Source organism: Dyadobacter chenwenxiniae (genome assembly GCF_022869785.1).
GTDB classification, from domain to species: domain Bacteria; phylum Bacteroidota; class Bacteroidia; order Cytophagales; family Spirosomataceae; genus Dyadobacter; species Dyadobacter chenwenxiniae.
Genome location: NZ_CP094997.1, coordinates 7,127,747 through 7,171,767, shown reverse-complemented (window position 1 = coordinate 7,171,767; position 44,021 = coordinate 7,127,747). Strand labels below are relative to the sequence as shown.

43 protein-coding genes (1 of these 43 cut by a window edge) are annotated in these 44,021 nt (G+C 45.0%); 16 read left to right on the top strand and 27 right to left on the bottom strand.

What is annotated here, in order from left to right:
• The first annotated feature begins 129 nt into the window (after positions 1-129).
• Positions 130-1,518: a methylmalonyl-CoA mutase family protein gene (locus MUK70_RS30765; RefSeq protein ID WP_234656646.1), complete on the top strand. Its 1,389-nt coding sequence runs from the start codon at positions 130-132 to the stop codon at positions 1,516-1,518.
• Positions 1,515-3,653 (top strand): methylmalonyl-CoA mutase, encoded by a 2,139-nt coding sequence (gene scpA / locus MUK70_RS30760; RefSeq protein WP_234656645.1) that lies wholly within the window; start codon positions 1,515-1,517, stop codon positions 3,651-3,653. Before MUK70_RS30765 ends, scpA begins: the two co-directional genes overlap by 4 nt.
• A 6-nt stretch (positions 3,654-3,659) precedes the next feature.
• Here scpA and MUK70_RS30755 read toward each other — a convergent pair whose 3' ends face one another.
• From MUK70_RS30755 to MUK70_RS30685, 15 genes are all read right to left on the bottom strand, one after another.
• Complete coding sequence (locus MUK70_RS30755; protein ID WP_234656644.1) at positions 3,660-4,856, bottom strand: beta-ketoacyl-[acyl-carrier-protein] synthase family protein; 1,197 nt, start codon at positions 4,854-4,856, stop codon at positions 3,660-3,662.
• Between the two features lie 2 nt (positions 4,857-4,858).
• Positions 4,859-5,125 (bottom strand): phosphopantetheine-binding protein, encoded by a 267-nt coding sequence (locus MUK70_RS30750; protein ID WP_234607105.1) that lies wholly within the window; start codon positions 5,123-5,125, stop codon positions 4,859-4,861.
• Positions 5,126-5,215: 90 nt separating this feature from the next.
• Positions 5,216-6,493, bottom strand: coding sequence for an ABC transporter permease (locus MUK70_RS30745; protein ID WP_234656643.1), 1,278 nt, complete (start codon positions 6,491-6,493; stop codon positions 5,216-5,218).
• 1 nt (position 6,494) lies between these two features.
• A complete protein-coding gene (locus tag MUK70_RS30740; RefSeq protein ID WP_244784587.1) occupies positions 6,495-7,244 on the bottom strand; it encodes an ABC transporter ATP-binding protein in 750 nt (249 codons plus the stop codon).
• Positions 7,245-7,254: 10 nt separating this feature from the next.
• Positions 7,255-8,286, bottom strand: coding sequence for a BtrH-related acyltransferase DarH (darH, locus tag MUK70_RS30735; RefSeq protein ID WP_234656641.1), 1,032 nt, complete (start codon positions 8,284-8,286; stop codon positions 7,255-7,257).
• A gap of 4 nt (positions 8,287-8,290) precedes the next feature.
• Positions 8,291-8,689 carry a flexirubin biosynthesis protein DarG gene (gene DarG, locus MUK70_RS30730; protein WP_234656640.1) on the bottom strand — a complete coding sequence of 133 codons (399 nt, stop codon included), beginning with the start codon at positions 8,687-8,689 and terminating at the stop codon, positions 8,291-8,293.
• Positions 8,690-8,700: 11 nt separating this feature from the next.
• Positions 8,701-9,843 carry a dialkylresorcinol biosynthesis protein DarB gene (darB, locus tag MUK70_RS30725; RefSeq protein ID WP_234656639.1) on the bottom strand — a complete coding sequence of 381 codons (1,143 nt, stop codon included), beginning with the start codon at positions 9,841-9,843 and terminating at the stop codon, positions 8,701-8,703.
• A 2-nt stretch (positions 9,844-9,845) separates the two neighbouring features.
• The gene (locus tag MUK70_RS30720; protein ID WP_234656638.1) at positions 9,846-10,754 is read right to left on the bottom strand and encodes a hypothetical protein; all 909 of its coding nucleotides are present in this window, start codon (positions 10,752-10,754) and stop codon (positions 9,846-9,848) included.
• Positions 10,755-10,782: 28 nt separating this feature from the next.
• Complete coding sequence (locus tag MUK70_RS30715; protein WP_234656637.1) at positions 10,783-11,262, bottom strand: hypothetical protein; 480 nt, start codon at positions 11,260-11,262, stop codon at positions 10,783-10,785.
• 51 nt (positions 11,263-11,313) lie between these two features.
• A complete protein-coding gene (locus MUK70_RS30710) occupies positions 11,314-12,372 on the bottom strand; it encodes a methyltransferase (protein ID WP_234656636.1) in 1,059 nt (352 codons plus the stop codon).
• 9 nt (positions 12,373-12,381) lie between these two features.
• On the bottom strand, positions 12,382-13,107 hold the full coding sequence (locus tag MUK70_RS30705; RefSeq protein ID WP_234656635.1) for a YdcF family protein: 726 nt from the start codon (positions 13,105-13,107) through the stop codon (positions 12,382-12,384).
• Between the two features lie 130 nt (positions 13,108-13,237).
• The gene (locus MUK70_RS30700) at positions 13,238-13,873 is read right to left on the bottom strand and encodes a hypothetical protein (RefSeq protein ID WP_234656634.1); all 636 of its coding nucleotides are present in this window, start codon (positions 13,871-13,873) and stop codon (positions 13,238-13,240) included.
• Between the two features lie 38 nt (positions 13,874-13,911).
• Positions 13,912-14,523: a hypothetical protein gene (locus MUK70_RS30695; protein WP_234656633.1), complete on the bottom strand. Its 612-nt coding sequence runs from the start codon at positions 14,521-14,523 to the stop codon at positions 13,912-13,914.
• Positions 14,524-14,558: 35 nt separating this feature from the next.
• Complete coding sequence (flxY, locus tag MUK70_RS30690) at positions 14,559-15,821, bottom strand: flexirubin biosynthesis putative acyl-CoA ligase FlxY (protein WP_234656632.1); 1,263 nt, start codon at positions 15,819-15,821, stop codon at positions 14,559-14,561.
• A gap of 25 nt (positions 15,822-15,846) precedes the next feature.
• Positions 15,847-17,475, bottom strand: a complete 1,629-nt coding sequence (locus tag MUK70_RS30685) for a C45 family autoproteolytic acyltransferase/hydrolase (protein ID WP_234656631.1) — start codon at positions 17,473-17,475, stop codon at positions 15,847-15,849.
• A gap of 114 nt (positions 17,476-17,589) precedes the next feature.
• Here MUK70_RS30685 and MUK70_RS30680 point away from each other — a divergent pair, with 114 nt between their 5' ends.
• Together MUK70_RS30680 and MUK70_RS30675 are read left to right on the top strand one after the other, a co-directional pair.
• Positions 17,590-18,216, top strand: coding sequence for a 4'-phosphopantetheinyl transferase family protein (locus MUK70_RS30680; protein WP_234656630.1), 627 nt, complete (start codon positions 17,590-17,592; stop codon positions 18,214-18,216).
• 26 nt (positions 18,217-18,242) lie between these two features.
• Positions 18,243-20,720, top strand: a complete 2,478-nt coding sequence (locus MUK70_RS30675) for a PIG-L family deacetylase (protein ID WP_234656629.1) — start codon at positions 18,243-18,245, stop codon at positions 20,718-20,720.
• Positions 20,721-20,723: 3 nt separating this feature from the next.
• Here MUK70_RS30675 and MUK70_RS30670 read toward each other — a convergent pair whose 3' ends face one another.
• The 8 genes from MUK70_RS30670 to sufC form a co-directional block, all read right to left on the bottom strand.
• On the bottom strand, positions 20,724-21,833 hold the full coding sequence (locus MUK70_RS30670) for a vWA domain-containing protein (protein WP_234607089.1): 1,110 nt from the start codon (positions 21,831-21,833) through the stop codon (positions 20,724-20,726).
• A gap of 92 nt (positions 21,834-21,925) precedes the next feature.
• Complete coding sequence (locus MUK70_RS30665; protein WP_234607088.1) at positions 21,926-22,354, bottom strand: BrxA/BrxB family bacilliredoxin; 429 nt, start codon at positions 22,352-22,354, stop codon at positions 21,926-21,928.
• Positions 22,355-22,499: 145 nt separating this feature from the next.
• Complete coding sequence (locus MUK70_RS30660; protein ID WP_221393148.1) at positions 22,500-22,811, bottom strand: SUF system Fe-S cluster assembly protein; 312 nt, start codon at positions 22,809-22,811, stop codon at positions 22,500-22,502.
• Positions 22,812-22,837: 26 nt separating this feature from the next.
• Positions 22,838-23,272 (bottom strand): SufE family protein, encoded by a 435-nt coding sequence (locus MUK70_RS30655; RefSeq protein ID WP_234656628.1) that lies wholly within the window; start codon positions 23,270-23,272, stop codon positions 22,838-22,840.
• Positions 23,273-23,285: 13 nt separating this feature from the next.
• The gene (locus MUK70_RS30650; protein WP_234656627.1) at positions 23,286-23,666 is read right to left on the bottom strand and encodes a DUF5618 family protein; all 381 of its coding nucleotides are present in this window, start codon (positions 23,664-23,666) and stop codon (positions 23,286-23,288) included.
• A 47-nt stretch (positions 23,667-23,713) separates the two neighbouring features.
• Positions 23,714-24,940 (bottom strand): cysteine desulfurase, encoded by a 1,227-nt coding sequence (locus MUK70_RS30645; protein ID WP_234656626.1) that lies wholly within the window; start codon positions 24,938-24,940, stop codon positions 23,714-23,716.
• An 84-nt stretch (positions 24,941-25,024) separates the two neighbouring features.
• A complete protein-coding gene (sufD, locus tag MUK70_RS30640) occupies positions 25,025-26,344 on the bottom strand; it encodes a Fe-S cluster assembly protein SufD (protein ID WP_234607082.1) in 1,320 nt (439 codons plus the stop codon).
• A gap of 62 nt (positions 26,345-26,406) precedes the next feature.
• Positions 26,407-27,165: a Fe-S cluster assembly ATPase SufC gene (gene sufC, locus MUK70_RS30635; RefSeq protein ID WP_234656625.1), complete on the bottom strand. Its 759-nt coding sequence runs from the start codon at positions 27,163-27,165 to the stop codon at positions 26,407-26,409.
• Between the two features lie 258 nt (positions 27,166-27,423).
• Here sufC and MUK70_RS30630 point away from each other — a divergent pair, with 258 nt between their 5' ends.
• Complete coding sequence (locus tag MUK70_RS30630) at positions 27,424-28,893, top strand: arginine deiminase family protein (protein WP_234656624.1); 1,470 nt, start codon at positions 27,424-27,426, stop codon at positions 28,891-28,893.
• A 58-nt stretch (positions 28,894-28,951) separates the two neighbouring features.
• The gene (ctlX, locus tag MUK70_RS30625; RefSeq protein ID WP_234656623.1) at positions 28,952-29,908 is read left to right on the top strand and encodes a citrulline utilization hydrolase CtlX; all 957 of its coding nucleotides are present in this window, start codon (positions 28,952-28,954) and stop codon (positions 29,906-29,908) included.
• A gap of 70 nt (positions 29,909-29,978) precedes the next feature.
• Here ctlX and MUK70_RS30620 read toward each other — a convergent pair whose 3' ends face one another.
• Entirely contained in the window at positions 29,979-30,437 is a 459-nt protein-coding gene (locus MUK70_RS30620) for a hypothetical protein (RefSeq protein ID WP_234656622.1), read from the bottom strand.
• 243 nt (positions 30,438-30,680) lie between these two features.
• Here MUK70_RS30620 and MUK70_RS30615 point away from each other — a divergent pair, with 243 nt between their 5' ends.
• Both MUK70_RS30615 and hemW read left to right on the top strand, forming a co-directional pair.
• On the top strand, positions 30,681-32,753 hold the full coding sequence (locus tag MUK70_RS30615; RefSeq protein WP_234656621.1) for a TonB-dependent receptor: 2,073 nt from the start codon (positions 30,681-30,683) through the stop codon (positions 32,751-32,753).
• Positions 32,753-33,877, top strand: a complete 1,125-nt coding sequence (gene hemW, locus MUK70_RS30610) for a radical SAM family heme chaperone HemW (RefSeq protein WP_234656620.1) — start codon at positions 32,753-32,755, stop codon at positions 33,875-33,877. Before MUK70_RS30615 ends, hemW begins: the two co-directional genes overlap by 1 nt.
• A 57-nt stretch (positions 33,878-33,934) precedes the next feature.
• Here hemW and MUK70_RS30605 read toward each other — a convergent pair whose 3' ends face one another.
• Positions 33,935-34,360 carry an OsmC family protein gene (locus tag MUK70_RS30605; RefSeq protein WP_234607075.1) on the bottom strand — a complete coding sequence of 142 codons (426 nt, stop codon included), beginning with the start codon at positions 34,358-34,360 and terminating at the stop codon, positions 33,935-33,937.
• A 273-nt stretch (positions 34,361-34,633) separates the two neighbouring features.
• Here MUK70_RS30605 and MUK70_RS30600 point away from each other — a divergent pair, with 273 nt between their 5' ends.
• Entirely contained in the window at positions 34,634-35,179 is a 546-nt protein-coding gene (locus tag MUK70_RS30600) for a hypothetical protein (RefSeq protein ID WP_234656619.1), read from the top strand.
• An 83-nt stretch (positions 35,180-35,262) separates the two neighbouring features.
• Entirely contained in the window at positions 35,263-35,883 is a 621-nt protein-coding gene (locus MUK70_RS30595) for a DUF1684 domain-containing protein (protein WP_234656618.1), read from the top strand.
• Between the two features lie 54 nt (positions 35,884-35,937).
• Here MUK70_RS30595 and MUK70_RS30590 read toward each other — a convergent pair whose 3' ends face one another.
• Positions 35,938-36,447, bottom strand: coding sequence for a YcxB family protein (locus MUK70_RS30590; protein WP_234607072.1), 510 nt, complete (start codon positions 36,445-36,447; stop codon positions 35,938-35,940).
• A 246-nt stretch (positions 36,448-36,693) separates the two neighbouring features.
• Between MUK70_RS30590 and MUK70_RS30585 the strand changes: the two genes are divergently transcribed.
• From MUK70_RS30585 to MUK70_RS30560, 6 genes are all read left to right on the top strand, one after another.
• The gene (locus MUK70_RS30585; protein WP_234656617.1) at positions 36,694-38,754 is read left to right on the top strand and encodes a BatA domain-containing protein; all 2,061 of its coding nucleotides are present in this window, start codon (positions 36,694-36,696) and stop codon (positions 38,752-38,754) included.
• A gap of 68 nt (positions 38,755-38,822) precedes the next feature.
• On the top strand, positions 38,823-39,086 hold the full coding sequence (locus MUK70_RS30580) for a hypothetical protein (protein ID WP_234656616.1): 264 nt from the start codon (positions 38,823-38,825) through the stop codon (positions 39,084-39,086).
• A complete protein-coding gene (locus MUK70_RS30575; RefSeq protein WP_234656615.1) occupies positions 39,087-39,473 on the top strand; it encodes a type II toxin-antitoxin system VapC family toxin in 387 nt (128 codons plus the stop codon).
• Positions 39,474-39,574: 101 nt separating this feature from the next.
• Positions 39,575-40,705 (top strand): 5-(carboxyamino)imidazole ribonucleotide synthase, encoded by a 1,131-nt coding sequence (locus tag MUK70_RS30570; RefSeq protein WP_234656614.1) that lies wholly within the window; start codon positions 39,575-39,577, stop codon positions 40,703-40,705.
• A 13-nt stretch (positions 40,706-40,718) separates the two neighbouring features.
• Entirely contained in the window at positions 40,719-41,210 is a 492-nt protein-coding gene (purE, locus tag MUK70_RS30565; RefSeq protein ID WP_234656613.1) for a 5-(carboxyamino)imidazole ribonucleotide mutase, read from the top strand.
• A gap of 58 nt (positions 41,211-41,268) precedes the next feature.
• Positions 41,269-41,904: a LysM peptidoglycan-binding domain-containing protein gene (locus MUK70_RS30560; RefSeq protein WP_234656612.1), complete on the top strand. Its 636-nt coding sequence runs from the start codon at positions 41,269-41,271 to the stop codon at positions 41,902-41,904.
• Positions 41,905-41,997: 93 nt separating this feature from the next.
• Here MUK70_RS30560 and MUK70_RS30555 read toward each other — a convergent pair whose 3' ends face one another.
• Positions 41,998-44,021 carry the 3' portion of a TonB-dependent receptor domain-containing protein gene (locus tag MUK70_RS30555; protein WP_234656611.1) on the bottom strand. 865 nt of this gene lie beyond the right edge of the window, so the window shows 2,024 of its 2,889 coding nt (coding positions 866-2,889); its start codon lies beyond the right edge, outside the window — the gene reads right to left on this strand; it ends in the stop codon at positions 41,998-42,000.

The window sequence follows — 44,021 nt, the reverse complement described above, 5'->3', positions numbered from 1 at the left end:
TAAAATCGATAGAATTTCGGTATTCGATCTGCAAGAGGGGTGCTTTGTGCCAGGGACTGAAAAAGTAACTTCAAATTTGTAGCTTTGTTAACCAGCAGAAACGCTTGTTTTCACTTGATCCGCTTTAAAATGGCCGCCCGCTTATTTTCAGATTTCAGCCCTTCGGGTCCGGACGCCTGGCAAATACAGGCTGAAAAAGAATTGAAAGGAAGGCTGAAAACATTATCAGATTGGAGAATTGGGGTCGATCTGCATTTGGCCCCCTACCTGACGCTATCGGAAACAGATCCGGAAACGATGGCAGCGATGCAGGCTTGCCAGAAGAAAATACCTGGCTGGCAGAACATTCCTTCGGTGAAGTTCACAGATCCCCGAAAGACCAATGTTGCTATGAAGCAAGCGTTGGCAAATGGCGCTGATGTCATTTTGCTGGACCTCGGAAATACGGACCTGATTCACTGTGAATTCCCGAAATTGCTCCACGGAATTCGCCTTAGCGATACTGCTATTTATTTTAGAACCGGTGAAAATGCGGGGGACGTTTTCAAGGAAATCTCTAAAAATGCAGGTTATTATCTCAAAGGCGGCGTCGCATTCGACCCGGTGGCTCACTGGATGCGCACTGGAAAATCCTTCGCCGACAACCTGAATGCGGTGATTTCCGTGCTAAACCAGACGCGGAATATGCGAGAGTTTCGTGCATATATGGTAGAAGGACACCTGTTTCATAACAATGGCGCAACGCTTGTCCAGGAATTGGGAATGATGGTTTCAGCCACGGTAAATTATTTAGATCTGCTGACTGATCAAAAGATTTCCCCGCTCATTGCCTTTAATCGAGTATTGTTTTCCATTTCAATAGGAACAGATTTCCTGGCGGAAATCGCAAAATTGAGAGCATTCCGTTTTTTGTTGAAGAAAATTGCCGACGCATATCAGTTACCCCACGAGCTTTGCACGCCATTTATCCATGCGCAAACCTCCACATTCTTTAATGCTGACGCTGCCCCTTACACAAATATGATCCGTGCTTCGTCCGAGGCCATGAGCGCGGTGATGGGCGGTTGTAATGGTTTGACTGTAATGCCTTATGACCATCAATTAAAAGAACAAAATGACTTTTCGGACCGCATTGCCCGCAATGTGTCATCCATCCTCTCTCATGAAAGCGCATTGGCTTACGTTGCAGATCCGGCGGCGGGCTCCTATATGCTTGAAAAAATGTCGCTGGATATTGCAGACAAAGCATGGGAATTGTTTCTGGAAATGGAAGAAAAAGGCGGTTTTGTCAAATGTTTTGAAACCGGTTTTATTCAAAATCAATTGAATGCAGCGCTTTCGCATAGGATTAAAGATTTGAGCGAAGGCAAGGTGATGATCGGTATCAATAAATATAGCGAGGATACGGATACAGGCATTTTTAATCAAAAAAATGACCATGCGGGTTCGCCGTACTTAACAGACAAAAACCTGTCGCAATGCTTTAAGGCATCCGCATTAACCGCTATAAAGCCATGAAACCGGATTTTAAGAACATTACGGGCATTACAACCAGCCATGCACAGCAAGAACAATCCGGTAAAGCGGTGCTCACCTCGGAAGGGATAAAATTAAAACCGTTTTATAGTCAAAACGATCTGGCAGGAGCTGAACATCTGGAATTTGGTGCAGGAAATCCGCCCTTTGTGCGTGGGCCTTATGCCAGCATGTATCTGGAGCGCCCCTGGACCATCCGGCAATATGCGGGCTTTTCGACGGCTGCTGATTCCAATGCATTTTACAAAAGAAACCTCGCTGCCGGTCAGAAAGGGCTTTCTGTTGCATTTGACCTGGCCACGCACCGCGGATACGACTCTGACCACCCGCGCGTAACCGGTGATGTAGGAAAAGCAGGCGTTGCGATTGACTCGGTGGAGGATATGAAGATGCTTTTTGACCAGATTCCCCTGGATCAGATGTCTGTTTCGATGACCATGAATGGCGCCGTAATTCCCATTCTGGCATTCTTCATTGTGGCTGCGGAAGAGCAGGGCGTATCGCCTGAGACGCTATCCGGAACCATTCAGAATGATATTTTGAAAGAGTTTATGGTGCGGAACACTTACATTTATCCACCCGCAGCTTCCATGCGGATTGTAGGCGACATTTTTGCTTACACCTCGCGTTTTATGCCCAGGTTCAACTCCATCAGCATCAGCGGTTACCACATGCACGAGGCTGGCGCACCCGCGCACATTGAGCTTGCCTACACGCTGGCAGACGGCCTGGAATACATTCGCACGGGATTGGAGGCGGGCATCGGAATTGATGACTTCGCGCCCAGGCTTTCTTTCTTCTGGGGCATCGGAATGAACCATTTTATGGAAATTGCCAAAATGCGCGCGGGAAGGTTGCTTTGGTCGAAAATCGTGAATCAATTTAGCCCCAAAAACGAAAAATCACTGGCATTAAGGACGCATTGCCAGACAAGCGGTTACAGCCTCACTGAGCAGGACCCGTATAACAATGTAACCCGAACGACCATTGAAGCCATGGCTGCCGTGATGGGGCATACACAATCGCTGCATACCAATTCGCTGGACGAGGCCATGGCCCTGCCAACCGACTTTTCGGCCCGTATTGCACGGAATACGCAACTTTTTATCCAATATGAAACCGATCTTTGTAAGGCAATCGACCCTTGGGGAGGCTCCTATTATGTGGAATATCTGACAAAAGAGCTGACTGAAAAAGCCTGGCAACTGATTGAGGAAGTGGAAAAACTTGGTGGCATGACCAAGGCCATTGAGACCGGACTTCCCAAAATGCGGATAGAGGAAGCCGCCGCCAGGAAGCAGGCACGCATTGATTCGGGAAAAGATATTATTGTGGGTGTCAATAAATTCAGAACGGAAAGTAAGGATACCTTTGATATCCTTCAAATTGACAATCAGGCAGTTCGCTTGTCACAAATCGCATCTCTAACGAAAATAAAGGAGGAGCGCGATTCTGAGGCGGTTGCAAATGCGTTGCATGCCATTACAGCCGCCTGTCAACAGAAAGGCGGTAAGGATATGGCTGTCAATTTGCTGGCTCTGGCTATTGAGGCGGCACGGGAAAGAGCTACATTAGGAGAAATATCGGATGCGATGGAAAAGGAATTCGGGCGTTATAAATCTACCATTCGGTCTGTCTCAGGCGTTTATCAGGCAGAAGCTTCGGATGATGAAAACTTTCGTGCAGCATTGGAAATGTCAGACCAATTTGCGGAAATGGAAGGCAGAAGGGCAAGAATATTGGTTGCCAAAATGGGCCAGGACGGACACGATCGCGGAGCGAAAGTTATTGCAACAAGCTTTGCAGACCTCGGCTTCGACGTGGACATTGGTCCACTTTTTCAAACACCCCAGGAAGTAGCCCGGCAAGCGGCTGAAAATGATGTGCACGTCATTGGCGCATCGAGCCTTGCGGCAGGACACAAAACACTCATTCCCGAACTCATCAGTGCGTTGAAAAACATCGGTCGGGGTGACATTATGATCATTGTCGGCGGCGTAATTCCAGCCCAGGATTACCAGTTTCTTTATGATGCAGGTGTAAAGGGCATCTTCGGACCCGGAACCATTATTTCGATTGCCGCGCAAAAGATCTTGAAAGAACTGATGGAATCCTGACAAATATTAATGAATGCTTCTGAAAACGAGTGAAGTACAATTCCCGCCGAAACCGAACGAATTGGAAAGTGCGTAACTCAATTTCTTCTCCGACGAGAATACAGAAGCAGCCCTTGCGCCTTGTGAACTCATGGGCGTTTCAACATGTAAGCTGGCAAAGATCTCATCATGCACAATGCTCAGAATGCTGAAAACTGCTTCAACTGCTCCCGCTGCGCCTAGTGTATGCCCCGTGTAGGATTTTGTGGAGCTAAAAGGCGGGATTTCATCAAATAACAGACTCATTCCCAAAAGCTCGACCTCATCATTATTAAGCGTCCCTGTCCCGTGCGCATTGACGTAGTCGATACGATCGAAGCTGATTCCTGCCGATTCGACAGCTTCCTGCATGGAGCGAATGGCACCCGTAGCCTCTTCTGACATTGCGGACGGATGATGCGCATCATTCGCATTGCCATAACCTGCCACTTCTGCGTAAGCGTTTTTATTTCCAACCACATCTTCAGCTTCCAATACAAGATATGCCGCTGCTTCGCCCAAATTCAGCCCATCCCGATTTTCATCAAATGGCTTACATGCTTCTGAAGAGAGAATTTTGAGAGAATTAAAGCCATTAACCGTGTATTTGGCCAAACTATCGACGCCGCCTACGATTGCACGTTTTGCACGTCCGGACTCAATAAGCCTTGCGCCAAGCATAATTGCGTTGGCGGAGGAAGAGCAAGCGGTGTTAATGGTGTCAGAAAAGCCTTTGATCTTGTAATTTTCTACCAATCTGATGGTGTGGGCTGCGCAGCTGTATGCTTCCAGATATGGCGAACCGCTCGTCTTTAAATTAGCGTCTTGGTAAAGCTGGTCTGTGAGGCACATTCCGCCAACGGTTGTTGCGGAAATAAATGCGGTGTCGAATGAAGAGATTTGGTTCGGCGACAGCGCTGCATCTTTAATCGCTTCGGCAAATGCTTTATCAGCAAGCAGATCGGTTCGCGTGTAGCCTGCGCTATCTTCCAAATTCAACAACTCTTTCAGACGTTCATTGCTGCATGCACACTCGCCAAATGGCAGCAGGGCAGCATAACGGGAGTCGAAATGAGCAGCCCGGGCAATGCCGGTTTTCCCCTGACGTAAACTGGCATGGTTTTCCGAAAGGTTTTCACCAATGGCAGAAATTATGCCCATCCCGGTCACCAGCACCCGTTTCATTTTCAGGCAGTTTTAGTATTTGCTAAAATATATTCAGCCATATGGTTCACATCGACGAGGATTTTTCTTCCTTCTGCGGGATTGGTTATTTTAATGCCGTACTCTCTTTCAAGAAGCACAACCAGCTCCAGTGAATCGATCGAGTCCAATCCAAGGTCACCGCCAAAAAGTGGCTCGTCGTCCTTAATGTCCTGAGGGTTAATGTCTAACAAATTCAAATATTGGACTATCTGACTTTTGATAATGGGTTTTAAACTTTCTATGTCCATGATTAATGTTGATCGCCTATGATCTTGCTTTTAGAATTGAGGTGCCAGAAGAATTAAGCGGGTAGGTTAAATATTTTTCTGAATTCAAACTTAAATAATTCTTTCCATCCTTAGCTTAAAATATGTTCCAAGTTGGCAAATCAGGATAAATATCCCCAGGAATGCGAAGACATTTTTCAGCTCCTGCCAGCTGCCGCCTTTGAGGAAAAGAATGTAAAACCCTTCCAGGCACCAGTGTAACGGCGAAAAGTTGCTCGCAAACTGCATGAAGCCGGGCATAACGAATGTTGGCACCAGAATCCCGCCGATTGCACCAAAGATAATGATAGAAATGGCGCCGAAACCATTGGCCTGTTGTTCCGTTCGGGCATACGCGCCGATCATCAGAGCGTAACTCACGGCGGCCATACTGCTGATCAGAATTACAGATCCGAACGCAAAAAGACTGGATGGAATTGTAAGTTTGGGCAAACCCAGCTCGGGCAGGATCCAGATGCCCATTGAAAAAGTGAGCGCCACCTGCAAAACCGCAACGATCACGTAAATCGCCATTTTACTGAACATAACGAGCATGAATGTCGTGGGCATGGTTTTCAATCGCAGAAAACTGCCGTTCACCCGCTCTTTCACAATATTGCTTCCCAGTGACACAACCATAAAAAACATAGCAAAAATGGTCCAGGCAGGGACATTATGCTGTGTGGAGTTAGGAATTGCGGTGGAGTTGTTATTACTGGCCACGATCTGATTGATCTTTACGCGGTTTGAGATCATTTTATCCTTCAACTTTTGCGACTGTCCACCTAGATCCATTGTGTTGTACATTTTGTCGATCATAAGCGAATTCTCGATCACACTCATGTAGGACTGGATGATGCCCATGACGGAATAACTGTAATTTTCCTGTAAAACGGGATCATTGTAAAAGGATAGCGTCGGCATGGAGACTTTTTCTGAACTTACAGAATCCCGTTCCAGCCCAAGATCGTGCATAAGGATGTTACTTACATCATTTGCATTGCTTTCCAGCCCTGCAGTAAATGTTTTGGGAATATACAACCCAATTAATTTCCCCCTTGACAACAGCTCAGATTTAAGTGATTTTTCGGGAACGGCATCTTGCGAATCGATTTTAAAAAGCCCGGATTTTGTCAGCAGCGATACGAGCTTACCACCTTCTTCACCGGCATCGTGATTTACGACGAGCAGCGGGATCCGGTTCTCATTCACCATTTTATATGCGCTATCCTGAATGATTGTGATAATAAAAACCAGTAAAAGCGGCATTAAAAACATCAAAGACAGGCCCACCTTATCATTAATAAGGAGCAAATATTCTTTGCGCAATGATGAGAAAACCTTGAACATACTAATCCCTGTACTCCTCCCCCGTCAGTTTGATAAATAAAGATTGCAGACTGGAAACCTCGTGCTCCCGTCTAAGGGCGGCAAGATCTCCCTTAGCAATAACCCTCCCATGATCAACGAGCGCAATGTTTTTGCAGAATTCCTCTGCTTCGGACATGTGATGCGAAGTGTAAATGATGGTGGTGCCGGTGTCATTAATTTCGCGTAAATAGCGGATTATAGCATTACGGCTCTGCACATCGACCCCGACAGTGGGCTCGTCGAGAAACAAAATGTCGGGCTCGTGGATAATGCCGATGGCCAGGTTAACCCGCCGCTTCATGCCACCCGAAAACGACCCCACTTTTTTATCGGCAAACTTGCTTAACCCTAAAATGTCCAGCAAATGCTCACGGCGTGCTTCGAGTTTCGGCTTAGCCAGATTGTACATCGCCCCGAAATAATCCAGATTCTGGCGCGGAGAAAGCTCCTGATAAAATGCATATTCCTGCGGGACGAAGCCTACGCGGCTTTTTCGCTGCTGCCCGGAAATGGGATGATTCTCGTGGTAAAAATGAATGGTCCCGGAAGACGGCGGGATTATGCCGCAGAGAATAGAAATCAAGGTCGTTTTGCCTGCACCATTCGGCCCTAGCAGACCAAAAATATCAGATGCGGCAATGTTCAGAGAGACATCAGTGAGGCTGTTTTCCTGCGCAGATTTGTATTTTTTAGAAACGTGTTGAATTTCAATGCAAACCGATTCGGTCATATCGTTGTACTCAATTGCCAAGATTCAGGCGTGACAGTTTTTGAAACGCTTCTTTTTCTACGGCCCTGATATCGATCAGCATATCGGCTATTTCATCAAAATCCTTTTGTTCGGTCAGTCGTCCTTTGTAAACGCCTGCCATTTTGATCGCACTCGCGCGCCACATATCTCCGGCTTTGGTAAAATCTTCAGAGACTACTGATAAGCGGTCATCCTGCATGTAAGCGGATGCTTCTTCCAGAAATGCGCCATACAGGAAACGAAAACCGCCTCCTCCCGTGCCGATTTCCTCCTGCATCCGCACAATCTGGCCTAAATATAGACTTGCTTTTTTTAGTCCAAGCTTGTCACGCCATTTGCGAATGTGCCCGGCCGTATGCCTGATGCCATCAACGCCGGCAAAATTTCCCGGAATTTTAAGCATATCGCGCACATTCCGGCGGATTCCCTTTACGATTCCCTTGCGGATCGTATCGTCCGTAACCGGTTTGACTCTTTCAGGGAAATAAATGTGCCCTTTCGGAGCCAGCGGACCTTGTGCAAAGCGTACCCGACTCAGGTCGGCTTTGGATAATGTTGTAACATCTTCCATCACCGGATCGCTGATCTGGTAATGATCGTCCTCCTGGCCAAAAACGATCAGGTTATGCGCATTGAAATGGAAACGATATTCTTTGGGAAAATAAGTCAGGTGAAATACACCGACCTGGCAACCAACGGGAACGCCTTCGCGCACCTTCTGGTCCAGAAACGCTTCCGCAGCGGCAACATTAGAAAACTTTTTCCGGGTCACTTCCACGCCCAGCGACTTGCAAGTCCGTTTGAAAATGGCACCGGGCATTGTTCTGAACGAGATGGCCGGACCGTTATTCACTGTTAAAAAAGGAATTTGTATGTAAAAAAGTCCTGAACCCAGACCAAAAGCCAGGGGCTCGGTCATAAAATCCAGACCGTGATAGCGTAGTAATGCCGTAGTGACCCCATTCTCACAATGCGCCGTTTGAACGTGGCGAAACTCATCCGTTTGGCTATCAATATTCACTGGATCAACCTTTAAAATTTTTTAATTCATGCAATGTAACGTCAAATGCACGCGCGTATTTTTCCAGCTTGCGATCACTTAACCCTTTGAAAACAGACGGTTTCAAATGCCTTTTGATAAAAAAAGGAAAAAACCCGGTGTAACCTGAGAGAACCGGCAGATCCATTAACCTGAGTTCCATAAAATAATGAACAGGACTTTTCTCTCCGTTTGCGACTGCCTTTCTGGCATCTTCAATCCGCTCATTCACGTCGTCCCAGGCACTGTCCAAAGCCTGTTTCTTAACCTCCCAACCCCTGCTTAGTGCGGTTTCATACTTGCCGTCTTCATTTTTGACGTAACATACTTCCCTGGTAAACTTGTCCAGCGCCCCGGGGTCTTGTGGAAGGTCTTCTTTTTTCATATCAGGCTTTGTCAACAAACGGTCAACATACAGAACATATAGGAAAAACGTGAGCTTTCGGGCACTGCAAGAAGGATCTTCTCCCCTTTTTTTAATGCGCCGCTGTAAAACACCTCTTCAAGCATCATATATATGGATGCGGCGCCAACATTTCCCTTCGTAACCAGATTGGTATACCACTTTTCCTTAGAAATCGGCATGCCGTTCTCATTACAAAAATCCTCGATTTTACCCTCAAAGAAATAGCTTGACAAATGGGGAAGAAAGTAGCTCACCTCCTCCATGCTTATTTGTCTTTTGTCCAGGATTTCTTTGAGTTTGGCAAAACCCAATTTAACAATTTTTTCTCCTAAAAGCTTCACATCCTGCTTGATACTGAACACAGAATGTTCCTGAACCTGCTCACTTTTATAATCCTTATAGCTTTTCAAAGAGCCGTCTTCCAGCTTATCTGCGCCCATATACATGCAAGGCTCTTGCTCATTGGCGTAAGAACAGCCTTCAATCCAATCGATTTTTAATGAAATTCCGGATTGATTAGGCGCAGATTCAACAAGAAAAGCACCGGCACCATCGGACAGCATCCATCTCAAAAAGTCTTTTTCAAATGCCAGATATGGATTCTTTTCCAATTTCAGAAGTTGTTGCACTTCATCTTCAAACTGATCGGAACGCAAAACGGGAGAAAGTCTTTCCGAAGCACAGGCAACGGCCTTTTGCTTTTCGCCCAGCTTTACAGACATATATGCATATTTGAATGCGTGCATGCCCGCGCAGCAAACGCCGGACGGCGAAACCACTTCAATAGGCCCCGTATCTTTCAAATAACCATGCACCATGGAACCATGCGAAGGCATGAGCTGATCCGGACTCGATGTAGCGCAGCTTAACAAATCTACGTCCTTTATTTCTGATGTATTTTTTTTAAAAAGACCCGTAACCGCCAGCGCCGCCATTTCCGCATTGGTGTGCGTGGCTGTGCCGTCTTTTTGCAGCGCATAGTATCTGTTTTTTATGCCGTTATTGCGTAAAACAAGTGCTTTTGATTTCGATGGTTTTCCATTAATATAACCTAAATACGCTTCCATTTCATCATTGGAAACGGGCTCATTCGGCAAAAACTTGGCAATTCTGGTAATATATGCGTCTGACATTATTATTTAATTTCTACACCACAAAAGTATTCTTTTTTCTTCTTAATCGCATTTCCGCTAAAAGGCACGATCAGCAAATTATATACGAAAAGGATCACCGGAGCGACCACAAACAAAGCGATCAGCAGATAATATTTAAAAAATCCGACCAGTCTTTTTCGCTTGGCAGGCGTCGTTCCTTTTGACTTAATGAGGTTTGCCCAGATCCTGAAAAGCTTCTTGGCGCGCTGCTCAATAAACAGAATGTCCGTTGGAATTGTAATCAAGCCTGTTGATAAAATATCCTCTTGTAAATTGCGATAATCTGATTTCCCCGCTGCGGTGTTTACAATAGCGCCGAATTTCGATGCGCTCCTGATATCCTGGTCACTAACGCCGGGCAAGGGGAAAATATTCCATTTGCTATCTTTTCGACCGGTTAGCATCCAATGTAAAATCGTGAAAGCGCTGATCAGATTGGAGGTCCTATCCATCAGCGGAATGTTGCCTACGAGCTTACCGCCAGCGTTTTTGATCAAATTTTTGACACTTTCCTGCGAATTAAGCCACATATTTCTCCCGCCAATAATAGTTACGACTGGCGTGCCGCGCATGATGGACTGGAAAGCCGGATCTTTAAGCAAGGATGTTATAGGTGGTGAAGGAGATAAAAACCAGGGCTGGTATCCCAACACAATCAGATCGTATTGCAGGGCAGAAAAATGGATTGGTTTCAGCGGGATAATGTCCTCCTGAACGCATTCAGGCATTTTATCAAAAAATTCCTCGGTTGTCCATGGAAAAACAAATGGCGTGGCCGGATGAATCTGGTGCCGTTCTATGCTTGCGGGATCGAAAGGAGATAAAAACTGGTCGATGATTTCATTCAACTGTCCGGTTTGTGAGTAGTTAACGACTAGTATTTTTCCCATTTATCAACAATCCTTTTTACTTAAAATCTCACTTTAAATCCGCCGCACGCAAAACCTTGGAATTCTTCGCATAATTGGAAACAATTGCCTTCATATCACTGTCCAATTTGTTGTAACCGGAAATTACGGCCTGCTTGTCTTCGTCAAGCTGTTTGTTGTATTTCAAAATTCCCGGCGCGTGCTCCTGAACGGTCAGTCTCAAAAACCTGTATTCCGTATTTGCCGGGTTGTTTGTTATTTCTTCTTCCAGCAAATGCGCGCCTTTTTTGAAGATTTTCACTTTTCCTTTCACACCTTTCACGAACCCGGCTTTTTTCATCGTCAATGCGCCAGTATATGCATTGATACGCGACGATTGCTTTTCCTTTGCCAGATCAGCCAGTTTCTGATCAATAGCAGCTTCCTCGCCACTCGATAATGCTTTGTAAAAAGCCTGTTTGTCTGTCTGCAAAAAACGAAAAGCAGTTAAGGAAGTCAGACAGATCAAAACGATAAGCAATATTTTCATCTAACTATTTGTATACCAATGAGTAAAACAAATGATACGGCACGGATGTTCCTAAGCCCGTTTCCTGCATTCCAGAATGGTATGATAGCTGTCACCGATCAACGGATAGGTTTCTACGATTTCGAACCCTGCCTCACGGGCAAGGCCTTTCATGACTTCAATGCGATACATTTTGCTGTTCCCGTTAGCCATGATCGTAAAATAGAGCGATGTAGCCACCAGGCTATGATGTGCTGCAGGAAAATTCTGGTTATCAAAAAATGGTTCCAGAATGTAGAGCGTAGTGTTCTCAGAAGATGCTGCGCAAGCGTTTTCAAGAATTTGAATAATCTGCTCTTTTGAAAAGCAATCTAGAAACTGGCTCATCCAGATCACATCAGCGCCTTGCGGAATCTTCTGTGAGCGATCAAGCAGGTCAATCGCGTGGAAATCAATGCGGTCTAGTAAATTCCGTTCGGCTGCATTGGCTTTTGCAACTTTGAGCTGAACGGGCAGATCGAGGATCTTTATACGAACATCAGGATCATGCTTACAGCATGCAAACGACCATTTGCCCGTGTTGCCGCCCACGTCAAAGATCATTCCGGGTTTTTTCCTGAACACAATCTTCAAAGCTTCGGGAAATGCATTGTCCGAATAGTAATGATCAAATTCAAACCAGGAAGTCTTCGCTGGTTCGGGCAGGATGGAGAGGCCTTCGTAAATGGTCGGCCAGTCGCCCAGGACTTTCAAACCTTCCGGCTTTCCGTTCCTTATGCTTTCCGTCATGTTTTTAGCGCCGAGATAGCAAACATCATGCATGAAATTGAGGTTAACGCGCGTCATTTCATCCTTTAAAAGAAAGAAACCGACCTTACTGATTCTTATGATTCCGTCCTCAATCTCGACAACCCCGATCACTTCTGCGGCTTCAAGCAATAATGTTACGCCGTATTCCGAAACGCCGGTTTTTTCAATAATCGTCTCCACGCCGACACCTTTCCGATTGTTGCCGATAAACTGCAAGATACCCAGTTCCTTAAGCGCCACGACCGCCTGAAAATACATGGGACCAAATGCTATTTTTTGTGCTTCATACTTGGCGTCTATTGCCGACAATTCTTTTTTCATTACACGCTTTTATGGTTCATTTTTTGCCGCTGGGGCGGGTATTATTCTGTCCTTGAACTTCCGTCTGTGTTTTTTCTTTTTGAGATCCTCTTCATGCCATATAATATATTTTCCCATGGTGCCTCTAAACCGCTCGAAGAAATTTTCCCTGTCGGAAAGCTTTACAAATCCTTCGCGTGTTGCTGTTTTCAGGTCAACCTTCGGTTCATACAGGTTCATGACCTTTAATGTGTCGATCACCGTGGGCAGAAGTCCGATCGGCAGCTCGAAGCGTTTGATGAACCTGCGCATGTAACTGGTTTGGATCGGATCCGTGGCGAGTGCAAGTTTTGTAAAACCGAGGTCTTTTCCAAGACGGTAAGAATAGTAAACGTTTTCCGTACTATGTTCTGCTTTTTCCTCTGTAAAGATATTTTCCAGCGGGACGCCCAGAGCGTGCGCATAACTGGCCATCACCTTGCTTTCCACAAATGGTGTGGCAACGGCAGAGCCTGAAAAAATGATATTTTTGGTATAGCCTTTTGTATAAAGATAATGTGCCCAGTGGATGCGCATCTGTAAAACCATGTCCCAATTTTTGCCGTTGTGGGGGAATCCCGGAACGATAACCGCATCATACGGTGACTCCTTTATGCCTTTATTAAATGCCTTCTCGGCCGACCGATACAGCATTTTACCGCAACCAGATAATGATAAGGTGATCAGGACCGAGAAAATGAGAGATAAAATCCGCACAAGATTGGGTTATCAGTTAAACAGTAAGCTGTGAAGCGTCCTCCAAAATGGCGAACAAATCACAGCTTACAAAAAATATGCTATGGTATCGGTAATGAACCAACTTTTAAAAATAGGGAATTCTATTTGATTATGAAACCTTGTAGGTTTTACTCCATTTTTTGTAAAATCTGGAGTCAATCGCTTCATTGATCTTGTATACGCCACCAGCCCAGTAATTCCGGAAGCCGAAACCGCCTGCTTTTCCCTCCACTTTCTCGGTATAAAGGACTTTTTTGGTGCTAAGATCAATAAAAGTAACCCACACCGTCATCTTCTCAGCGGTCTTGCTCAGGCTTTCGACGACATAAACGACACCAATGCCCTCTTTTTCACTTAATGAATATTTTGAAACAGATTTTCTAACCTGATCTTCCGTCAGTACAGCTTCTGTTTCGGTAATGTTATCTGCAACATTGGCTGATTTATTAAGTTTGATCATATCCTCCACTTTCGAAGCATACTGATCATCTTTTAAATTGAAGGCTTTCTGGAGTGAGAACTTCTTCGGCTCCATTTCGATCAGGTTGTTCCAGCTCACCATATGCTGGTTCTGGATAGCGTTCGGATCGGTAAAACCTATTCTGCCAACATATTTTGCCTGTGTGAAATCAAGGCCCAGAAACGTAAGTTTTGCTTTGCCGTTGAAAAGATCTGCCATTGAATTTTCAGCAGATGCAAACCCGGCATTCAAAAGAACAAATGCAAGAAGTAACAACTTTTTCATAACAAGAGAACGTTTAGAATTATGATAATGGATTGTTATTAAAGCTTTTTATCCAAAAATGCAGCAAGGGACTTTCCGGCTTTTGCATAGGATTCAGCGATTCTGACGCCCGTATCGAAGTCAAAACCACCGAACTGCCCGCCAGGGACATTACGCAGATTCAGTTGGGCGACCTTTGTTGCTTTGTTAGCAGATTCCACCAGGTCAACTTCGTAATCCACATAAGCATTCTTGCGCATTACGCCTACATTGAAACCGGGCTCTACAAACTTGGTGCGAACGATCAATGTGTAAGTTGCATCCGGCCGGGACTGAACGGCTTGTAAGCCCTTTTCTGCCATCCCTTTGTTGAACAGCTCCTCAAATTTCGGCTCAAAACGGTTTTTGCGATCCTCAACCCAGGCCTTTTTCCAGGTGTCGCCTTTCCCGGCTTCCTTGGCATTGTATTCAGCTGATTTTTTGTCCAAATATTCTTTCTCAGTCGCAAATTTTCCGACTCCGAATTCGGAATAATCGTATTCAATGTTCACGGTTTTCTGACCTGACAATACGGCCACCTCTCCGCTTCTCAGATCAACTCTTTGTGCAAATGAATCACTTGTTCCGACCGCAGCGACAGCAATTACAGCTGCGCAAATAAACTTTTTCATGTTAGTAATTTTTATTTTTTATGGTAATAGAGGCTTCAAATATAGATCAATTTTTCAGGTTTGCGTTTCTCCTGTTTGTATATTCTGAGGTTGAGTTCGTGAGCGGCGATAAATGCAAAAGATGGCGTTACGCGAAGCCGGGACTTGAATAACGAATGCAGCTTTTCCCTGAAAACGGGTGTGTCCAAATGATCAGAAAACTGGATCATAATGTCATCATTTCCGAACTCATTTTTGGACACGACAACCTGATAAAGCTCAATTTCCTGCACCATATCCAGCACGTCGAAAATGGCTGGGGGGAAGATTGTAGTCCCTTTGAATTTAATCATTTGCTGCTTCCTGCCCACCACCGGTCCAACGCGCGGACTTTTGCGTCCGCAGGCGCAAGGTTCGTAATGCATGTGGCATAAATCGCCTGTCCGGTAACGCAGCAGCGGCATCCCTTCTACGCCCAATGTGGAAATCACGATTTCACCAAGCCCGCCTTCCTTCACAACGCGGTCCTGCTCGTCAACCACTTCCAGGATCAAAAGATCTTCGTTCAAATGCCCGCCTTTGCCTTGACTGCATTCCGTGAAGGCCGCCCCCATTTCGGTGGAAGCATAAGTGGAATAAAGCTTTACGTCCCATTGCGAAGTGATCCTTTTGCCGAGTTCATTATATGTAAAATCAGGATTGCGGATGGGCTCACCGATGCAGATCACCGACTTGATGCTGGAAGAGGCGAAATCAATCCCATTAGCAATCGCATAATCGATCAACCTTGGGATAAATGAGGGAATGGCAATGATAACAGTGGGTGAAAAACGCTGGATGGACTCCCATTGCAGAAACGGGGCACCTGGGCCAACCCGGATCATCCCAGCGCCCAATTTCCTGGCGCCCATCCAGTAAGCCAATCCTGCCATGAAACGTTTGTCAATGGTCGTCATCAGCTGATAAATGTCAAGCTCCGAGCCATCCGCACAACGAAAAGATTCAGATTCATTGTCCGCAAGCCTTTCAATGTCCGAATCCGTGAGATAAAATGCCACCGGATCACTTAATGTGCCCGAGGTTGTTACATAATCCGCGATCCTGCTTTTTGGCACACACAAAAAATCATCATTTGCAGCTGCCAGGTCATCTTTTGTGGTGAAAGGCAACTTTTCGAGATCAGCGATGGAAACAATGCTGTCAACATCCACGCCATACTTTCGGAACATTTTCTGATAATAAGGGGAGTGTGCCGAAACATAAGCCAGCAAGTGTTTTAACTTTTGCTCCTGCGTTTCACGGATCATATTTAAGGTCATTGAGAATCGGGTTTATAACTAAAAATCAGAGAGACTTTTGACTTTCCGCAATTTTGTCTTTGATCACATTTCGCTCGTTCAGCGAGGCAACATCGCGTTTTAGTGCCTCCCGGTAATAGCTGACCGCTTTTTTGAAGTTCTTATTCTTTTTAAAATAATCTCCTAAAAACTGATAGGTGAGATAGCTCTCGGGATTGTTGGTGACAAATGCGATTTCTTCTTCGCGCGAAAGCTCAAAAGGAACGCCGAGCATTACATGCTTGCTGATTTTCTGTTTGGTAGCCTTAAATGCTTCAAACTTTTTGTAATCATTGGAAGCAAGGAATGGATCGGAGCGGATTTTGAGCGAGTCGACGGGCTGGAATGTTCCGTTGCGGGAAAAAACGTCATTCAAATTATAGTAAATAAATTCTCCGAGCTGATAAGGCGGCGTCGAAATCCACATTTCCCTTTTTTCGGGCTTGAAAAGAATGCCGTGGTGTGCAATGAGCTGATTCAGCGTTTTTGAATTGCCATAACCCACAAATTTGTCATTAACAGCCTTTTGATCGCGTAAAATTTCGGCTGCTTTGTTCACATCCATCGGATAAGACCGGTTCATCAGCTGGTTCATACGATCAAAACGCGACTTGGAATCCGTATCCTTGATGTTATTCATGTTCACCGAATCTTCCACGAATGACTGGCCCTGATAATGATTGGCACAAACCAGGTAATCTTTGCCGGACTCAAAAACGTCCATCTTCTGAGGCGATTTCTCAATGATCGCAGCCTGATCATCCGCCGCCGAACCGATCAGTAGTGATTCGGAGACAAAGGTTTCGCTTCTCCGGGCGATTTTTGTGGCTTCTTCAATCGTGCCGGCATATTGTAAAATCTCCCTAGCTAAAATGGAAATCGGTTCCTTCGCCGCAAACGGAATGTCTGACTTTGAGGCGTTTAATGTAACGGTTATGCCTTTCTCATTCATGCCCGAAACCACGCCCGTGAGGCCTGCCCAGGCGTAGGATGCAAATTTGTAGCCCTTATCCGGTTTCATGAAAACGATGAGCTTGTCTTCTGCAAAGGCGTCGCCCATGTAAAAGTCAAAGTTTCTGGCGATCAGCAATGTTGAGTCCTTCGTCAATGCGTGATTAACCGCAAAAGACGTACAGCCAACCATGTTCAGGTCCGTGAGTGCATGGCCAATGTCGTGCGCCGCGTGATAGTTGAGAATGCGGTAATATTTGGGCCCGATGTAATTAAATTGCTCAGAAAAAGACTGCGAAACGCCATAAATTTCCTGCTGATTTTCCTCGGGAATGTATTTATAAATGTCACGGTTAAACCAGCCAACAAAGCCTTTCAAAACTTGCAAAAATAAGCTGCTCGGGATCATTTCCCTGATCTGATTCACGAAATGGACTTCCTGCTTTTCCATTAATTCCTTGGCAAGAATGCCGTAAATCAGCCCGCGCTCATAGGGTTTTCCTTCGAGGTACATTTCCCAAATTCCCTGCTTATTCTTTTTTAACCAGCAATTTCCCACCGTATAATGGTCTTCGCCCACTTGGACGCGCTTGTAACTTTCCGTAGTTTTTGTACTTTCAAGCCTGGGTGCAGGAACACGGATGCGCCATATAAAGAGCCCGAAAAGAACGCCAATAGTGAGCATGAAAATGCCAAAAGTTTTCAGGACGTTCCTCGTTATTTTATTTTTAGGCCACATATGCTGGAGAGACGGGCAAAGCAGTTGTTATGCCCGGTTGAATATCAAAATTAATAATAAATGCCTATCTGTTATATAAAAAGCATTTCGGATGATGCAACATTAGGGTTGTGGCATATGTCGGAAAGTTGGCAGGATTTGAAAGAAATGGTTAAGCTACCCGCCACAGAATGGCTGCCGCTGGAAGAAAAAAAGACTGATAAGCGAAAGCAGGAATGGCTGGCTTGCAGGGTTTTGTTACAGGAAATGGCGCAGTCTCTGCCCATCATCAGCTATGATAAAAATCGCAAACCGCATATTAAAGGAAGTTCCAAACAGCTTTCAATGTCGCATTCAGGTGATTATGTGTGCGTATATGTGCATGATAGCGAGCCGGTTGGTGTGGATTTACAGCAAATGAAGCCGTCTATTACAAAAGGCTCCGATTACTTTCTCAATGAAGCTGAACAACATTGGGCGGATCTGGATGATAATGTTTTACTGCATCTGATTTGGTGTGCAAAGGAAGCCGTTTTTAAATTTGCAGGCGACGCGGATATGGATTTGAAAAAACATATCATTACAAATCCTTTTAAGAGCAACCAAAATGGAATAATTGAGGTTTCCATTCAAAAGGAAAATGTAAACATGTCTGTTCAGGTGCAGCACGATGCATTTGACGACTATTTACTTGCCTGGACCGTCTGATTTAGAAAATAAAAACCTATCCCTATATGCCCCGATTGCTTACCGCCCTCTTTCTGCTTATCAGCCTTCAACTTTCCGCGCAAGTTCCTTCCCTGTCATCCAGTGAAATTTTTCAGAACATGAAGAAACTGAATGTCCTTGGCTCGGTGCTTTACATTGCCGCGCATCCAGATGATGAGAACACATTAATGCTTTCTTATTTATCAAAGGATCAACTGGTTAGAACAGGATATTTATCATTAACAAGAGGAGACGGCGGCCAAAACCTGATCGGGGCGGAACAAGGTTATAACATTGGCGTCATTCGTACGCAGGAATTGCTGGCTGCCCGCCGCATTGACGGCGCGCAACAGTTTTTTTCCAGAGCGTATGACTTTGGTTTTTCCAAAACGCGCGATGAAACTTTGAATTTTTGGGATAAGGACAAAGTTTTGGGCGATGTGATCTGGATGATCCGCAAGTTCCAGCCCGATGTGATCATTACGCGCTTTCCGCCCGATCCGCGCGCTGGCCACGGTCATCACCAAACCTCTGCATTCCTGGCAGAGCAAGGTTTCAGCCTCGCTGCCGACCCAAAGTCCTATCCCGATCAATTGAAGTTTGTGAAACCGTGGCAGGCGAAAAGGCTGGTTTGGAACACCTACACGCCTGGATTTACCAACAAGCAACCTACGGAAGAGAAAAATCCATTCATATCCATTGCAATAGGTGGCTATAATCCGGTGCTGGGCAAATCTTATACAGAAATCGCTGCGGAAAGCCGGAGCCAGCACAAAAGCCAGGGTTTTGGAAGTTCACCCCAGCGTGGCGCAAGGATCGATTATTTCCTTCATAAAGTGGGCGAACCGGCTCAAAAAGGGCTTTTTGATGGCGTTGATGTTTCCTGGAAACGCGTGAAGGGGAGCGAGAAAATACAGGCCATGGTAACGGCCGCGATCAAGAACTTTTCTGTAAACAGACCATCTGCCTCTGTTGCAGAACTTCTAAAAATCAATGCCGAATTGAATAAACTTGATTCCGCCAACATTTATATCAAGACGAAAAAGGAAGAAGTTAAAGAGCTGATTTTGCAATGTGCAGGGCTTTGGTTTGAAACCAATCCGGATGACTTTTCTCAGGTTGTCGGCGACACAGCGTCCGTTAAGATTTCTGTTGTTAAAAGATCTGATTATCCTGTAAAGCTTGTTTCGCTGCGATGGACGGGAAAAGAAAAGGATAGCACGTTGAATCTGGCTCTGGAAGATAACGAGCTAAATTCCTTTGCAATAAATCCCATTTTGCCTTCAAAATTAAAAGTTACCCAACCCTATTGGCTGGAAAAACCGATTGATAAGGGTTTGTTCCAAATTGACAATCAGCAGGACATCGGGTTTCCCGAAAACCGGCCCGAAACCGTGACCAGGTTTGTTTTTGAGATCGGCGGACAGCAATTTGCCTTTTCCCGACCTTGGTTCTATAAAAGCACTGATCCGGCGGAAGGCGAAATTTACAGGCCTTTTGAGATCCGCCCAGCGGTAACGACAACCATTACCGAGCCCGTCTTCATATTTCCATCATTGGAGCCGAAAACGATTACTATCGTCGTGGAAGCACAGCGCAGTAATGTTAAAGGATCCGTTAAGCCGGAAATTCCCGCGGGCTGGAAATCCGTTCCCACTTCGGCAGAGTTTGATTTGAAGGGTAAATATCAGCAGCAATATTTTTCATTCATCATTACACCGCCAGCTAATAACCAGGAAGTTAAATTGAGAGCAATAGCCACCGTGGATGGGCAAATATTTGACAAATCCATCAAAACCATTGCTTATCAGCACATTCCGAGTCAAACCATTTTTCCGACATCAGAAGCGAAACTTGCGAAAATTGATGTCAAAACGACCGTCAAAAATATCGGCTACATTGCAGGAGCGGGTGACGACGTCCCCACAGCTTTGCGGCAAATGGATTGCCAGGTTACCATGCTCAATGAAGCAGGTCTGGCGAAGGATCTTTCGATTTATGACGCCATCGTGGTGGGTGTTCGAGCCTATAACACAGAGAATTATCTTGCCAATTATCAGCCCAAACTGATGGATTATGTCAAAAACGGAGGGACAATGGTTGTGCAATACACCATTCCAAGCGGACAAAAGGTAAAGCAGATCGGCCCTTACGACATTGAGCTCGGCAGGGACCGGGTTGCAGAAGAAGATGCGGAAATGCGCTTTTTGCTGCCTGAACATCCATTACTGAACTATCCTAACAAGATCACGCAAAAAGATTTCGATGGCTGGATCCAGGAACGTGGCTTGTATTTTGCGCAAACCTGGGATAAAACGAATTACCAGGCAGTCTTTTCAGCGAATGACAAGGATGAAACTTTGAAAGAGGGCGGCGTGCTTTACGCCCAATATGGCAAAGGACATTACATTTACACAGGTCTATCCTTTTTCCGCGAGCTGCCGGCAGGCGTCACAGGAGCATACAGACTTTTTGCCAACATGATTTCTGCTGGCAAAAAGTAAGTGTTACTTGACGTTTTTCCTGCGGTTACGCTGAAAATCTTCCAGTACAAATCCGCCCAGTCCTTGCAGATTGCTATAATAAGCGCGGCCGTTATTGACCTGCGTGAAATTTTGCACGAATTGTTTCAGATAAGGGTCCGTTGCGATCATGAATGTTGTCACGGGAATGTCCAGCCTTCTGCATTGTGCGGCTAACGTCAGCGTTTTATTGATGATCTTGCGGTCCAGGCCGAAGCTGTTCTTATAATAGCGAATTCCTTCTTTCAGGCAGGTCGGCTTTCCGTCCGTGATCATAAAAATCTGCTTATTCCGTGTTTTTTTACGTCGCAGAATGTCCATAGCAAGCTCCAAACCTGCCACAGTATTGGTGTGATAAGGTCCAACTTCAAGATAGGGCAAATCTTTAATCTGGATCTGCCAGGCATCATTTCCGAACACGATAATGTCCAGCGAGTCTTTGGGATATTTGCTTCTGATGAGTTCAGCCAATGCAAGCGCCACTTTTTTAGCAGGCGTAATGCGATCTTCTCCATATAAAATCATGGAGTGACTGATATCGATCATTACGACGGTTGCTGTTGTAGTTTTTTGCTCACGCTCAACTACTTCCAGATCATTTTCCATCAGCATAAAATCACCAATGCCGTGGTTAACCTGCGCATTTTTGATGGATTCCGTCATCGCGATCTGGTCCAGCGTGTCGCCAAACTGGAACTGGCGGATGTCGCTACTCAGTTCATCCCCTACGCCCATGTGCGGTGTATGATGGTTTCCGCCTGTTTTCGAGCGTTTTAGCTTACCAAAAATTTCATCCAAAGCACTTTTCCGGATGCTTTTTTCGGCTTTTGGCGTCATGATGATCTTACTCTCACCATCCTGCTTTTCTTCCGTGATATAACCTTTCTTTTTAAGGTCATCGAAGAAATCGCCGATGCCATAAGAGTCATTGGTCAAATTATATTGTCGGTCGAGCTCACTAAGCCATGACATTGCTTCGGAAACATCGCCGGAAGTCATTAACAGCAACTGCTGGAAAATGTCGAACAATTGCTCAAATTTGCTGTTTGGCCCTTGTTCGGCTGGTATAAATTTGGAAAAACGATGTCCACGCATAAAAACTCAGGCTAAAAATAAGATCTCAAAAAGAGACGGCTACTTTCCAATTTAATCGAAAGTAGCCGCATATTCATTAACATTTGACAAGACTATGCTTCTTCTGCACAGAACTCTTCAAATGCCATTTGCAAATGTTGTGCAATCATCTCAGCCGAACGGCCTTCAATGTGATGACGCTCTACAAAGTGGATCAGCTCACCATCCTTGAAAAGCGCTACCGCCGGTGACGACGGCGGATATGGCAATGTATATTCGCGCATTTTAGCAGTTGCTTCTACATCTGCCCCCGCAAAAACGGTTGCCAAATGGTCAGGCTTGATCTCGCTGCGTGACAACGCGGCGGTTACACCCGGACGGGCTGCGCCTGCTGCACATCCGCACACCGAATTGATCACGACCAAAGCCGTTCCTTTTGTAGTTTGCATAAAATTGTCAACTTCCTCAGCCGTTGTCAAATCCTGAAAACCAACATTAACCAGTTCAGCTTTCATTGGAGCCACTAATTGTGGTGGATACATATTTCTAAAAATTAAAGTTTATGATAAAATTATATTTTGGCCTTCGGCAATCAGCCATCGGCACTGAGCTTCTTATTTTTGACTGCCGAAACCCGACAGCCGAGGTTCCAAACATTTGACCGCCGATAGCCGACAGCCGAAGTCTCTACATAAACCCCAGTTCCAGCTTGGCTTCTTCCGACATCATTTCCGTTGTATAAGGAGGGTCAAATGTCAGTTCAAGGCTTACATCATTCACGCCTTCCACTTCGCGGATCTTCTGTTCCACCTCTCCCGGCAATGTTCCAGCAGATGGGCAGGAAGGCGATGTCAGGGTCATGGATACAAACACATTATTGACAGGGAATATTTTCAAATCGTAGATAAGCCCCAACTCGTAAACATCCACCGGAATCTCCGGATCGTAAACCGTTTTAATGGCCTTTACAACTTCTTCCCTTAATTCTGCCTCTGACATTTTGCTATATATTTTACTAATCTGAATTAATTCGCCGTATGAAAAGACTTTGCCTGAAACGCAACACCATAGGCCTTCATTTGCTTCAACATGGCAGCAAGCCCATTTGACCGGGTTTGGGCAAGATGTTGGTGTAATCCAACGCGTTCCATAAAATAAAGGTCCGCACTGGCAATTTCCTTTGGCGTATGTCCTGACAAAACTTTCACAAGCATGCTTACCAGTCCGCGAACAATAATTGCATCGCTATCCGCTTCAAATTTCAGCAAGTCGCCATCCATGTAAGCATTCAGCCACACGCGGGACTGGCAACCCTTTATAATGTTGTCTTCAGTCTTATACTGCTCTTCCAACGGCGGGAACTGCTTTCCGAGATCTATTATATACTCGTACTTGCTCTCCCAATCATCAAACAATTCAAAATCCGAAATTAGTTCGTCCTGTATCTCGTTTATGGTCATTGTATTTTTAAAATTATGCTGCCGCAGTCTTCGTTTCAACCCAATTAATGATTGACTCTGCCATATTAAGCCCGGCAGTGGAAACATTTGCGTCCGTGTTTCCATCGTAACTCATTGCTAGATGAAGCGTGCTGTAAGCTGCGACAAATGAGGCCAGCGCCTTCTTATCTAACTTGGAAAGATTCTCTTTGTACCAAGAAACATCTTTCCTGCCCCTGCCTTTTTCCTCAAATAAACCGTCAAGCGCCACCAAAACCCCGGTATAAGCTGCATGACCTGCAAGCTTAACATATTTCGGGTCCTGATAAAGGCCATCCTCTTTCTTCGCTTTCTCTTTCAAAATCTCCTTCGCATTATCCAGATAACGCTTGGCTTCTTGTACTGTGTTTGGCATAGGTGTATATAGATTTGGTTTAATATTCGGAGGTTAATTTAGCAAGATTATCCCAGCATTCTTTTCACTTTATGCAAGCCCTGGATCAAAAGATCAATTTCCTCTATCGTGTTATAAACAGCAAACGAGGCTCGGCTGGTTCCGGTAATATTGAATCGCCGCATGAGTGGTTGTGTGCAATGATGGCCTGTGCGAACGGCAATGCCTTGCTGATCCAACAAGACGCCTATATCCTGGTGGTGAATGCCGTCAATCACGAATGAAAGCACACTTACTTTTTCTTTTGCCTGACCAATAATCCGTAGTCCTGGTATTTCCTTGACAGCTTCGGTTGCATATTCCAACAACCTGTGTTCGTGTACTGCAATGTTTGACTTCCCTAATGTATCGACGTAATCCAAAGCAAATTTGGCCGCTACAACATCTGCAATGTTAGGCGTTCCGGCTTCAAATTTATACGGCAGTTCATTATATGTCGTTTTCTCAAAAGTCACTTCCTTGATCATTTCTCCACCGCCACGATAAGGAGGCATGGCATCCAGCAACTCCTTTTTTCCATACAAAATCCCCATTCCCGTCGGGCCGTAGATTTTGTGAAGAGATAATGAATAAAAATCACAATCCAGGTCCTGAACGTCTAAATGCAAATGGGAACTTGCCTGCGCGCCGTCCAGCAGCACTTTCGCGCCAACGGCATGTGCTTTTGCAATAATCTCTTTCACTGGATTAATGGTGCCCAGCGAATTGGAAACATGCACGACAGACACAAACTTGGTGCGTTCTGTAAGCAACTTTTCATATTCATCCATCAGCAATTCACCCTCATCATTGATCGGGATCACTTTCAGAATGCAACCCTTTTCTTCGCACAGCATTTGCCAGGGCACAATGTTCGAGTGGTGTTCCATGGTTGAAATAATCACTTCATCACCGGCTTTCAGGAATGTGCGGCCATAACTGGATGCTACGAGGTTAATCCCATCGGTTGTTCCGTAAGTAAAAATGATTTCCTCAGAGAGCGGCGCGTTAATAAAAGCTTGCAAACGGCGGCGTGACTGCTCAAATGCCGAAGTCGCTTTCTCTGCCAAATGGTGGATTCCCCTGTGAATATTGGCATTATAATGCTCATAATAACCCGACAACGCATCCAAAACCAGACGCGGCTTCTGTGTTGTTGCTGCATTATCAAAGTAAACCAGCTGCTTTCCGTTCACAATTTCATTCAGGATCGGAAAGTCATTTCTGATGGATGCTATATCAAGATTGTTGCTCATGATGACAGGTATTTAAGAAAAATACCCAACCCAATGAATGACAGGTTGGGTAGCAAAAAGATGGGTCTGGCGTATGTCAGACGATTATTTTGAAGCGAGCTTCTGAGCAATTACGTTTTCAAGATATTCACGGACAGATTCGATTTTGATCTGGGAAACAACATCGGCGCAAAATGCGAACATCAACAGCGACATGGCTTCCGGTCTCGAAATACCGCGTGAGCGCATATAAAACAGCGCCTCTTCATCAATCTGGCCGGTTGTGGTTCCGTGCGAACATTTCACGTCGTCAGCAAAAATTTCGAGCTGCGGTTTCGTGTTCATTGTCGCTTCGGTTGAAAGCACAATGTTCTTGCAGGATTGAAAAGCATTTGTTTTCTGCGCGTCCTCACGAACAAATATCTTTCCGTTGAAAACACCTTTTGATTTATCCCTTAAAATCCCTTTATACAACTCATTACTTTCTGAATTGGGTTTTCGGTGATCTGCAACAGTATGGTTATCAACATGTTGCGTCCCGTCCGGAAAATAGAGACCATACATATGCGCGTCGCAGCGCTCGCCGTCGAGAATAATGTTCAGGTTGTTGCGTGTGAAACGCCCGTTGAGCGTAACTGTTCCCGCGTAAAAATGCGAACGGTCAAGCATCCGCACTTGCGTAGTGCCTATGTGGTAAGCATTATCGCTCTCGTTCTGCACTTTGTAGTATTCAACATTTGCATCTTCGGCCACATATATTTCTGTGACAGCATTAGTGAAAGAACGCGCTGTTCCCAAAGTACGGAAAGCTTCGGCGAGCTTAACCTGTGCATTGCGGCCAACAGAAATAATGTTTCTTGGTTGACTGCCTACATTCTCCGTCCGGGCATCACTTACAAAACGGAGGATTACCGGATGTTCGACTACTTTGTTATCAGCGATGTGAATAAAAATCCCGTCCTGCGCAAAAGCAGTATTTAGGGAAGTGAATGCATCTTCCTGGTCTTTAACCAATTCATTGAAATAGGCGTTAACCAGGGAAGGATTGTTTTTATATGCTTCTGAAAGCGAACTGATTGTGATCTGGTCTTGTGAAGAAATGATGCGTGAAAGCTCCGCATGATAATGTCCGTTCACAAAATAGATGATATTTGCATCCTGTGCCGGGATCTTCAAGTCTTCAAGATCAGCCAATCCAAGCGCGCTTTCTGCATTAAAATTATAAGAAACACTGACCAGATCCCTGACATTGGAATATTTCCACTCCTCGTTTCTGGTTGTCGGGAAACCCAACTTATCAAATTCAGCCAGTGCTGCACGTTTTTTCTGATGAAAAGCCGATGAAGCCTCACCATTCATAACGGATTCACGGGCATGGAAATCCGCGATCAGCCTGGTTTTCAAATCTATTGTTTCGGTACTCATTGATGTATTAATATGGTACTTTAATTGTTAAGAATTTCAAAGCATAAGCCTCAAAAACTTTCTTAACCAATGGCTTCTACTTCCGCCTTGATCCAGTCGTATCCCTTTTCCTCCAATTCCAGCGCAAGCTCCTTGGGACCGGATTTTACGATCCTGCCTTTGTAAAGTACGTGAACATAATCAGGAACAATGTAGTCCAGGAGTCGCTGATAGTGCGTTACCACGATCGTCGCACGCTCGGGAGAACGCAATGAGTTAACTCCTTCTGAAACAATGCGCAGCGCGTCAATATCCAGTCCAGAATCGGTTTCATCCAGGATCGCCAGCTTTGGTTCAAGCACAGCCATTTGAAAAATTTCATTACGTTTTTTCTCACCGCCTGAAAAGCCTTCATTCAGAGCCCGTTTCAGCAATGAATCGTTCATGCTTACCAGCTTCGCCTTTTCACGCACCATTTTCAGGAATTGTGCAGCGTCGAGTGGATTTTCACCTCTATATTTACGAATTTCGTTTACAGCAGTTTTAAGAAAATTAATGGTCGTAACACCAGGGATTTCAACAGGATACTGAAATGCGAGAAAAATACCTTCAGCCGCCCTTGTTTCAGGAGCCATTTCAAGAATATTCTTTCCGTCAAAAACTACCGAGCCGCCAGTAACTTCATATTCCTCTCTTCCGGCCAGAACAGACGCCAAAGTGCTTTTACCAGAACCGTTAGGCCCCATAATTGCATGCACTTCCCCTGGCTTAACTTCCAGATTGATGCCTTTTAATATTTCCTTACCTTCAATTGAGGCACGCAAGTCATTAATAGAGAGCATAACTTATTTATACTTAAAATACAGTTCTTGGTAAATTTACCGCAAAAGTAACACGCTTTGCGCGTAAAAGAAAATGACGGTAATCGTCCGCAGTGATATGCTGCATATAAACTACAACCTTTTTAAAGCCAGCCTTGTTCCCCGGATTTCGATATTTATAACCTAAAAGCGCTGCCTGTAAGGACGTTGCCTGAGAGCCGGTTTTTAATTGGAAAAGAAACATTTACTTTGCGCACAACACACGTCATCAAATCATTTATGCATACAGAAATTACAGCCGGCACTGCGATAAACGTCGCTTCGGAAACGGGCACATTGAAAAGGCTGCTCATTCATAGTCCCGACCGAGGACTGGGAAAAGTGGTCCCCAGCAAAGCACAAGACTGGCTTTTTGAAGACATTGTACACCTGGACACCATGCGTCGGGGTGAATATGATTATTACGTAAAGCTGCTGCTTTACTTCCTGGATCCGGACAAGATCAAAGGAAAGCTGGCCGACATAGATGATGATCCGACCCGCTCATTTTTCATTCCCGGTTCTGAAAAATACTTTGCTTCGGACTGTGTGGTTGAAATCCAAAAACTGCTAGGAGAAATACTGGAAGATAATGAAGTCCGTGTCAAGTTAACAGCCGCGATTTGTGGCATCGAAAGATGTTCTTATAATACGCAGGAAGAGCTCAATCAATATGACCCGCATGAGTTGGCCAAAATCTTTATCTCCGGCTCCTATTCAGACAAGAGAATGTTGTTTGCGCCCTTACCCAACCTGATTTTTATGCGGGATATCGGCATTGTGATCAATGATCACATTTTACTGAACAAACCGGCGAAAAATGCCCGGACGCGCGAGTCGATCCTGGCGCAATTTGTTTTCTTTTATCACCCGATGTTTGGTAAAATAAAAGAACGCATCATTGAAATACCCGAAAACGAACGACACTTTTTGCTGCCGGATGATGAGAAAGCAAGTGATTACCATCGCTGCACACTCGAAGGCGGTGATGTGATGATGGTTGCGCCAAACCATCTCCTGATCGGTTGCAGTGAGCGGACGTCACTTTACGCGGCCCAGCAAGTGATGAAATTGTTGTTTGAAAAAGAGGTCGTCAATAAAATTACCATTGTCAAAATCCCCAAAAAACGGGATTATATGCACATTGACACCATCTTTACGCAAGTGAAAAAGAATGTTTGGGTGCTGCTCGGTTCACTTGCGCGCTTAGGGGATGAAGCAAAAAAACAAGACGTGCTGCATTTCTTTGCGCCTCAGGATACAAATAAAGAATTCAGGATTTTGCAATTTCTTAAAGGCAAAGAACATCATCCGACGGAAATTGAGAACCTGGAAGACCTGCTCACATCGATCAGCGTCACCGATCTGGGTGCCACCGAGCCTGTCAGGTTCATCTACTCCGGCGACAACGAGTTTCCTTACGGCGAACGCGAGCAATGGACGGATTCCTGCAACCTTCTAGCATTAAAGGACGGAGTAGTCGTGGGTTATGACCGGAATGACAAAACGCTGGATGCATTCAGGAAGCACGGTTATCATGTAATCAGTGCAAAGGATTTAATACAAAAATTGGAAGATGACGAGCTTTCGGTTGAAACATTAACAGACACTTTTATCACACTTCCATCCGCAGAGCTCTCACGGGCGCGTGGCGGGTCCCATTGCATGAGTATGCCGCTACTCCGGGAGCTTTCGCTCCGGGAATTTTAATATTGTATTCGCCGTCTTTCAGTTGTAAATTGCAATAGACATTTACTCCAAAACTCCTATGCGTGTTATCACTTCATCCGCCCAAATTCAGCCCCAATCTACCTCCCGGATCATGATGATCAGGCCGGTGCGGTTTGGCTTTAACAGCGAAACGGCTGAAAGCAACGAGTTTCAGCAGCATTCATTCGCACAAAGCACGCTGGAAACAGCGGGTGACCTGGCGAAGGAAGAATTTGATCTGATGATCGATCAATTAAAAAAAGCGGGTGTGGACCTTCATATTTTTAATGATAATGAAGACATCCTGAGACCGGATGCTGTTTTTTCCAATAACTGGGTTTCTTTTCACCAGAGCGGAAAAGTGGTGCTTTACCCCATGATGGCCGAAAACCGCCGAGCTGAACGCAGGCTGGACATTATTGAACGCTTAAAAGAGGATTTCAAGGTTGAGGAAATTATTGACCTCAGCTATTTCGAAAAGCAGGGTAAATTTCTGGAGGGAACCGGCAGCATGGTGCTGGACCGCCGTTACAAAATTGCCTATGCCTGCCTTTCACCCCGCACGCATCCCGAAGTTTTGGAAGCATTTGCGGATGCATTAGGCTACGAAATTGTTGCTTTTTCAGCTTCTGATGAGAATGGCAAGGCTGTCTATCATACCAATGTCATTATGTGCGTTGGCGACGTTTTTGCGGTGGTTTGCCTGGAAGCGATCAAAGATCCCGATGAGCGGCAAATGGTGCGTGCAACGCTGGAAGAAACTAAGAAATACATTATTGAAATATCATTTGACCAGGTGCGGCACTTTGCAGGAAACATGCTGATGGTGCGAAATACCAAGTCGGACAAATTCCTGATCATGTCCACGCAAGCCTACGAATCATTAACTGATCACCAGCGACAAGCTCTGAGCGATTATGCCCGTATTTTACATACGGATCTAGGTGTGATTGAAGGCAATGGCGGAGGTTCTGCCCGATGCATGATGACGGAGATCCATCTCCCGAGAAAGTGAAGTTCCATCAAAACAAAAATGCTCCTCAATTGGGAGCATTTTTGCAATTCGTAACCCTTATAAAAAACAATTAATCCCTGATATCGGCTTTCGCTTTTGCGATTTTTTCCTTTGTTTCTGCTTTAAATGAATCCCATTTGTCAGCAGTTTCATCCTGTACATTTTTCCAGGAAGCTTTCAAATCTTCTTTTTCTTCGTTCAATTCTTTCTTGCGGTCTCTCCACTTTGCTTTCTCCTTGTCAGTGGCTTTTTCCATTTTTTCGTCCGCCTCTTCTATCTTTTTGTCGAGTTTTGCAACGGCCTCATCAATATCCGCTTTCAATGACTCTTTATCCTCTTTCACTTTCGCCTCAAAATCATCGCCAGCTTCTTTGATATCCGTTTTTGCTTCCGCCACATTTTCATCCATGTCATCTTTTGCCTCCTCAACAGTTTCGTTAGCAGAGTCTTTAGTTTTTTCCGAACAGCTGGTTAGGCTCAGCATGCCCATGGTTAACATTGTGGCAACCATCAAAGTGATCTTTTTCATAACTGGGGTGTTTTAATTTTAATCGGTTTAACAGAATGTGTAGTTCATTAAAAACATCCTAACAAAAATCCTACCAGACCACTATACGCCGTGCGGTCATGCTTTTGTAGAAATTTATGCTCACTGTTTTGCCAAAGTGACCTGAACTTGATCATTTCATCACCGGTTATGGGTGGTATATCCCTTGCTAGTGTTCCTTTTAATAATCAGTTTTGTATTTTATTGATAGTCTTCTCAACCATTATGCGTAAATTTTATATTCCTGGTCTCTGCGTTTCAATATTTATTTTCATCAATCCTGGAAAATCTGCTGCTCAAAGCGATTCCCTGCGGACCAACGAGCTGGATGAGATCACTGTCAACGCATTCGAATCAAAAACTGACCCGCTGACGACTACGGCAACGGTGGGGTTAATCTCATCGCGGTCGCTGGAAAGATTTGCCACCAACACCTGGACCAATGCTGTCAATACTGTCCCAGGTGTTAAAATGGAGGAACGTTCGCCCGGAAGCTACCGGTTTTCGGTTCGTGGAAGCCTTATCCGTTCACCCTTTGGTGTACGTAACGTAAAGTTTTACTGGAATGGGATCCCATTTACAGACGCAAGCGGAAACACACCGCTTAACTCCCTCGATTATGGTGCTGTACAAAATATGGAGATCATTAAAGGACCAGGAAGCAGCATTTATGGCGCAGGAACAGGCGGGGTTGTATTGCTGCAAAGTCAGCCTGACAACGATTTCACCAACCGCGCAGAACAAAGCGTAAGCATTGGAAAATACGGTTTTCAAAGCAGAAACTCAACGATCCAGCTTGGTGATATCTCGGTGCAATATGGTCATAGCGAGCAGGATGGCTATCGAAATCACAGCAGCATGGTAAGAGATGCGATCCGTTTTACATCCTCGTCCCGGTTAGGAGATCGCAGCACATTGTCGATATTGGGGATGTATTCCGATTTGAAATATGAAACTCCTGGCGGCATCAACCTCGCACAATATCAAAGCAATCCGAAACTGGCCCGACAATCCACCCCTACGGTGCCGGGGAGCGAGGCGCAGCAGGCTGCTATTTATACCAAACTGGCTTTAATAGGTGGTAATTACACATGGCAGCTTTCGGATAACTGGACGCAATCCAATGCGTTGTATCTTACTTTTACAGATTTTGCCAACCCATTTATTTCAAATTATGAAAAACGGGACGAAAACGGCATAGGCGGCAGAAATATCTGGCAAAACCGCTCGCAGATCGGCAATGTCAAAACCAACTGGACAACCGGATTTGAATGGCAATACGGCAAATCGGCGCAGCGCAATTACGACAATATCGGCGGCAGGCCGGACAAGCAGCAGACCGTTGAAGACATTCGCACCACGAGCCTTTCCGTTTTCAGTCAGTTGGAAGCGGTGTTGTTTACTGACCTGACATTGAGTGCGGGAGCGAGTTACAACACATTTAAATACAAATACGAAAGATTTTTTGTGCTGCCATATAGTAAGGAGGCGCGTAAATTCGATGGCATATTTGTTCCAAGATTTGCCGCCAATAAAGTCATAGCCAAAAATTGGGCTTTAGTAGCGTCTTACAGTGGTGGTTACTCCCCTCCTACTTTGCAGGAAGTGCGGCCGTCTGCCGGGGGCTTCCGCAGGGATCTGGAAGCGGAAAAAGGCATGAACACCGAATTTGGAATCAGAAAAACGGGTAAGGTCATTACTGGCGAAATCAGTGTGTATCATTTTGGATTGCGTGAAACCATTGTCCGCCGGACGAATGAGGCGGGCGCTGAGTTTTTTATTAATGCAGGAAAAACACGTCAAAACGGCTTGGAATGGACTGTTGCTTACGATATTTTATCAAATCCAAAACTCCCTGTAATGCTTAAACTGTGGAACACAGGCACTGCAACAAAATATACTTTTGAAAATTTTCAGCAAGCTGACGTTGATCTGAGCGGCAAGAGAATTCCGGGAATTCCCAAGTTTTCACAAACCTCGGGTCTTGACGCCCTTTTCAAATATGGATTTGCGGCTTTTGTAACTTATCAGCACGGAAGCTCGTTCTATCTAAACGACGCCAACACGGTAGAAAACACGCCCTATAACCAGTGGATTGCACGCGTAAGCTGGAAAAAAAGTTGGGGACAACATTTTTACAGCGAACTTTCCGCATCCGCAGAAAAGGTGAATGCTGGCATTTATAGCCTCGGTTACGACCTGAATGCATTTGGTAACCGTTACTATAACAGTGCGCCAAAAGACAATTTGTGGGCCGGCGTGAAGATCGGCTGGGAGTGGCAGAAAAATTCCAAATAATGCATTTATACCTTCATATTCCCTTTTGCAGACAAGCTTGCCATTACTGTGATTTTCATTTCAGTACAAATATCTCAAACAAACGTGCTGTTGTAGAGGCAATTGCAAGTGAAATCATACTCAGGAAAGACTATTTGCCCAAAGCGGACATTGAAACTATTTACTTTGGCGGTGGAACACCCTCAATGCTGGAAGAAGCCGAGCTGCATTTATTATTAAACACAATAAATAAGCATTTTTCGATTGCCGGCAATGCAGAAATCTCGCTGGAAGCCAATCCCGATGATCTGGAAAAAGAGAAGTTGCGGCAATTTTACAATGCGGGAATTAACAGGTTAAGCATTGGCATTCAGTCATTTCACGAGCCGCATTTGCAATTTCTAAACCGAGTTCACTCAGCTTATGAAGGAGAGCACTGTGTAAGGACTGCACAGGAAATTGGGATAAACAACATTTCTATTGATTTGATTTATGCGATTCCAGCGCCGGATCACAGTATTTTAATGCAGGATATGCAAAAAGCATTTGCCCTGGACATTGCTCATATTTCAGCCTATTGCCTTACGATTGAGCCGCAAACTGCATTCGGGAGCTGGCTAAAAAAGAACAAAATCAAGCCCATTGATGAAGAATATGCTGCCCAGCAATTTGAAATATTGGTAAAAACCCTGGCCGACAACGGTTATGAGCAATATGAAATTTCAAATTTCGCCCGGGAAGAACATTACAGCCTGCACAACAGTTCTTATTGGAAACAAAGGCCGTATTTGGGCGTCGGGCCAAGCGCTCATTCTTATAATGGTACAAGCCGGGAATATAATGTATCAAACAACGCCCGCTATGTGGAAGCCATTCAAAAACAGATCATTCCGGCTACATTGGAGACATTGTCGCCAGCGGACCAGACAAACGAATATCTGCTGACCGGGCTTCGGACAAAATGGGGAGTCAATAAGGAAAAGCTCGAAATGTTGTCGGGCAGATCCTTTTTCCCAGCGCATCAAGTAGATCTTGAAAAGTTGAAGGAAAAAAACTGGATCAGGGAAGATCCGGAAAACTGGTATCTGACCGATATGGGGAAACTTTTTGCGGACAGGATATCCAGCGACTTATTTATTGATTAAGACTAATTATTTACCGGGCAGAAAATAATGCTGCCCGGTAAATAGGCAAGAATGGTTTTATTCAGAAACCAACTCAGCATTCAATGTAATTTCTGCATTCAGCAATTGCGAGATCGGGCATTCTTTTTTCGCCTTATCCGCAATTTGTGCAAATTGATCTGCCGAAACGCTCGGAACTTTTGCTTTCAGTTCAATGGCACTTTTTGTAACCTGTCCTTTTGCAGGATCTAATGTAACGGTTGCAGTTGCATCCAGCTCGTCTGCTGTAAAACCGGCTGCATTGAGCTCAAAGCTAAGTTTCATAGCAAAACAGCTTGCATGGGCAGCTGCGATCAACTCCTCAGGATTGGTTCCTTTGCCTTCTGCGAAACGGGTGTTGAACGAGTATTGGGTGTTTTCCAACACAGTGCTTTGCGTACTAACGGTTCCTGTTCCCTCTTTGCCGGTGCCTTTCCAAACGGCTGTTGCTTTACGGTTGATCATATCAAATTTGTTTTAGAGTTAAAATTAAATCCTTCTTAATCGGATCATTTCAACGAAAAGTAACGAGCAGCGCCGATTTACGCAAATTATTAAATTAATATACTGTGCAATAAATCGCCAGTTTTCATTGTTCCAGACTATGCGCATTCCCATCTGCCGACAACTCTTTTAGTTAAGGATTGTTAATGGCCGGCCGGAGAGATTAAACTTTAATATTGCGCAGCAATCTAAAACCCATATTACAAACCATAATTCAACTTAATCTATTAAATCATGAAAAAGTTAATAATGCCTCTTCTCCTTGCCGTTGCCGTTTTGTTCCAAAGCTGCGAAGGCCCCGAAGGGCCACAGGGACCAGTTGGCGACGAGCTCGTGGGAACCACATTCGACCTCGAAGGTGTGAATTTTACCGCTGCCAATGAGTTTCAGTATGGATTGACTTTCGCCGATGCAAAGCTGGGCGTAGATGTGCTGGAATCGGATGCAGTGCTGGTTTATATCAACTGGGGAACCGAAGACGTAAACGGGACCGAATTGAACGCATACAGACTGTTGCCACAAACAGCTTTTCTGGACAATGGAATCCTGACCTATAATATGGACCGCACTGCACGCGATTTCTCGATTTTCCTGGACGGGACGGTTGACCCGGCCAAAGTTGATCCGGATTACACCAGAAACCAGGATTTCCGCGTCGTGATCATCCCCTCCGATTTCGCCCTGCGCACAGCTGGCCAGGTGGATTACAGTGATTATAATGCGGTTGTAAAGGCATATAACATTGACGAGTCAAAGATTAAAGTTGTGAAGGCCAACTAGGCACAGTATTTGAATAGTCTAGGCATTCTGGATATTTTTTTATAAAATCCGGTAATTTTTTACCGGATTTACTTTTACCAAGTATGAAAAGCGTTTTAAACACACTCGGGTTACTGCTGATTACGGTTTCGGTGGCATGTGCACAGGATTTTAAGAAGGAGACTGATAAGTACAGAAAGAAATATAAAGAAGAATTTCTGAGCTCGGCCAACTCCCCATTAAAACAAGCCGATTTGCCGTTTTTACAATTCTACGAACCCGACTCGGCTTACAGGGTCGTTGCGAAGTTTGAGAAAAGCCGCGGCCAGTCTTTCGAAATGCCCACATACAGCGGCGTTAATAAGACCTATGTGAAATACGGCAAGGTGAAATTCCGTATCAATGGTAGAAAACAAACATTGAACGTTTACAGAAGTCTTAGTTTACAGCAGCTTGCTAAGTACAAAGACTACCTTTTCATTCCTTTCAAAGACAAAACCAATGGTGAGGAATCTTATGGCGGCGGACGCTACCTGGATCTGAAAACCACCGATATAAAAGACGGAGAACTGGTGCTGGATTTCAATAAGGCCTATAATCCTTATTGTGCTTACAGTGACGGCTACAATTGCCCCATCCCGCCAGCCCCAAACCATTTGCCGATTGCGATCACAGCCGGAGAAAAGAAATTCGGTAAAGACCACCAGCAGGCGGAATTGAAATAACGTAAAAAATCCCGATCTGAACAGACCGGGATTTTTCATTTCGTATTAAAATTTTTATGCTTTCAAAAAGTCTTTTTGCTTCATAATGCGCTCGAAAACCTTGATATCGTGTTCGGAAGTGAAAATGCTGAAAGGCAGATACAAAAACTGTCCTTTTGAAATCACAAGCACATAAGCTTCTTTGTCTTTGTAAGCGTCCATGATCTGCTCCCACTTCATTACGCTGCCCTCTTTCTGGTTCAGTTTCATCAGGATCTGACGGTTGTCAATCTCATAAGAAAACTTTTCGAACATGGGCTTATATTGTGCCAGCTGCGTAATGCCGGTAAACTGCACCAGCCAGAAAAGCACGTAAAGTAATGCGCCGACAAACACGGTAATGTAGATCCACAAGTTCGGATAAACACCGGTAAGGTTCAGAACGGCATTGATCAGGATTAGTGCCAGTGGTATTAATCCCCATTTCAACTGCGTTTTGAAAAAATAACGCATCGCAAGGGTTATGTATTTTTTCGTGGGTAAAGCATATCTTTTTGTACGGACCGCCGCCGGGTTCGTAGGCATTTGATACACAGGTTGGTGTTTATTCACCGAAACTTTCGCCATAATTCAATTTAAATTAACAATGCTGTATTCCTTCGAAAGCAGCGTTAAGGTACGCGCGCTACTGCCGGAAAATGAAGTGCAAAGTTAGAAAAAAGCTGCCGACATATCAGAAAGCTGTTGAAATAAAAAACTGTTATGAGATTTTAGTGTAATTTGTCTTTCTTAACTGCGTTGAACATGAAACACGAAAATATTCATAGCTAAATGGGTTTCCTTTTTCCATCATTTTTGTGGGGTCTTCTGGCTGTTTCAGTTCCTATTGCGATTCATATTTTCAATTTCCGTCGTACCAAAAAAGTCTATTTTACCAATGTCGCGTTTTTAAAGGCGGTAGAAACAAAGACGCGTTCGGTAAGGCAGGTCAAGCATTGGCTTGTGTTGGCTGCCCGCATTTTAGCTATCGTTTGCCTGGCGCTGGCCTTCGCCCAGCCATTTTTACCAGCAGAAAATAACCAGGCAGTTGGCCGAAAAGGCATTACCAGCTTATATCTGGACAATTCACTGAGCATGGAAAGTGAGCTGAATAGCAAGCGATATCTCGACATTGCAACCGCGCGTTTGAGCGACTTGCTGGGATTGTTCAGAAATGCCACCTCTCTTCAACTCGTCACCAACGACTTTGCGGCCCAGGAACAGGGTTTATATGCATCAGAAAAACTACGTGACAGGCTGACAACCATTGGTTTATCAAACACGCCGCGCACTTTTGAGCAGGTTTATAAAAGGCAGGAAAACCTTATGTCCCGGCATCAGCAAGCGGGCAAAAACCAACTTTTCTGGTTCTCCGATTTCCAAAAAAGCACTTCGGGCGATCTCACAGGACTCAAAACGGACACAACTAATCAACTGTTTTTGGTGCCCGTTCAGGCTGCGGCTGAGAAGAATGTTTTTGTGGATTCGGCCTGGCTTAACACGCCTTTTATTCGCGAGTTGCAGAATAACATTCTATTTGTTAAAGTCAGTAATTCCGGATCGGAAGCAGCTCGCAACGTTGTCTTAAAGTTGAATCTGGATAATACACAAGCTTCAACGGCGTCTGTGAATGTTCCTGCGAACGGCAGTGCAACGGCGAAATTCAATTTCAACTTAAAAGGGAAAGGCTATAAAAAAGGGCAGATCACATTCGACGACTTCCCGGTGACTTTTGATAACAACTATTATTTCGTGCTCAATGCATCGCCACTGATCCGCGTACTCCATATTTATGGGCAAAAGTCACCCGGTAACTACATTGAAAATGTTTACGCCAATGACAGCCTGTTTTCACTCCAAAGTTACAGTGCTAACAATGTAGATCCCGGGCTGATCAAAAACACGGATCTGGTGGTTTTGGAAGGTGTTACCTCACTTTCGGGCTCCTTGCCACAGGATTTGCAGGAGCTCGTTCGCAATGGCGGGAGCGTTACGGTGATCCCGCCTGCTGCTCCTAACACCGAAAGTTATAATGGTTTTTTATCACGAATTGGCGTCAACGGCCTTACAGGAACGCAGAATGGTGATCCGGCGCCTGTTGCATTGGCAGCCCCTGATCGAAACAATCCGTTTTTTAGTGATGTATTTGAAGAGTCAGTCCGGCAGGAACTGAACCTCAACCTGCCCTCAGCTTCACCTGTTTGGAGCTGGGCTAATGAAGGGCAAATGGTGCTTGCACTGCGCAACGGCCAGACTTATCTAAATCAGGTTACTTCGGGAACAGGCAAAGTGTATCTTTTTGCAGCACCATTGAATCCGGAGTACGGGAACATCGCCCAGCACGCCATTTTTGTTCCGATCATGTACAAAATCGCTGCATCCAGCGTCCGCGCACAGCGTACATCATTTAAATTTGATGAAAATCCAATCAGTTTGAATGTTGAAAAAGCACAGCCGAATACGGTTTATAAATTGAGAAGAAATAAAACAGAAGTAATCCCGGTCCAGCGCATTGCCGGAAACCAGCTTCTGCTGGAAATCCCACAAGGCGACCAGCTTGGAGAAGGGCTTGATGCAGGTTATTTTGAATTAATAAAAGACAACAAAGTAGAGCAGATCATCGCATTGAACCACAATAATGCAGAGTCCAAACTGCAATATTATTCCCCAGACGAGCTAAGGACCATTTTCGCCGGCCAGAAAAACATCCAGATCTTCGACCGCATCGACGACGATGCATTCTCCACCGCATTCCAGCAACAAAACATGGGAACCAATCTTTGGAAATACTTCCTATACGCAGCCCTTTTCTTCCTGCTGGTGGAGATCGCTTTGATCAGGTTTTTGAAATAATTGCTAAAACAATAGTTGTAGTTTTCGTTTTAAGAGAAAATTTCTATTTTTGAAAAAAAGATACAATTATGCGCACTATAAAATCAAAAACCGCTCTTCCCGGCATCTCGAAGGCTGAGGTATATTCAAGTCCTGCAAGAAAGACTTCCGAGTTGAACGAGTCAAGCGTGGGTTACCAAAAGCTTGATCCTGCCAAATATGGGCACGTGATCGACTGCCAGCTTTCAGATGAGGAGCTGGCAATGGCAAATGATCCTAATGTCAAGCCTTTCGGGCATATCTCCGACTCTGCAGCATATGTTCGCAAAATCCGCAAAGCGTCAAGGCCCTAGATGTTGCTGCTTGACACAAACATCCTTATTGACTATTTGAGAGACAAGCCGCAAGCCATTCAATTCATTAATTACACAGGGAAACTCAACCTTGGAATCAACACCATCGTTGTTTTAGAACTATATAATGGATGCCTTAACAGGGCCGAATTTGCCAAAATCAAACGCACGCTCAATGGCTTTATTCAGTTTGATCTCAATGAATCTGTTGCCAAAGCGGCGATTGATATTAGTCACACATTCGCACTATCCCATCAGTTAAGCGTCGCTGATACGCTTATTGCTGCAACTGCATTGGTCTATGATCTTGAACTACGAACATTAAATGTCAGAGATTTCCGGATGATCCCTGGTCTCCGCGTTTCTAACTCCCTACTTCTGCCGTAGCAATGTGATTTTTTTTAAAACTATATTATCAAAAGATTTCGGTTCAGTTTTATGTTAGCGGTTTTTACACCAATTTTGTGCGACACTACCGAAACTTTTAAATGCTTTCATCGCGAATAGGAATCCTTGGCGGCGGCCAACTAGGACTGATGCTTTTACAAGCCGCTGTGGACTGGAATCTGGACATTCACGTCCTCGATCCCGATGCAGAGGCACCATGCAGAAAAATTGCCCCTCACTTTCAGCAAGGCTCATTACAGGATTATGACACAGTTTATAATTTCGGTAAAGAGCTGGATGTCATCACAATAGAAATCGAAAAGGTGAATGTCCAGGCTCTGGAAGCACTGGAAAAGGAAGGAAAGAAAATCTTTCCGCAGCCATCGGTTATCCACCAGATTCAGGATAAGCGCATCCAAAAGCAGTTTTACAAAGAAAATAACCTCCCTACTGCTGATTTTATATTAACAGAAAACCGGGATGATGTTTATAAAAACGCCTCATTTCTGCCCGCATTTCACAAGCTGGGAAAAGACGGTTACGACGGCCGCGGCGTGCAGCGGTTAACCTCGGAAGCGGACATTGAAAAGGCTTTCGAGCAGCCGGGATTACTGGAAAAAGCAGTGCCTTTTGAAAAGGAACTGGCCGTGATCGTGGCGCGCAATGTGAAAGGGGAAATCACCACATTCCCGACCGTGGAAATGGTTTTTCATCCTGAACTGAACCTCGTCGAATATCTTTTTGCCCCCGCAGAAATTGAAAAAACCATTGATGAAAAAGCACAGGAAATAGCCAGAAAAACGGCGGAAGCTTTCCAGATTGTAGGCCTTTTGGCCGTAGAGCTTTTCATGACAGCCGACGGCGAGATCCTGATCAACGAAGTGGCACCACGGCCGCATAATAGTGGGCACCACACGATCCGCGCCAATGCAACTTCGCAATATGAGCAACATTGGCGGGCTATTTTGGATTTGCCGCTCGGCAGCACGCACGCTTACGGGCCGTCTGCTATGGTGAATTTGCTGGGGGAAGAAGGCCACGAAGGCCCGGCTGTTTATGAAGGAATGGAGAAATTGTTGGCTACTGAACAGGTTTTCCCGTTCCTTTACTGGAAGGCGATTACAAAATCATTCAGAAAAATGGGCCACATTACCATTATGGATGCCGATATCGCGTCTTTAAAGAGAAAGGTTGATTTTGTTAAGCAGAATATTAGAGTAATCAGTAAGTAATCTTCGTTATATAATGGTTGGAATCATAATGGGAAGCCTTTCGGACCGGAAAATTATGCAGCAGGCAGCTGATGCACTTTCCGAGCTTGGGATCGCCTTCGAAATGGAGATCGTTTCGGCGCACCGGACTCCCGAACGCATGCTGGAATATGCGTCAACGGCCAGAAGCCGCGGATTACAAGTTATCATTGCCGGTGCAGGCGGCGCGGCGCACTTGCCAGGAATGGTCGCCTCGCTTACTTCATTGCCCGTTATCGGCGTTCCGGTTTTATCAAGCAATTCGATTGATGGTTGGGATTCAGTGCTTTCCATTCTGCAAATGCCCTCAGGCGTTCCGGTTGCGACGGTTGCGCTGGACGGTGCCAGAAACGCAGGAATACTGGCCGCGCAGATCATTGGAGCCACCGATCCGGCAGTCGGAAAACGGCTGGATTTGTTCAAAGAAGGCTTAAAAGAAAAAGTCGCGGTGATGAATGAGGAATTGAGAAATCACCTTGGAAGTTAGAAGGTCTTTAGTATTTTCGTAAAATTAATTTGCACCACAAAACATCGAATAACCGGCTATGGAAGACGAATTCCCTAAAAAAAGAAATGTCCGTCCGACCGAAAAGTCCAACCTCCCCATTGTTACGCTTCTTGTGTTGGTTCTTTTGGTATTAGCAATGTTATATGTGGGATATGAATACATTTCAGATAGTTCGTCCAATTCTGAAGAGCTTACCTCGGTTGTTGTGGATTCAACCTTAGACGAGCAAAGCGCCGGAGAGCCAATTACGGATGAACCCGCCGAAGCGCTGGAAACTACGCCTGCTGAGAAATCAGCCGAACCGGTAAAAGAAAAACCAAAAGAGGCCGAAAAAGAAACAACTCCCGCTATTTCGGCATCCTCTGTGGGTGGAGAACAAATCACGCATACCGTAAAAAGTGGTGAAAGCTTTTCCAGCATTGCATCCCGCTATAATTTAAAAACAGAAACATTAAAGGGCTTGAATTCGTCCAGCCCTGAATTAAAGTCCGACGTTACGAAACTTAAAATTCAGGTTCAAGCCGTGCATACAGTGGGACCTGGTGACGTTTTGAGGGTTGTTGCGGGCAAATATGGGATCACCAAAGAAGCGCTTATGAAAGCGAATGGCAGAACGAGGGATTACTCGGAAAGAGGTGAAAAACTGATCATTCCTTTCCCTTCTAAGAAGTAGTTTAAAAATATTCATTGAGACCTGAAAAGCCCGGAACGAATGCTCGCTCCGGGCTTTTCTTTGCACTAAAATGTTGAATTCAGGATTAGTTGCTTAGTTAAAATTGCCACGGTCACCTCTGTTTCCTCTTCCACCACCAGGCATATCACCCCCTTCAAAATCTCTGCGGCGGTTGTTTTCGGGAGCCGGTGCTTTGCCGAAATTTCTCAGCGTGTAAGTGAATGTTAGCATGGCATATTGGGTCAAAACCCGGTTGGTTACATCCTGCACGTAAGTTTCGGTTACGTTTCTGGTAATGCTGTTGTTTTGTTTGAGTATATCAAAAACAGTCAGTTTCAGTTCGCCCGCATTGTTTTTCAGGAATTTCTTGCCAACGCTTGCGTTCCACAACGTAAAGTTTTGATTAAAACCCTGTCCAAGACCACGGTAAGACTGGTTACTAATGTCACTTTGCACAACAAATCCTTTTCCAAAAATCCAGTTTACACGTCCCGTAATTCCTTGCGTATAATAATTATTGTTCAGATTTGGCTGAATGGTGTTGCGCACAATGTTGTAATTCCCTGAATAAGAAACCGTAAAATCAAGCTTCTCGCTCACATTACTGCTCACAACCAAACCTTGTGAAACTGCGTACGTGTTCGAATAGTTGGAAATGTTATTGATCAAACCAGGCGAACGAACGTAGTTGAAACCAGTAGTCAAATTCACATTCAATTTCAGCGGCGCAACCGGCTTTCCGTAAGCCAGAAAAGTTCTGGCATTCCAGCTCCCGTCCACATTCACAGGCTTCGTAAACTTCGCTCCGCGCTCCAAAACAATTCCATCAGCCACTTCGGTTGGCTCCTGCGCAATCAATGTTGAATTCACGATCGCATTGTTGGTTTGCGTTACGAAAACCATTGCATTCAGGCTGTAAGGCCTTTCCGCACCAGCAAGTGAATAGCGAACATTGAACATATTGCGATACTCCTGTTTCAAATCCGGGTTACCGGCCGTCAATGCCAATGGATTGCTGTTGTCGATCACATTCTGCAATTGCGAAATCGAAGGCTGATTTGTTGAGCTTCGGAAAAATGTACGGAACTGCGTGCCGGTTTTGGATCTGTAACTCAACATGAAATTTGGCAGCAGATTGGTAAATGACTGATCCACTTTGGCATTAACGGGCGCCAACTGCTGACTGTATAATCCCGTATTCTGGAAGTCCAATCCAAAATTGGCAGACCAGCTATTTTTACGGTAGCGATAACCAATCCCCGCACGATTAGTCACATAACGATTGTCGAATGTATTGGAAAGCAGCGAATCCAGGCCTGAGTAAGTGTTTTCATCAAAACTCATGTTGTAGGTTTCCTTTTTAGAGTCGCTATTACTTACGGTCAGGCCGTAATTGAACTGTAACTGGCTGTTTTTTCCAATCGGCTCAGTATAGATCAGGTTTCCGCCCAATGTTACACCATTGGAATATGTAAAGCTCTCTTGATCAAGCGTATCGCCTCTTGCGGCCAAGCCCAGGCTGTCGTAAAACATGGTTCTGGAATAGAGATTACCAATCCCGTTACGGTCATTGAGCTGTGTGTTCAAATTCACAGATAATGTCCGGCCTTTCTTTTCAAATGAATGACGGAACAAAACATCATTATTGAAATTGTAAGCATTGGTCGCGTTGCGCTGATTGTTGTCCAGGCTATTGATTTTTGTTCCGTTGATCAGCGAAGAAAGCCCCGCTTTCACGCTCGCCGAGCTGTTGTCCTGAAAGCTCAGTCGTGGCGTCACGATCAGCGAATTGTTCTTGTTAATGTTGTATTCAATGCGGAAGTTGAGCCTGTGATTGGCATTTGTGTTGTTCGTGCGGCTTGTTTCATTATAAAACTGGTTCCCTGTCCCGCCTTGTAAAAAATATTCCTGTTCCAATGTTTGGGCATTGGTGTTGCCTGTCCTGTTGAAGAAATAGCTTCCGGTAACATCCACTTTTTTTCCAAACTTGTTGGCATAATTCAAACCAAACGAATTTGTCCCCGTTATCCCGCTTTGGTTGCCAACCAGAAAGTTACCAGCCGAACCGCCACCGCCCGAGCCGCCTCTTCCGCCTCCTCCACCGCCACCGGAAACAC

Bases quoted from the DNA above. Each gene is read 5' to 3' on its own strand.
- MUK70_RS30765 (WP_234656646.1), top strand. From the start codon at position 130: ATGGCCGCCCGCTTATTTTCAGATTTCAGCCCTTCGGGTCCGGACGCC.
- scpA (WP_234656645.1), top strand. From the start codon at position 1,515: ATGAAACCGGATTTTAAGAACATTACGGGCATTACAACCAGCCATGCA.
- MUK70_RS30755 (WP_234656644.1), bottom strand. From the start codon at position 4,856: ATGAAACGGGTGCTGGTGACCGGGATGGGCATAATTTCTGCCATTGGT.
- MUK70_RS30750 (WP_234607105.1), bottom strand. From the start codon at position 5,125: ATGGACATAGAAAGTTTAAAACCCATTATCAAAAGTCAGATAGTCCAA.
- MUK70_RS30745 (WP_234656643.1), bottom strand. From the start codon at position 6,493: ATGTTCAAGGTTTTCTCATCATTGCGCAAAGAATATTTGCTCCTTATT.
- MUK70_RS30740 (WP_244784587.1), bottom strand. From the start codon at position 7,244: ATGACCGAATCGGTTTGCATTGAAATTCAACACGTTTCTAAAAAATAC.
- DarG (WP_234656640.1), bottom strand. From the start codon at position 8,689: ATGAAAAAAGAAGACCTTCCACAAGACCCCGGGGCGCTGGACAAGTTT.
- darB (WP_234656639.1), bottom strand. From the start codon at position 9,843: ATGTCAGACGCATATATTACCAGAATTGCCAAGTTTTTGCCGAATGAG.
- MUK70_RS30720 (WP_234656638.1), bottom strand. From the start codon at position 10,754: ATGGGAAAAATACTAGTCGTTAACTACTCACAAACCGGACAGTTGAAT.
- MUK70_RS30715 (WP_234656637.1), bottom strand. From the start codon at position 11,262: ATGAAAATATTGCTTATCGTTTTGATCTGTCTGACTTCCTTAACTGCT.
- MUK70_RS30710 (WP_234656636.1), bottom strand. From the start codon at position 12,372: ATGAAAAAAGAATTGTCGGCAATAGACGCCAAGTATGAAGCACAAAAA.
- MUK70_RS30700 (WP_234656634.1), bottom strand. From the start codon at position 13,873: ATGAAAAAGTTGTTACTTCTTGCATTTGTTCTTTTGAATGCCGGGTTT.
- MUK70_RS30695 (WP_234656633.1), bottom strand. From the start codon at position 14,523: ATGAAAAAGTTTATTTGCGCAGCTGTAATTGCTGTCGCTGCGGTCGGA.
- flxY (WP_234656632.1), bottom strand. From the start codon at position 15,821: ATGACCTTAAATATGATCCGTGAAACGCAGGAGCAAAAGTTAAAACAC.
- MUK70_RS30685 (WP_234656631.1), bottom strand. From the start codon at position 17,475: ATGCTCACTATTGGCGTTCTTTTCGGGCTCTTTATATGGCGCATCCGT.
- MUK70_RS30680 (WP_234656630.1), top strand. From the start codon at position 17,590: ATGCCTATCTGTTATATAAAAAGCATTTCGGATGATGCAACATTAGGG.
- MUK70_RS30675 (WP_234656629.1), top strand. From the start codon at position 18,243: ATGCCCCGATTGCTTACCGCCCTCTTTCTGCTTATCAGCCTTCAACTT.
- MUK70_RS30670 (WP_234607089.1), bottom strand. From the start codon at position 21,833: ATGCGTGGACATCGTTTTTCCAAATTTATACCAGCCGAACAAGGGCCA.
- MUK70_RS30665 (WP_234607088.1), bottom strand. From the start codon at position 22,354: ATGTATCCACCACAATTAGTGGCTCCAATGAAAGCTGAACTGGTTAAT.
- MUK70_RS30660 (WP_221393148.1), bottom strand. From the start codon at position 22,811: ATGTCAGAGGCAGAATTAAGGGAAGAAGTTGTAAAGGCCATTAAAACG.
- MUK70_RS30655 (WP_234656628.1), bottom strand. From the start codon at position 23,272: ATGACCATAAACGAGATACAGGACGAACTAATTTCGGATTTTGAATTG.
- MUK70_RS30650 (WP_234656627.1), bottom strand. From the start codon at position 23,666: ATGCCAAACACAGTACAAGAAGCCAAGCGTTATCTGGATAATGCGAAG.
- MUK70_RS30645 (WP_234656626.1), bottom strand. From the start codon at position 24,940: ATGAGCAACAATCTTGATATAGCATCCATCAGAAATGACTTTCCGATC.
- sufD (WP_234607082.1), bottom strand. From the start codon at position 26,344: ATGAGTACCGAAACAATAGATTTGAAAACCAGGCTGATCGCGGATTTC.
- sufC (WP_234656625.1), bottom strand. From the start codon at position 27,165: ATGCTCTCTATTAATGACTTGCGTGCCTCAATTGAAGGTAAGGAAATA.
- MUK70_RS30630 (WP_234656624.1), top strand. From the start codon at position 27,424: ATGCATACAGAAATTACAGCCGGCACTGCGATAAACGTCGCTTCGGAA.
- ctlX (WP_234656623.1), top strand. From the start codon at position 28,952: ATGCGTGTTATCACTTCATCCGCCCAAATTCAGCCCCAATCTACCTCC.
- MUK70_RS30620 (WP_234656622.1), bottom strand. From the start codon at position 30,437: ATGAAAAAGATCACTTTGATGGTTGCCACAATGTTAACCATGGGCATG.
- MUK70_RS30615 (WP_234656621.1), top strand. From the start codon at position 30,681: ATGCGTAAATTTTATATTCCTGGTCTCTGCGTTTCAATATTTATTTTC.
- hemW (WP_234656620.1), top strand. From the start codon at position 32,753: ATGCATTTATACCTTCATATTCCCTTTTGCAGACAAGCTTGCCATTAC.
- MUK70_RS30605 (WP_234607075.1), bottom strand. From the start codon at position 34,360: ATGATCAACCGTAAAGCAACAGCCGTTTGGAAAGGCACCGGCAAAGAG.
- MUK70_RS30600 (WP_234656619.1), top strand. From the start codon at position 34,634: ATGAAAAAGTTAATAATGCCTCTTCTCCTTGCCGTTGCCGTTTTGTTC.
- MUK70_RS30595 (WP_234656618.1), top strand. From the start codon at position 35,263: ATGAAAAGCGTTTTAAACACACTCGGGTTACTGCTGATTACGGTTTCG.
- MUK70_RS30590 (WP_234607072.1), bottom strand. From the start codon at position 36,447: ATGCCTACGAACCCGGCGGCGGTCCGTACAAAAAGATATGCTTTACCC.
- MUK70_RS30585 (WP_234656617.1), top strand. From the start codon at position 36,694: ATGGGTTTCCTTTTTCCATCATTTTTGTGGGGTCTTCTGGCTGTTTCA.
- MUK70_RS30580 (WP_234656616.1), top strand. From the start codon at position 38,823: ATGCGCACTATAAAATCAAAAACCGCTCTTCCCGGCATCTCGAAGGCT.
- MUK70_RS30575 (WP_234656615.1), top strand. From the start codon at position 39,087: ATGTTGCTGCTTGACACAAACATCCTTATTGACTATTTGAGAGACAAG.
- MUK70_RS30570 (WP_234656614.1), top strand. From the start codon at position 39,575: ATGCTTTCATCGCGAATAGGAATCCTTGGCGGCGGCCAACTAGGACTG.
- purE (WP_234656613.1), top strand. From the start codon at position 40,719: ATGGTTGGAATCATAATGGGAAGCCTTTCGGACCGGAAAATTATGCAG.
- MUK70_RS30560 (WP_234656612.1), top strand. From the start codon at position 41,269: ATGGAAGACGAATTCCCTAAAAAAAGAAATGTCCGTCCGACCGAAAAG.